Raw genomic sequence first — 55,375 nt, forward strand, 5'->3', positions numbered from 1 at the left:
TCACCGGCCAGCTTCATCATCGCTTCGCTGCTCTTGGCGGCTTCCTTGGTGAAATCATCAAAGCTGCTCGAAAACAGCTGGCTCTGCAGCTGGAAAAATTCGGTCGGCGTCTTGATGGTCGAGAAGGTCTTGAACGAGGCAGTCGCCTTCTCAAAACTCTTGCGGCTATAATCGACCGCTTCCTGGCCCAGCGTTTCCATGCCCTTGGCAGCGATCTTGCCGGATTCGACCAGCGCTTCGACATTGCCCTTGGCGATGTCGCTAAATTCTTCGATCGCCTTGGTCGACTTTTCGACGCTGACCTTGGCCTTTTCGTTCAGGTCGGCATAGACGGTTTCCAGCTTCGCCTTGGCGTCTTCAGCGAACTTCTTGCCGGTTTCGATTACGTCGTTCATCGTCTTGGTTCCTTCTATGGCGGACAGCGTCTTGATTGCGAACGGTTCGGCCTGCTTGGGCAGGCTCTTGATCATTTCGGGTTCGGCCGGGGCTTCCGGCGGCAAGGCGGCCACCGGCTCTTCGACAACGGGTTCGGGCGCTGCGACCGGTGCAGCTTCCGCGACCGGTTCGGACAGCAATTCAGGCTCTGGCGGCGCGTCGACGGCGGTGGTCGCTGCCACGATCGCGGACGGATTGGCATCGATCGCCTTGACGCTCGATGCCGTCGCCTTGCGCGCGGCTGGCTTCTTGGGAGCAGGCGCTATTGCCGCTTCAGCAGCCTTGAGCGCTTCGCTGGCCGACAAGGTCGTCGATGCGCTTTTGGCGCGCGGGGCGCTGCGTCCGGTCTTGGGTGTTACGGCCATGGACTTTTCTCCATTTGTTGCAGTGCACAATAATCATTTCGCAAGATGATTGCAAGACTTATTGTGCAGTGCAACAAAACCGTCATCCTGTCCGACGGCGGAGGGACGCAAGGGCTGGAAAAAGCGGGATTAACGCCCCTTTACGTAGCGCCCCGGCGCGTCCTCTATCGCTTTGAGCCGCCCTTTGCCAGGCTGGCGCGCGCCTTTGGCCGGGACAGTATGCGGGTCGAGTCGCTCGATCCAGGCGCGCCAGTCGGGCCACCAGCTGCCCTTGGTTTCCTGCGCTGCGGCAAGGAAGGCATCGAGCGTCGGCTGGCTGTCGTCGCAGGCCCAATACTGATATTTCTGCGCGACCGGGGGATTGATGACCCCGGCAATATGCCCGGACCCGGCGAGCAGGAAGCGGATCGGCCCGGACAGATTCTCGGTCAGTTTCCACACACTTTCCAGCGGCGCGATATGGTCCTCCTTGCCCGCCTGCACATAGGCAGGGGTCATGATTTTTTTGAGATCGATCGGCGTGCCGTCGATCGTGATGGCACCGGGGACAACCAGCAGATTGTCGCGATAGAGCTGGGTCAGATAATCTTTGTGCCAGCGCGCGGGCAGATTGGTGGTGTCGCCATTCCAGTAGAGCAGGTCGAACGGCGGGTAATCCTGCCCCAGCAGGTAATTATTGACGACATAGGACCAGATCAGGTCTCGCCCGCGCAACAGATTGAAGGTGAGCGCCATATAGCGCCCGTCCAGAAACCCTTGCGATGACAGCTGGTCGACCAGCTTCATCTGTTCATCGTCGATGAACAGGGTCAGGTCGCCCGCCTTGGTGAAATCGACCTGGGCGGTGAAGAAGGTCGCGCTTGCGACCTTGTCCCCCTCCCCCCGCGCGGCCAGCAGCGCCAGCGTCGCCGCCAGCGTGGTGCCCGCGACGCAATAGCCGATCGTGTGGACGCTGGGCACCTTGAGCAGATCGCGCACCGTGTCGATCGCGTCGATCTGGCCGCGCAGGATATAATCGTCCCAGATCAAATCCTTCATCGACGCATCGGCGGACTTCCACGACACCAGAAACACGCTGATCCCCTGATCCACCGCCCATTTGACGAAGCTTTTTTGTGGGGACAGGTCGAGAATATAGAAACGGTTGATCCACGGCGGGAAGATAATGAGCGGGGTGGCCAATACGTCCGGCGTGGATGGCGCATAATGGATGAGCTGGTAGAGCGGGGTTTCGTGGATCACCTTGCCCGGCGTCGCGGCGATATTGCGACCCAACTCGAACTGGGTGCCGTCGGTGTGGGTCAGCTGGCCCTTTTCCAGATCGGCCAACATATGCTGCAAACCCTTGACCAGATTTTCGCCGCCGCTCTGGATCGTCTTTTCCACCACGGTGGGGTTGGTCAGCGGGAAATTGGAGGGCGAGAACGCATCGAGCATCCCGCTGGTCGCAAAGCGCAGCTTGGCCTTCTGCTTGGGGTCCACGCCATCGACCGCATCGGCCAGCTGCAGCATATAGTCCGAAACGAGCAGATAGCTTTGCCGGATCAGGTCGTAAAAGGGGTGCTGGGTCCAGGCGGGATCGGCAAAGCGCCGGTCCTTGGCAGCCGCCGGGCTGTTTGCCGGGGCCGGTTCGGGATGGTCGCGGAACATGCCGCCCGAATCGAGGAAACGCTGCCACATCGCCAGCCCTTCGTCGGCAAAACTCGTCTGGATGCGCGCCACCGCTTCAGGCGAGAAAGGCAGGGTCTGGCCCGCTGCCCCCGCCGCCTGCTCCAGCATCAGTTGCTGGGCCTGGCCTATCGCATGGGTCCATTGCTGCATCTGTTCGAGCGTGGGCAGATGCGGCTCCATGATGTCGGCTTTATCCATGGCCACCCTGCTCCTCCTGGCATCGTTTCTGTGCGCCGCTTTCTCTGGCGCGTCGCCATCGGGCCGGTTATAGCCAGAGTGTGACGCGGCAACGGCGCGTCGCGCACTATTCCTTACCTAGAGCTTTCAGGAAAGCCTTATAATGTCCGAAGAATTCTATCGCATGAAGCGCCTGCCCCCCTATGTCATCGCGGAAGTCAACGCGATGCGGGCCGCCGCGCGTGCGGCGGGAGAGGATATTATCGATCTGGGCATGGGCAATCCCGACCTGCCGCCGCCGCCGCATGTCATCGACAAGCTGATCGAGGTGGCGCGCAAGCCCGACGCCCATGGCTATTCCCAATCGAAGGGGATTCCGGGGCTTCGCAAGGCGCAGGCCAATTATTATGGCCGCCGCTTCGGTGTCGATGTCGACCCGGAAACCGAAGTCGTCGTGACCATGGGGTCCAAGGAAGGCCTCGCGAGCCTGGCCACCGCGATCACCGCGCCGGGCGATGTCGTGCTGGCCCCCAACCCCAGCTACCCGATTCATATGTTCGGCTTCATATTGGCAGGCGCGACCATCCGGTCGGTGCCGACGACGCCGGACGACAATTATTTCCGTTCGCTCGACCGCGCCATGGCCTTCACCGTGCCGCGCCCGTCGATCCTGGTGGTCAATTATCCGTCCAACCCGACCGCCGAGACGGTCGATCTGGCCTTTTACGAGCGGCTGGTCGCCTGGGCGAAGGAGAATAAGGTCTGGGTCCTGAGCGACCTTGCCTATTCCGAGCTTTATTATGACGGCAACCCGACCCCCTCCATCTTGCAGGTGCCGGGCGCGAAGGATATTGCGATCGAGTTCACCTCGCTCAGCAAGACCTATTCGATGGCGGGCTGGCGGATCGGCTTTGCGGTCGGCAACAAGCAGCTGATCGCGGCGATGAGCCGGGTGAAATCCTATCTGGATTATGGCGCGTTCACGCCGATACAGGCTGCCGCCTGCGCAGCGCTCAACGGCCCGCAGGATATCGTGCAGAAGAACCGCGAACTCTATCACAAGCGCCGCGACGTACTGGTCGAAAGCTTCGGTCGCGCCGGATGGGACATTCCCGCCCCGCCCGCGTCCATGTTCGCCTGGGCACCGTTGCCGCCTGCGCTCAAGGAGATGGGCAGCCTGGAATTTTCCAAGCAATTGCTGACCCATGCCAAGGTCGCGGTCGCGCCGGGCGTGGGCTATGGCGAGGATGGCGAAGGCTATGTCCGCATCGCCATGGTGGAGAATGAACAGCGGCTGCGGCAGGCAGCGCGCAACATCAGATCCTATCTCAAGTCGATGGGCGTCAACACGCCGGCCAAGGGCGCGGCCTGAGCCAAAAGACTATCCTGCGTTAAAAGCGCTGCGTGTTCGTTGCGATGAGGCGCGTCCTTTGGGCCACCGCCGCTTGTGATCCCCTTGCCCCGCCAGCCACAATGAAGGATAGCTGCCTCGTAAGAGGTGCCGCGCGATGATCCCCCTGCCACAAGTCTCTCAGGTCGCGCAGACCATCCAGCTGGCGCTCGCGCCGGTGTTCCTGCTCGCGGGGATCGGTGCGTTCCTGAATGTCTGCGTCAGTCGGCTGGCGCGGATCATCGACCGGGCGCGGACGGTGGAGGCGGCAATCCTGACCACGCGGGGGCGCGAGCATGACCGGCTGGTCCATGAAATCCGCGTCCTCGACCAACGGATGAGCGTGGTCAATATCGCGATCTTCCTATCGGTCGCGTCGGCCTGCGCCGTCTGTCTGGTCGTCATCCTGCTGTTTGCGGGCAATTTGTTCGACGCGCATTTGGGGACGGCGATCGCGGTGCTGTTCAGTCTGGCGATGCTGTTGCAGGCGGGCGGCTTTGCGACCTTCATTCAGGAAATCCGGCTGGGGTCCAAGATCATCCACGTCCGCAACGAAGTCTTGTATCACAAGGTCGAGACGGAAGAGCCGGACGCCGAATGACCCGCTTCACCGTCAACGACCGGCCGGTGCAATATCGCATGGACCCGGACACGCCTTTGCTGTGGGCGCTGCGCGATGCGTCGAACCTGACCGGCACCAAATATGGCTGCGGCACGGGCGACTGCGGTGCCTGCACGGTGGACATAGACGGGGAAGCAGTGCGGTCCTGCCAGGTGACGATCGGCAAGACCGAGGGGCGTTTCGTCACCACGATCGAAGCGCTGTCGCCCGATCGCGGCCATCCGGTGCAACAGGCGTTCGCCGCCGACAATGTGTCGCAATGCGGCTATTGCATCCCCGGCATGATCATGGCCGCGTCGGTGCTGCTGCGCCGGACCAACGATCCAAGCGACGCAGAGATTGACGCGGCGATCACCAATATCTGCCGCTGCGGCATCTATCCCCGGCTGCGCGGCGCGATCCGCCGGGCGGGACGGATCATGCGGGGCGAGGATACGGGTGTTGGGGAACAGGGGGCCGCCGCCCCGCCGCCGGGCATTACGCCGGAGGATGCCGCCCGCACCGTCCCGGCGCTGGGCAGGCCTGCGCCTCAACCGAAGCGATAGCCCGACACGGCCCAGCCTATCACCATGCTGTGATGATCGCGCACCGCCGGATCATCGCCGCCCGCCCCTAGTGCCACCATCAGCGGCAAAAGATGCTCCTCACGCGGATGGGCGAAATGGGCGTTAGGCAGGCTGTCCCAGGCGATGACGCGCTCCGCGCGGCGGGCCGGATCAGGATCGGTCACCGCGGCCGTCAGCGCATCGTCCCACGCTTGCGACGGCGCGGTCGCCTGCGCCCCGCGCACGCGCAAGTTGTGAAAGCTCATGCCCGATCCGACGATCAGAACGCCTTCGTCGCGCAACACGGAGAGCGCGCGCCCGGCGGCGATATGGGCAGCGGGGTCGAGATCGTGGCGCAGCGACAGCTGGACCAGCGGGATGTCGGCATCCGGCAGCGCGACCTTCATCGGGATGAACACGCCATGGTCCCAGCCGCGCGCCACCTCCTGCGCGGTCGCAAAGCCTGCTCCGGCAAGCAGCGTCGCAACGCGCGCGGCCAGATTTGGCGCGCCCGGCGCGTCCCAGCGCAGCGTGTAGGTGTGCGGGGGGAAGCCATAATAGTCGAACAGAAGCGGGGGTTGCTCGCCGACATGGACGGTGAAAGCCGCCTCCTCCCAATGGCCCGACACCAGCAGGATGGCGCGGGGGCGTTCGGGCAGGCTGGCGATCAGCCCGGCCAGATAGTCCTGCATCGGCTGCCACATCGGATCGCTATGCGGATGGCCGGGATCGGCGGGGTCCATGAAGAAGCAGGGACCGCCGCCATGGGGGATGAAGAGGCTGGGCTGAGTCATGCCCAGCACATTGGCGCGCGGGATAGCAACCGCAACGGGCAAGCACGAAACATTCCGTTTCTAGCGGTTCCGATCGACCAGTGGCGTCATCGCCTGCGCCAGGGTCGCGCCCGAATAGGGCTTCTTGACCAAGGTGACCCCGGCAAAGCGATCCGGCAGTTCCAGCCCGTCGCCATAGCCGGTTGCAAACAGGAAGGGGATGCCGCGTTCGGCCAGCAGGTCCGCCACCGGCATACTGGTTTCAGCGCCCAGGTTGAAATCCAGGACCGCAAGATCAATGGGCTGCTGCTCGATCGCCTCACGCGCCCGCGCCACGCTGGCGGCGGTGGTCACGTCGGCGCCCAGATCGCGCAGCGCATCCTCGCCATCCATGGCGATGATCATATTATCCTCGACCAGCAGGACATGGCGCCCCTTGAGGAGTTCGGGCGTCGCGGCGATGACAGGCAGCGGACGTTCCGTGCCGACGACATCGGGCAGCACCGACACGACATGGACGGAGGGGATGCAGAAATGTGCCTCTATTCCGGCCAGTCTGTAATGAATTTCGGCATGGCCATCCAGATCATAGGGGATGGAGCGCTCTATCACGGTCGATCCAAAGCCGCGCCGCGTCGGGGCGACGACGGCCGGGCCGCCGCTTTCGGTCCAGTCGATCAGCAGGCTGCCATCCTGATCCACATGCCAATCGATCGCGACTGTGCCATTGTCCGACAGCGCGCCATATTTGGCGGCGTTGGTCAGCATTTCGTGGATCACCAGCGCCATGACGGTAAAGCAACCCGGCGTCAGCAGCACATTGGGACCGGACAGGCGCACCCGGTCGCGCCGCTCGCCCAGATAGGCGCCCGCCTCCACCTCGATCAGGTCATAGAGGCGCGCGGGACTCCAGCGGTCAGCGGTGATCTGGTCATGGGCGCGGGCCAGCGCATGGATGCGGCTTTCCAGCGTGCCGATGAAATCCTCCACCGACACGGCGCTGCTGCGCGTCTGGGACAGGAGGCCACGGATCAGCGCCAATATGTTGCGCACCCGGTGGTTGAGTTCGGCGATCAGCAATTCCTGCTTCTCATGCGCGCGTTGCCGTTCCGCGTCCGCCGAATCGGACAGGCGCAGCACCACTTCCAGCAAGGCGGTGCGCAGTGCTTCGGCGACACGCAACTGGGCGGGCGCGAACGGCAGTGCCGTCCCCTTCACCAGTTCCGACCATTCCTCGAAACTTTTGCGCGGGGTCAGGCGCGGGCCGTTGGGACCATATTCGATATGCTTGTCCTGATTGCCCGCCCAGCGCACCGCGCGCAGCTGTTCGGCGCGGAACAGCACGACATAATCGCGCGGGCGGCGCGACAGGGGAATGGCGAGCAGCCCGGCGGCGCGGTCGGCATAGGCAGCCGCTTCGGGCAGGACGCGGCTGAGCGTATCGGTGGTATAGACCTGGCTGGCGGCAACGCGGTTGAGCATCGAGACGATACTGGCAAAGGCCGCCTTGTCCGGGGTCAGCCCTGAAAAGCTGATCTGCCCGTCAATATAGACGCCCACGCCATCGGCGGGGATCGTGTCGAAGATGATGTCGCCCAGCCAGCGGGCATTGGACAGCAGGTCATGGTCCTGCGCCACTGCCGACATCAACCGGTCGGCCACCTGCCGCGCCTTGCCTTCATAGGCGGCGGTTTCGGCGCGCTCGCGGCTTTCCAGCATCATCGAGAAGATCTGGCCGAACAGTTCAGCGGCGCTGCGCTGGGCAAAGGTCGGCAGGCGCGGGGCATAATGGTGGCAGGCGAACAGCCCCCACAGCCGCCCTTCAACAATGATCGAGATGGAGAGCGACGCCCCCACCCCCATGTTGCGGAGATATTCGATATGGATCGGCGAGACGGCGCGGGTCAGGCACAGCGACATGTCCAGTGCCGCGCCGGTCGGGTCAAGCGTCGGGACCACAGGCACCGGCACCGCCTGCACATCGGCAATGACGCGAAAGATGTTGCGCAGATAGAGCGCGCGCGCCTGCACCGGAATGTCGGACGCGGGATAGTGGAGGCCAAAAAAGCTGTCGATGCCGGGCCGCAGCGCTTCGGCCACCACCTCGCCATCGCCGCCGTCGGCAAAGCGATAGACCATCACCCGATCAAAGCCGGTCAGCGCCCGCACCTGCCGCGCGCCATCGCGCAAGAAGGCGGTCATGCCATCGGCCTGCGCCAGCCGGGCGACCATCGCGCGGACGGTGCTGCTGGCCTCCATCTCGTCCGCGCTGGCGGGTTCAGCCTCTATCACCACCAGTTGGCCGGAAAAATGGACGGCAACGTCGAACGGCGCGCCGCCCGGCATCAGCGGCAGGGAGAAGATGCGCTCAACCGAATCGGGGCCACGCAGCAGGGTGATGCGGTTGCGCAGCGTATGGATGGCTTCGCCATCCAGCAGGGCGCTCACCGGCTTGCCCAGCATGTCGTCAGGCGACAGGCCGATGAACGCGGCGCTGTTGGCGGATACGCGCGACACCAGCCAGTCGGCGGTCAGCGCGATCAGGAAACCGAATGGCTGGACCGTACCCAGCACATGGATCGGCTCGCGATCGCAATTGGTTAGGTTGACGGCGAAATCCGCGCCAGTGCCGCCGTCAGCCATGAGCGACGACCGGTTCGGGCCGGGCGGCTGCGGCAAAAAGGGCGAAGGCGGCCTGCGCGCCCTGCACGGCGTCATCCAGCCAGCCTTCGCCCCCGTCAGCGGCAGCCTGATCAAGTGCCTGCTGAAAGGCGACCCAGCCGCCCTTGCCATGGACCGCCGACAGATAGGCGCGGGGCAGGCCCGGCGCGACCTGACGCGCCAGCATCGCGCCGCCCAGACGCGATCCTTCCAGCGCGTATAACAGCCCCCAGCGATAGCCATCCCGGTCGGGATCAGCGAGAAACAGAGGCGCAGGCATGGCCATATCCATCGCCGCCAGATCCGCCGCGATCAGCGACAGGCGTGGCGATGCGGGGCGCGCAACCGATTCGAGCGCGCCCAGCGCGCGGGCATGGGCGGTCAGGAAGGCAGCATAATGGCTTTGCGAATCAAGTTGATAGCCTGAAAACAGCGTGTCGACACGGTGATGGCTGTCGCTCGTCGCTTCGCGCAGAGCCTGGCGGACGCCGCTGACATTGGGAGATTTCTTCACTCGGCAGTCCTATAGAGGTGGCAGGCACCCTGCACTGATCTGGATCAGCTTTTGACCCGGTTCCGGCCATTTTTAACGGACGGAACGATACGAACACGGAACAACGCGCAAAGCCGAAATTGGGTTCATTACGCCCGGCGATTCTTTCGATAAGCTGACGGACAGGTTCAGAATTGCGACATGGCGCGCCATCTAGAAGGGCGGCATGAGGGGACAGAAGGTTCCCGCAAACAGAAAGTCACGATGATGTTCAGGAAGATGATGCTGACGGGACTGATGGCTGCAACGCTGTTGAGCGGTGTCGCGCCGGCCTATGCCCAGAGCAATGAGAATGGCCGTGGCAATCGCGGCGACCGTGCAGAACGCGGCGGGGCAGACCGTGGCGGAGCAGACCGCCAATCCTATCAGTGGCGCGGTAACGGACAGCGGCCGATGGGCGGTGACGGGCAGCAGGCGCAACGCTGGCAACAGCGGCAGGAGCGCCCAGTAGCGCAGGCTCCGGTGCAGCAAGCCCCCGTCCAGCAACCGCGTGCCAATCGTCCGTGGCGCAACCCCGGCAATCCTGCGGTCGTGCCAGCACCGGCGCGGCAGGATGCGCGGCAGGACAGGCGGGATGATCGCCGCAATGACCGGCAGGACTATCGCCAGGACCAGCGCGCCGATCGGCAGGACTGGCGCAATGATCGCCGCGACGGTCGGCAGGATTATCGTCAGGACAGACGTGACGACCGCCGCGATGATCGTCGTGACGACCGGCGCTGGAACGATAATCGCGGCTCGGCAGGCAACTGGAATAATGGCCGGCGCTATGACGACCGCACCCGCTGGAGCAACCAGCAGCGCTGGAATAATGGCTGGCGGCAGGACCGGCGCTATGACTGGAACAGCTATCGCAACCGCTATGGCAACCAGTATCGCATGGGGCGCTACAACGCGCCACGCGGCTGGGACTATGGCTATCGCCGTTTCTCCGTGGGCATCGTGCTGAGCAGCCTGCTCTATTCCAACAGCTATTGGCTGAACGACCCCTATTCCTATCGCCTGCCGCCCGCGTACGGCACGCTGCGCTGGGTGCGCTATTATGACGACGCCATGCTGGTGGACATTCGCGACGGCTATGTCGTCGATGTGATCCATGATTTTTTCTGGTAACACGCCTCCCTGAAGTGGCCTTCAGGAATACTGACCCCGGTGCGGCAACACACCGGGGTCTTTTCATGCGACCTGACGCTGTGGCAGGAGGGAGGCATGACAGAGTTAGACGATGATGGCGGCATCGCTTCGCCCACCCGCGCGGCGATCGGCGCGCAGGTGCAGGCGCGGCTGGAGCGCAACCCGATGGTCAGCCGGATCGACGCGCCTGACCTTGCCATATATGGGCGGCAGGACTTCCTCAGCCCCGAAGAATGCGCCGATCTGCGCGCGATCATCGACGCGGGCGCGCAGCCTTCGACCTTGTTTTCCGGCAGCGCCAATGCGGACTATCGCACCAGCCATAGCTGCAATCTCGATCCGTTCGATCCGCTGGTCAAGGCCGTGAGCGACCGCATCTGCGCGCTGACGGGCCTGCCCGCCGACCATGGCGAAACATTGCAGGGCCAGCGCTATACCAGCGGCCAGGAATATCGGCTGCATTGCGATTATTTCCCCGTCACCGCCGACTATTGGCCCGCCATGCGCGTCACTGGCGGGCAGCGCAGCTGGACGACGATGATCTATCTCTCCCCAGTCGAGGCCGGGGGCGAAACCCATTTCCCCCAGTGTCAATTCATGGTGCCGCCGGTCGAGGGAATGATTCTGATCTGGAACAATATGACCGAGGAAGGCGCGCCCAACCGGTTCAGCCTGCACGCCGCCCGGCCGGTCGAACAGGGCACCAAATATGTCGTCACAAAATGGTTTCGCGAACGGCCATGGACGCCCAGAACTTAGAACATCGATACACTTTGCGACATAAATGACTGAAAACTGACAGCTTCATTCGCCGACCGTTCAGGCGCGCTGCCCCATATCTCCTTGTGTTGGCGACAGGGAACCCGGTCCAGCCGGACAGGGTTCAGCCGCCAGAGGAAATGGAGATATGCTATGCGTAAACTGATCATCCTGGGCCTGCTGGCTGCAACGGTGGCGCCCAGTGTCGCGTCCGCCCAATCCTATGGCGAAGCGCGCCGCAGCGAACGCAACCTGCGGGAGGAGCAGCGCGATCTGCGTCAGGCACAGCGCTATGGCGATCGCCGGGATGTACGCGAGGAACGGCGCGATGTCCGCGATGCCCGTCAGGAGGCCCGCGAGGACTGGCGCGACTATCGCCGCAATCACCGCGACGTCTATCGCGGCGGCAACTGGCGCGCGCCGTTCCGCTACAATCAGTGGAATGTCGGGGTTCGACTGCGCCCGGCCTATTATAATTCGCGCTATTATATCGCCGATCCCTATCGCTATCGCCTGCCCCGTCCGGGCGTGAACCAGCGTTGGGTACGTCATTACAATGATGTGATGCTGGTGAATGTCCGCAACGGGCGCGTGGTCCAGGTGCATCGCGGTTTCTTCTGGTAAGCCGCCGGCCTCAATAGATAAACGGCCCCGGACAGCAATGTCCGGGGCCGTTTTTGTGGACGTTCCCCCCAACTTGGCCGCGCCGCCCGTTGCCGGGCAAGCGCGGCCGATGGCACGCAGGACGCACCATCAGTCCGAAAGGGGGGTGGACCGTTGCGCATAACGCGCGTCCGCCTGAAAAGTTCCCGTTTCCCGCTAAAATCCGTCGATTCAGGCGGCCAATGCCCGCGCAATGAGCTTGCGGCTATTATCAATGCCATAGAGGGCGATGAAGCTGCCCATGCGCGGTCCCTGGTCCGCCCCCAGCAGCGTCTGGTAGAGCGCCTTGAACCAGTCCCGCAGCTCGGCAAAGCCGAACGCCTCATCCTTGCCGATGGCATAGACGATATTCTGGATATCTTCCGCCGTGGCGTCCGCCGGTAGCGCAGCCAGCTCCGCGTCGAGCCTACGCAAGGCTGTGGCCTCATTGGCGTCGGGCGCTCGGCGCTGGAGGGTGGGGGCCACGAAATCGCGGTGATAGGCCAAGGCATGGCCGATCAGCGCGTCCAGTTCGGGATAGGTGTCCGGCGACGCATCAGCGACATAGTTGGTGAGATAGCCCCACACCTGATCCCGGCTGGCGTCGCCCATCACGCCGACCAGATTGAGCAGCAGCCCGAAGGTTACCGGCAACCGGCCTTCGGGCAGCTTGCCGTCATGGACGTGATGGACCGGATTGCCGAGCTGCTGTTCGATCGGCTGGTTGGGATAGTTACCGCGGAACTGCCAATATTCGTCCACCGCGCGCGGGATGACGCCCATATGCAGTTGCTTGGCCTTTTTGGGTTCGCGATAGGCGTAGAAGGACAGGCTTTCCTGCGGACCATAGGTCAGCCATTGTTCAAGGCTGAGGCCATTGCCCTTGGACTTGGAGATTTTCTCGCCCTTTTCATCGAGGAACATCTCGTAATTAAAGCCTTCGGGTGGGCGGGCGCCCAGCGCGCGGCAGATTTTCGACGACTGGGTCACAGAATCGATCAGATCCTTGCCCGCCATCTCATAATCGACGCCCAGCGCGACCCAGCGCATCGCCCAGTCGACCTTCCATTGCAGCTTGGCCCCGCCGGACAGGATCGATTGCTCGATCATCTCGCCCTCATCCTCGAAGCGGATCAGGCCCGCCTCGGCATCGATCACCTCGACCGGCACCTGCAGCACGATGCCGCTCTTGGGGCTGATCGGCAGGACGGGCGAATAGGTCGCCTGCCGTTCCTTGCGCAGGGTCGGCAGCATGATGTCGAGGATCGCCTGATTGCACCGCAGCACCTGTCGCAGCGCATCGTCGAATGCGCCCGCCTGATAGCGTTCGGTCGCCGACACGAACTCGTAGTCGAAACCGAAACGGTCGAGAAATTCGCGCAGCATCGCATTATTATGGTGCGCGAAACTTTCAAACTTGCCGAACGGGTCGGGCACCTGGGTCAGCGGCTTGCCCAGATGCTCCGTCAGCATCGCCTGATTGGGGACATTGTCGGGCACCTTGCGCAGCCCGTCCATATCGTCGCTGAACGCCACCAGCCGCGTGGGAATATCCGACAGCGCATGATAGGCGTTGCGCACCATCGTCGTGCGCAACACTTCGTTGAATGTGCCGATATGCGGCAGGCCTGAGGGACCATAGCCAGTCTCGAACAGGATATGGCCCTTGTCCGGCGCGCCATTGGGATAGCGCTTGAGCAGCTTGCGCGCTTCTTCATAGGGCCAGGCCTTGGCCGCCAGTGCGGCGGTACGGATCATGTCGGTCGCGGTCATGGCTACGCCCCCTAGCCCCGGACAGGCCGAAAAGAAACGTCCTTTGGTGGCAAAACTGCGTTAAGAATCGTTCGCACGTTAGGGTTTCATTAACCCTGGCCGTCGATAATCAGGTTTCTGGAGGCATCATGCAAAGCTTGCGCACCCGCGAACGCATCGTGGTCGAGATCGCTATTGTCGTCACGACCGTACTCGACAGCCTGGAAGGCACGATCGTCGACCTGAGCGAGGGTGGCGCGCAGGTGGTCGGCTGCACCCTGCCGGCCGGATCGTCGTGCCAGATCGACATGGACGGCCATATCACCTTTGGCACGGTCCGCTGGTCCGAAGAGGATCGCATGGGCATCCGTTTCCCCTATGAGCTGAACGAAGGCCCGCTTTACGAGCAGCTGGAGCTGGCTCGTGCAGCGCATTATACACCTGTCGCCTTCCAGCCACGCGCCCGCGCAATGGCCGCGGGCGGTGGTGGTTTTGGCCGCAGGACAAGCTGAAACAGGTTTTCCTTTTGTTCCCGCTCGCTTAAACGGGGCGGGTGATTGATCCTGCATCCCTGCCCGCCCTCCACGCCAGCCATGGCGGCATCTGGTTGCGCGAGGGTGGCCGGACGCAAGGATTAGCCAAGGGGCAGGCGATCGGCCGGGCGGCGGAAACGCCGGTGTTGCTGCTCAACGCGCCGTTGACTGGCCAGCGCCTTGGTTATCCCGATCTCAATGGCCTGGACCTGCTTGAACTGTGGGCCTTCCTCCACCCCGCCCGCTTCCTCGTCCCCACGCCCAAGGGACTGGCGCAGGCGCTTGGCCTGCCGGTGCCGAGCGCGGAAGCGGATATTCCCGCTTTGCTTCAGAGCGCGGCGCAGGCCTTGCTCGACCGGATCGAATCGCCCGACTGGCGCGAACGGGAAGGCGGCTGGACATCGGTACAGACGCTGCACCGGCTGCGCTGGCCCTGGTCGCCTTTGGTCGCGCCGCGCATCGCCAAGCCCAAGGAAGCCGAGCGCTGGCTCTTTTCCAAGCTTCCCGAATGGGAGGAGGCGCAACCCCGCCCCGCCCCGCGCACCGTGGTGCTGGATGAAGCGCAGGTGCTGGCGCAGCTCGATACGCTGACCGGTGCCGGGGCAGAGGCGCGCCCCGGCCAGCGCGCCTATGCCACCGCCGCGATCAGCGCATTCCGCCCGCGCGCGCACCGTGACCAGCCCAATATGCTGCTGGCGGAAGCGGGCACCGGCATTGGCAAGACATTGGGCTATCTCGCCCCCGCCTCGCTCTGGGCGCGCCAAGCGCAGGGGACCGTGTGGGTATCGACCTATACCAAGGCGCTGCAACGCCAGCTCGACCGCGAATCGCTGCGCCTGTTTCCCGATGCGGCGGTGGCGGCCAAGCGGGTGGTGGTGCGCAAGGGGCGGGAAAATTATCTCTGCCTGCTCAATCTGGAAGATGCGTTGCAGGGCGGCTTTACCGGCCGCGCCGCGATATTGGCGCAGCTGGTCGCGCGCTGGGCGGCGTTCAGCAAGGATGGCGATATGGTCGGCGGCGACCTGCCCGGATGGTTGCCGACATTGTTTCGCCGCAACGGCTCCACCGCGCTGACCGACCGGCGCGGCGAGTGCATCTATGCCGGCTGCCCGCATTATCGCAAATGCTTCATCGAGCGATCAGCGCGTGCGTCCGCCGACGCGGACATCGTCATCGCCAATCATGCGCTGGTGATGATCAACGCCGCGCGCGGGCGCGAAACCGGGCAGCGGCCGCAGCGCATCGTCTTTGACGAAGGCCATCATCTGTTCGACGCGGCGGATTCGACTTTCTCCGTTGCCCTGTCCGGGCAGGAGGCGATCGAGCTGCGCCGCTGGATCATGGGACCGGAGGGTGGATCGCGCGGGCGGCGGCGCGGCCTGTCGGCGCGCCTGTCGGACTTGGCCAGCTATGACGTCGAAGGGGGCGAGGCGATCCGCGCCGCCGCCGACGCGGCGCTCGCCTTGCCCGCCGATGAGTGGCTCAAGCGCGTCGTGGCGGGCGAGCCGTTCGGGCCGCTCGAAGCGCTGTTCGCCGCCGTGCGCGGCACTGTCTTTGCCCGCGCGGCGGACACGGGCGAGGCAGATGCTGGTTATGGCCTGGAGACCGAACTGGCTGCGCCGGACGGGCCGCTGGTCGAGGCGGCGCAGGAGGCCGCGCTGGCGCTCGACGCGCTGTTGCGTCCGCTGACGCATTTGTCGCGTCGGCTGGAAGCGGTGATCGAGGATGCACCCGATTGGCTGGATGGCGCGGCGCGGGCGCGGATCGAGGGGGCGGTGGCGTCGCTCGGCTGGCGGCGCGACCTGATCAGCGCCTGGCTGGCACTGCTGGCGCGGATCGGCGGTCCTGCCGACGCCGACTATGTCGACTGGATGACCGTCGACCGGGTCGAGGGGCGCGAATATGATATCGGCATCCATCGCCACTGGCTCGACCCCAGCCGCCCGCTGGCCGAAACCGTATTGAAACCCGCGCAAGGGGTGATCGTCACCTCCGCGACGCTCAAAGGCGGCGGCGACTGGGGCAATGCGGAAAGCCGCAGCGGGGCGACCCATCTGCCCCATGGTGCCGGGCGGTTCGAGGCAAGCAGCCCGTTCGACTATGCCGCGCGCGCCGAGGTGCTGATCGTCACCGACATCAAGCGCGGTGATCTCGCCGCGCTGTCGGGGGCCTATGGACGATTGATCGAGGCGGCGGGCGGCGGCACGCTGGGGCTGTTCACCGCGATCCGGCGGCTGCGCGCGGTCCATGCCCGCATCGCCGACCGGCTGGCACGCGCCGGGCTGCCGCTCTACGCGCAGCATGTCGACCCGATCGATACCGGCACGTTGGTCGATATTTTCCGTGATGATCCGCGTGCATCGCTGCTGGGGACGGACGCGCTGCGCGACGGGGTGGACGTGCCGGGCCATTCGCTGCGGCTGGTGGTGATGGAGGGGGTGCCATGGTCCAAGCCGACCGTGCTGCACGCCGCGCGGCGGCTGGCGAATGGCGGCAACGCCTATGACGACCGGCTGATCCGCGCGCGGCTGGCGCAGGCCTTTGGTCGCCTCATTCGCCGGGCGGAGGACAAGGGCAGTTTCGTCATCCTGTCCGCCGCGATGCCGAGCCGCTTGCTGAGCGCCTTTCCGCCAGGCACGCCGATCCGCCGGGTGACACTGGACGAGGCAATCATTGCCGTCAGTGTCGCTTCGCGGCGCGAATCCCTTGGCGAAACGACGCCCTTAGGGCATCAGGGACACGAATCCGGCCACAGCCATCTGGAGAGAGAATGAAGCGGCTGACCCTGTTGCGCCACGCCAAGTCCGACTGGGACGATCCGGTGGCCCGCGACTTCGACCGGCCCCTGAACCACCGGGGCGAGAAGGCGGCGCTGTTGATGGGGCAGTTTGCCGCCCGGCGGCAGATGCAGTTCGACGCGCTGGTCGCCTCGCCCGCCGTGCGGGTGGTGCAGACGCTGGAGACGTTTTTTGCCGGCTTTGGCGAGACGCTCGACGCGCGCTGGGACCGGCGCATCTATCTCGCCTCCTCCCCCACCTTGTTCGATGTCATCCGCGACCTGCCCGACAGCGCGGACAGTGCGCTGCTGACCGGGCATAATCCGGGGCTTGAGGAATTGATCCTCGACCTGGTGCCCGACGACGGCAACAACCCAATGCGAGAGGATGTGGAGGTGAAGTTCCCGACCGCCAGCATCGCCGTACTCGACCTTCCCATCGACCGGTGGGATGAGGCGCAGGAAAATATCGCCACGCTGGTCAGCTTCACGCGCCCGCGTGATCTGGACCCGGCGCTGGGTCCAGGGACGCGCTGACCCGACTTATTCGCCGAGCGCGCGGGCCAGCGTCGAACGGATCGCCTGCAACTGGCTCAACACATCGTCAGCCGGATGGACAGGCGCATCAGGCATGGTCGTGGCATTGCCATCGACCAGCGCCTTTTGCGCGCCCTTGACGGTGAAGCCTTCGACATTGAGCAGGTCGTGGATACGGCGGGCCAGCGCCACGTCGGCGGGGCGATAATAGCGGCGATTGCCGGAGCGCTGGAGCGGGCGCAACTGCGGGAAACGGGTTTCCCAATAGCGCAATATATGTTGGGGCAGACCCAGTTCACCCGCCAATTCGCTGATGGTCAGCAATGCACCCTCTGCCTTTTTCATGACACCAATGTTGCACCCTAAGACCCGCCAAGGTCAACCATGGTAAAACAGGGATTAACGTGGAAAACAGCTATCTTCGCACCATCGGAGTCCGGCGACCGCGCGCCTGCCTGCATGATGGTGACCCCTACGGGCACCCGGCAGTCATGACAAGGTATTGATTTAACCTCGGTTTTTGCTTCCGACACTTAACTGATACCATCACAAGTGCCAACTGTCCATTGGGATTGCGTGGGATTGAATGGCATGGTTGTATATAGTGCTTCATTCGGGGGGGGCCAAAAACACTTGCTTGCCATTCAAACTTGGCCGATTTCCGACAGTCTGGGATGGACTTGTGGAGTGCTGCGATTGAGCAGTCGTTTTTTTATGGATCAGGGTGATAGGCGTACAAAATGACCGACGCAGGCTGATCAATTAGCCTTTCGCAGCCCTTGCGGGGTCTGGGACTCGGAGCATCTCAGCCATCGTACTAGAGGAGCAAGCAGGTAAATTTCTGAAGTTGCCCATGATAGCGTAGCAAGCGTTTGCGCCGCGACCCGTTGCACTATGGTTTCAGCGCCGCCTCAACCGCCTCGGAAGCGCTCCCTACGCAACGGGGTTTTAGCTTGCCGCCGCGTGATAAGGCCCAAACAGTGAAGCCTTTTGTGCTTGTTCTTTGGACTTGATCGTTCCATTTTCCCGTCGAAATGAGCCGGACGAGAAGCTTCCTCTTTCCGTTCCCATCATGAACGTCGAGAAGCTTCCTTCCCGCATCGGTTCGGACGAGCATTGCTGCTTTGGGATCAATCGCGAAGACCAAGCCTTCTTTCCAGACTAGAAAATCAGGGAAAAACCGGCGGGTGTCACCTTTGTCGAGCAACGGGAGCGAATACCCGCCGTTCACGGGGTTTCGGCACCAATCGTATCCTGTCGCATCGATTTCCTCTGCGATCTCATGCTCTAGGTCATTGAGATCATAGCTCGGATGGAGAGCGTTCGTGTAAGGCTTTGCCTTAGCCGGGTTCACGCTGATTGGCCCTACCGTGAACGGATTACCATCTTCCGTAGAGAGATCGCTGTTTGTTAGATAAGCGTCAACGATCGCGTCCGCCTCAGACCTCAAATGTGAAGCAGCGTTGCTGGTGATCTCTACCGCTGCGTTGAATTTGCCCTCGGACCAATCGATCGCGGCAGCAACCTCCGGGTAAAGCGTCATAATCTCCCGGCGCAAAATCCAGCGCGCCATCACACGATTGGAGTGTGGCGTGTCTCCTTTAGAAATTTTCGCTTTGTCGCCGAAGCCAATGGTTTGAACCGCTTTTACGACTTGGCCCTTTCCGGCCGTATCAGCAGACTTTTGGCGAAAGTCGAGCACTACGCCAACCGCGTTGGCAACTGGCTGTTCTGCATCCTCGGCATCGATATGAACGCTGGGGATTTGCATGAGTTTTTTGGGTTCAAGGCGGGACCGTTCACGATCGCGCCGATCGGTAAAGCCTTCCACTTTTACGTCGGGCAAATCCGCAGCGAGTTTTGCCTCGACGGACTTCAAAATCTTCGGAAACGCCTGCTTCTCATCGACGCGGATGAAGAAGGATGCGGTATTCAGAATCGGGTCGGCATAGTGCATCGCCCCAGGTTGCCGCAGTGCACGACCGATAACCTGCTCTACCTGCACCGATGAGCCCATCGATTTATCGATGTAGGCAAAACAGCAAGCAGGATCGTCCCAACCCTCTTGCAGGCTTTGGTTGAAAATAATGTGCCGATAATTGCCTGACTGAAAAACGGCGAAGTCTTGCTCTCCGCCGCTAAACAGCTTGAAATCGAGAGGTGGAGGATTAGTCGTACGCTCAAATTTCAGATCGCAGTAGACTGCGATTGTCGATGGATCTATATTTTTTTCTTCTACGAGATAGCGCCAAATGAGGATAGGAGGTGCCCGCCGTTCTGTGAACGGCTTGGACGGTTGATCCATGCTACCATCGTCGGCGTTTATATTTGTTTTGGATACGTAAATTGCTTTCGGCAAAAAACCGGCATTTTGCACTTTCGATGCTTTCTCAGCGACCTCGATCGCTTCAAGCATATCATCTATCATCGTCTCCATGATCGAAGTATAGCCCGCTAACTCGACTGCGCGCTTTACGAGACCTGCCCTTACAACATCGCCATTATTCACGGCCGTCACAAGGGATGACTTGATGTCGTCCTTTGCGTCGATCTGTGGAGTGTCGGACCATCCATGATCGGTCAATCTGTTAATCAGTTTGCCGAGTTGGCCGGGTGTTCGCATTGTTGCGCTTGCAACAATGATGGCATCTGGTTCAAGCTCTAGTAGCAAGTCGGTTTGCTGGTCTGAAAGGTTATGACCCTCGTCGTAGATGATGACCAGCGGCCGCCGAACACCCGTAGTTTTCGCCACACGATCGGTTAGCAGCGTCCACAAAGCTTTCGAGCCGTCGTCATCTCGCTGCTGGTGGACGATAAGCGTCCCATCGCTGCGGCTCTTTTGATTGAAAGTGCCAACCGTCGCGAGTGCGATCAGCGGTGTGGTATCGTCGCTGACCACGTCATCGTTCAATTCAAGAAGATAGCGAACGTCGAACCCTTCGATCAGATGACCATACTTCCCGCCACCCTCGAAGTTTCCAAACGTCTGCTCAACAACAGCGCGGGCCTTGGAAATCCAAAGCACAATTGGCTCACCCACAACTAAGTGGCGCATTTGTGCCACGGCGTCCGCGAGAATTGGCGTCTTGCCAGCACCAGTCAGTGCCGAAAGCGCCTGATAATAAGGTACCTTCCACTCACCATGCACCCAAGGGCGCTTTGCGTCGCTTGCCAACTTCGCGAAACGGTTCACTATCTGCTGAGAGGCGCGGGTTTGAAACGGTAGTAATTGAATGTCCGTCATACAACGGCATCCTCTTTCTGAGAATAAGACTGAGTGGCTTCATTGAAGCCCAGTTTTTCAAGAATCCTATCCGGGATTTGGTAAAACTGAATGTTGGGTCCTGGGTAAACAGATGTGCGCGCATAAACGTGAAACGGCGCGGTTAAACCCTCGGTCTTGGCCTCTTCTACGATCGCCCGAAAAACGTTTCTGTTCAGAACGGACGGCTGGTCGGGTCCGCTCCAAACGAGAAAGTAACCTTCCCCCCGAGAGTTTCTGGCGAAAAGATGCCCTGTTGAGGTTGCAGGTAAACGGCGCAAATGAGAACCAGCCCGCTCGGCCTGATCCCAGTGGCTCGTTATCAACAGATCGAGCATTTCTTCGCGCTGAAGTGATAGCACAGCCAGCGCATCTACCTTGGAGGTCAGCTTTGAGAATCGGAAACCGCCAGGCAGCGGGTCCGCTGTTACCGCAGTTTCGCCCTTCTTATTGACCCGCTCGCCGGTCAATGCACGCCTCAATCTTTCGTGCGTTAGGGTTCGAGCGTAGCTATCGCCACGCTCGGGTCTACCCTGCTCGATCAGAACAAAACGTCTGGCGGTACCCGCTTCCTTATTAATCTCGAGAACCGCATGGCCTGTGGTTCCCGAACCCGCGAATGGATCGAGAACGATCCCTCGCGGTGGACACCAAATTTGCATTATCTTTTTGAACAACTTAAGCGGTTTTACGGTCTCAAACCCGTGCCCACGTCCAACAATGGCGCTCAACTCATTGATGCCGCTTTGACTATGGCCGGACTGTTCGTGCTCCCATGACGTAGTACCAATAACCTCCGGTTCGTCATATTCGTCGTCGGCCCAATACGTCATAGGGGTTATTCCCTTCTTGACGTCTTCGAGATATTTTTTGACTCCAAACGTCCCTTGCCCTTCATCGCGCCAATGCCCGACGGGCCAAACCTCGGTGTCGCGAATTTTCTCCGCAGTCGCTTTGGCTTTTGTGAGGTCGCCATCAATTACTAAGGCATCAACGCATCCATCGTTGAGGGATGCGTTTTTGTATTTGATTCTGTAGGCCTCGAGCATCTTTTTTACTCGCCGGCGCTCGGCAGCCCAGCACCGCCCGGCTGTCGGATAAATTATCTCTCCGGTAAACGGGTTCTGAATTCCGTACACCTGCGAGCGGTGTGTGTCGGCACCTGGGCCCGTTAGATCGCCAGGTTTCCATAATTTTGGATCACCATCACGATCACCATAGCGGGCATTCATCGCCTCACTTCGCGGCAACAGATTGGTCTTCGCACGATCTACCGATTTGGCATAGACAAGTACATACTCAGTTGAAGTCGAAACATGCGAACGCTTCCCCACATTATTCTTGGGGGCATAGCTTTTTTGCCAGTTTATAATGGCTATCCGATTTTCTTCTCCGAAAATGTCGTCAAGAACCATTCCCAGTCTGAATAATTCGCGATGATCAATACAAATCGCTAATACGCCGTCTGGTCGCAGCATTTCACGCATCATCCAGAGACGGGGCACCATGAATCTGAGCCACTTACTGTGGCGCGAACCATCGTCACCCGGAACGAATTTGCCCATATCGGTGTCGTTCGGATCAACGTCCCATTTGTCGTTATATCTAAAATCGTTGCCGGTATTGTATGGCGGATCGGTCAGTACGAGATCTACTTGACCCCGATATTTGTACAGCGATACCATAGATTGCAGATTATCGCCTTCTATCAGCAAATTAGCTGCTTGATCAGTTTCAGTCCCGCACGATAGTTTCGGTTCGATCTTCTGACACCGAGGCCGCACTTTCCGCACTATCTGCCACGGTGGCGTTTCACCTCGATAATGCAAGCGCAGTGCGCCCTGTTCTTCAAGGTCACGTTCCCGCAAAACCCGGAGCAGGTCCTCGCGCGAAAAGTCTTCATAATTGGCTTCGTTCGTCATCTTACATACCTAAACTGGTCAGCCCCCTCATGCAAGAACAAACAGGGAACATGCAATTCGTTCGCTTGTTGAGCGAGCGAATCACCACGTGGTTTCACCTCACCAGAGCCAGGGTGTAATTGTTTATGCAAGGCGACCGCAATCTCTCGTCTATATGGCGCACGGAGGTGCCTTGTATCTCGCTGCGGATGCTCGTGAAAGCTGAAACGTCGCGTTCAATCTCAGTATGATAGCTTGGGTAAAATAGCTCAGGACGTGCAGTTGTCGAACCGCTCGGTAGACTCATTTGGTCACGAAGGGAAGTTGCCTATACGCAAAGTGCATCGGACCGGCTGATTGGCCTTTGTGGCCTCTTTTTGGCAATTGGCGATGGCGTCTTCATTCTCCCGCCACACTTCAGCGGCCGCAACGATCGCGTTCCAACCGCTCGGGTTCCCGGTACGCATCAGGCGAATGCCAGCATCCCATGGTGACGGCTCCCCCATCGTGCGGGTCGCGACCCGTTCGGGCCAGCGCCAGCCATCGGGAGCAAGGCTTGCTGTCCATCCCGGATAGAACAGCCATAGGAGCGAGACCCCGAGCGCCGTCCCTATTCCGGCATAGAGTGTGTGCCAGCGCTGCTCCTGCTTGGTCCGAATCGTACCGATCGCGCGCATCTGATCCGCATGGGCTTGATGATGCAATTCCAGCGATTTCTTGATGGTAGCCCGGTCGGTCTCGCGCGCGGCCTGCGCCGCCAAGCCGATCCGCTCCGCCATGCTCTCCGGCGTCAACTGCATGGCGGGCGCATCCATGATTTTCTTCGTCTGCCCCGCCAACGTCGCCAGATAGCCGTTCATCTTGGCAAGCGTTGGGCCATAGTCAGGAAATTCGAGGCTCTGCTTCTCGATGGCGATATGCTCAAGCGCGCGGGCCATCACTGCCATGCGCCCGTCCAACCGTTCCTCCATAGTCGCGACACGCTCCGAGAGGCGCGCGAACGCCTCGGCGGCGGCATTGGGCCGGGGTTGCGACTCCAGTTCGTTCAAAAGGCTCTGCTCGTCGTCCATATCGTGTTCTCCTTGGTGTTAGCGGCTCATGCCGCGAGCGATGTCGCGTCCGTGATCGCAGGGAATGGAGGATGCGAGGTCGTGGGAGAGGCTGCGGCCCGCCTGCTGGCCAATCTCAAGCCCAAGTTCGCGGCTGCGCAGGCCCAGCACCGATTCAAGCTGGGCGTCGCGTTCGAGGCTTTTCGCCATGCCCGCCATCTGCTGCGCGGCACTTTTCGCGCCCCGAAAATTGCCGTCGCGAACAAGCTCGGCATGATGGCGCTGCAATTGCTGCCACCCTTCCACGAACCGGTCGGCGCGCTGGAATGGGTCCATGCGGATTTCGGTCTCCAACTGCATCGCCCGCACGGCGGCCTGGCCGCGCCCCTCGGCAGCCTGGCGGACAAGCTCCGGGCTGCTGCGGAACGCGCTGTTTAGGTCGGAGGAGCCTTCGGGGCGGATCGCGTCCAATGCATCGCGCGCCCTGTCGAACGCCTCACGCTGGTGCGGCATGGCGTCCAGACCCTGCGCGCGCGTCTGCTGGATCGCTTGCCATGCCTTGGCATATCGCTCAACCGCGCCGCGCACGCCGCCTGCGCGCATCGGCTGCGTATCATGTTCGGGCTGGTGCTGAACGGCCCGCACCTGTGCGGACGGCTCGGCCTTGGGCTGGAAGCCCGCAAATATGTCGCGTTCCTGCTGCGGCTGCATGTTCGGCCGGAAATTGTCGAAGATCCCCCGCGCTTTCTCGACGATGGGCCTGGCGATTTCTGCGACGCGCTCGCCAAACGTGATGCCACGCCGCTCGGCATATTCCCTCGCGAGGTCGGCTTGTCTGTAATCGGTGGCCATATCTTTGCCACGCTCCCGCGAGAGCGTGCGGACAAGCCGGGACTGATCGCGAAAATCGTCGCGGCCATAATGGAGCGCCATGCCATCGCGATGGCGGGACATGGCGACATAAGCCCCATGCCGATCCATCCCCGGCGTCGCCAACACATGCGCCCTGTCCACGGTCATGCCCTGCGCCTTGTGGATGGTGGCGGCATAGCCATGGTCGAGGTCACGATAATCTTTGGTGTCGAACGATATGGAACGCCCGTCATCGGTGCGGACGGACATATGGCCCTCGCTCACATGTTCGATCGTGCCCAGCGTGCCGTTCTTCACCTCCAGGCTGCGCTCGTTGCGCAGGAACATGATGCGGTCGCCAGACGCGAATAGCCGGTCGCCGCGCTCGGTCTTCACCTGGCGCTCGTCGCCTAATTCGCCCGCATTACGTATCGCCGCGCGCGCGGCCTCGTTGAGGTCGCGCACCTCGGCATTGGTGTGGGTCAGGATGATGCGGCTGGCGTCGGGCTTTGCCTGCCGTTCGCGATCCCAGCGCTCGACAAGATCGCGCCGCGCATCTTCGCGTGTTTCCGCCTGATGCACCATGCCTTTGTTGGCAAAAGCCGCAATCGCCTCGCCAGTCCTGCCAGTGGCCAAATGCCGGGTGGCATCCTGCTGCCATCCTTCATGCTGGCGGCGAACCTGCGTGATCTCGACGCCGCCATGGCGCTCATGGATCGCGCGGAACGCCGCACCCGCCTCGATCGACTGCAACTGCTGCGGATCGCCGACAAGCACGACCTTCGCGCCCACGTCGGCGGCATGGGACAGCACGCGCTCCATCTGGCGTGTGCCGACCATGCCCGCCTCGTCGATCACAAGCACATCGCGGGCGGTCAGAAGGTCGCGGCCCTGCGCCCAGCCATGTTCGATGCTGGCAATGGTGCGAGACGCGATGCCTGAACCATTCTCCAACCCCTCGGCAGCGATGCCCGCGAGCGCCGCGCCGCGCACGTTGAGGCCCGCGCTCTCCCATACGTCGCGCGCTACGCCCAGCATGGCGCTTTTGCCGGTCCCGGCATAACCCAGCACCAGTGACAATCCGCGCTCGCCCGTTATATGGCGCAGCGCGGCTTCCTGCTCTGCTCCCAGGGCAAGGCCACCACTCTCGGCGGTTCGCATGGCGTAGGTCGTCGCCGCCGAGAGACCATCGTTCCGGTCCATCGCAAGCCGGTCAGCGGCGCGGCTCATCCGCTGCTCGGTGTCGATCATATCGCGCGAGGTAAACCGATCGTCGCCGCGCCCGTCCTTGCCCAGCGCGATCAGGTCCGGCGAATTACGCACCGCGCGCATGGCGGCGTTGAACTGCTCCTGCCCGTCGCTATGCCGGTGAATGAACATCGCCATATCGCGGTTGGTGAATGTCGCCTGTTGGTGGGTGATGGCATTAAGGGCAATGCCGGGATCGGCGATGATGCGTTCGCCATTCTCCCGTGCGATCTCGCGGTGCATCTCGGCGCGGTCGGCTTCCAGCCCCTGGGCGTCCATCCGGTGCGCGGGGCCGCCGATCTTGCTTTGCGGCTCAAGGTCTATGCCCTGATTGGCAAGGCTGCGGCGATCGATGCGCGCGTCGATGTCGAGTTCGGCAAGGCGGACGTTGACGTGGGTCTCCCAGCGTTCGCGCCACCGCTCGACATTTTCATGATCGTTCCATTCGCGCACCTTCGCCCCGAAGCCAGCCGTGCTGTCTTCGCGCTGCACAACCTCCCGCATGGTGAGCATGACATGAGCGTGCGGCTTGGGTTGGCCGTCCGCGCCTATGTCCCAATGCACGTTGAGGTCGGCGATCATGCCGCGATCCACGAACTCGGCAGACACGAAATCGCGGGCCAGTTCGACGCCCTGCGCCTTGGTCATTTCGCGCGGAATGGCGAACTCGACCTCGCGGGAAAGCTGGGCGTCCTTGCGCTTCTCGAATGCTTCGACATCGTTCCAGAGGCGCTCGCGGTCGCGCCATTGTTCGGGCGCGCCTTCGGGCAACATGATTTCGCTATGCTCGACGCCGGAGCGGGCGCGGAAATCTTGGGGCCGGTCAAAGCGCTCGTCGTGCAGCCGCTCGCCCGCGCGATAGGCGGCAGCGGAGACGGCGGAGCGGCCCGCAGCGCGACTGATGACCTGAACGGAGAAATGGAAGATCGCCATGACGATCGTCCATCTACTACGCTCAAGCGCACGTCGGAACGACGTATAAGCGCGCCCTTCTCGAAAATTTCTCGGACGGGACTAGGCGGTGTCAGGCTGTCCCGGCGACTCTACTGCGCGGCGATCATAATGCCATCGACACTCAATGGAGACTTTACGATGCGCAAGCCGCGTGATTTTGATTCGGAACTTAAAGCCCTGGCTGACAAAGCCAAAGCGCTCAGGGAACGGCGCGTGCGCCAGCTTGGCGAACTGGTGACGGCGACCGGGGCCGATGCGCTCGACGTCGATGTACTGGCTGGGGCGCTGCTCCATGCCGCTACGGTGAAAGACACCGCGACAAAGGAGGGATGGCGCAAGGCGGGCGCGGCTTTCTTTCTTGGCAAAGGCGGCAAGCCTGCGGGCGGACCTTCTGGCCACCAAAGCGGCACTCTCCCGCTCGACGGCAGCGCGGCATCGGCTTGAGGCACAAAAGGCGCGAACCGACATGCGGGACTGGGCCGTCGCACGCCGTGAACGCACGCGGCATCTGATCGAACTGGGCGGCCTCATCGTCAAGGCGGGGCTGGTCGATCTGACCGACGATGATCGCGCGACACTCTACGGCGCGTTCCTCACGGTTGCCGACCGGCTGCGCGGCGAGGAACGGGCCAACGCACTCGCCCTCTGGAAGCGCAAGGGTAAGCGGGCCTTCGAGGCGGAACGGGACGGCGGTTAGTGCGAAACCGATAAGCGCACATTGCCGCCCGGTTCCGCCTGATACTCGACCATCGCCGCCATTGGCGGGCGGCTCTTGTCGCAATAGCGCACGGTGATGAAGTCTTCTCGGATCGCAGGGCACAGGCCGGAGCCATAGAGAATGTCCGCGAGCGCGTCGAAGGTCGTCGCCTTGGCGCGATAGGCCCCGGTCCACCGCACAGTCCAAATGTCGTCGTTGGCCTTGACCCGGTAGCCCGCCCTTTGAGCAACCTCCATGACCGCGCCAAGCACCGTGTCCGCGCGCACGTCGAAGTCCAGCACGGCGGACAAGTCGGCGGGTTTGGAACGGGCGACTTGCGCGGACTTTACCCGCCATAGCGTTGCCTCGGCACCCGCCATGAAGAAGCACAGGCAGACAATCGCCAAGGGCAGATGGTCAACCCAGTCCCTGCACCTGTCGGAGCGCCAGAATCGGCGAACGGGAACGAGCGGATTCCATCGGCCCTTTGGCGGGGCGGCACGTCGCACGATTCGCCATGTCCGTTGCAGCATATTGGCGCGGCGCACAGGCTGGGAAAGCGCCACGCCCGTTGTCGGTCCTGCGGGCGGCGGAAGCATCGGCGCAGGCTGGCTTTCGGCAAGCGAAGTCTGATGATCCACGAAGGCGCACGCTGCCCGTTGCTGCAATATCTCCACCCGCGCGAACGCCCATGACAGTTCCTCGCCCGAAATGCGGTATGATCGACCATAGCGCGCTTCAACATAGGCACGGCGTATGCAGCCGAACGCGCGGCGCTCTAACCGCCTGTCGCGCGGCCATGCCGAACACAGGCGCGGGTCCAGCGCCTCCGCCGCCTCGCGTAGTTCATCTAGCGCATGGGTGCGCGGCGCGTGCAGGCTGATCGACCACAAGACGGACAGATAGAAATGCTCGCACGCCTGATGCAACATCAGCGCAGCCATCGGCATGTCGCCCCGGTCCCGATAGAAAGCCGCGCCAGCGAGAAAGCCGGTGCCGCGCTCATGCCACCGGATGAACTCCGCCACACCCCGGATAGCCCGTTCTCGCGCTGGCAGGTGGCGCGGCTTTTTCAACCGCAAGCCTTCCATCTGGTAGAGTGCGATGCCCTGTTCGGCGATTGTAACGAAATGCGGGACGCCTTCGACAAGAGCGCTGTTGACCCGCTCAAGGCTTTCGACCGCAAGCCGCACCGGCCGGGTAATTTCGCCATGCTCCCATGCGCGGCGCAGTCGGTCGCGCACCAGCCTCCAGTCGCGTTCGCTGCGGGCAAGGCGGGGATAGTTGACGATGGCCAGCAAGCGGAATGCTTCCCCCGGCGCGATCTCTTCCCAATTTTTCTCGGCATGGGGACCGTGCAGGATCAGGGTGAGGATGCGGCCCGCTCGGAAATGTTCGGAACATCGGCCTTTGGTTGTTTCCTCGAACGCCTCGAACAGGATCACGGTGACGTGGAGAAGTTCCTCCCGGATCGGCGCGGGCAGATGATCGGCGTCGGTGCGCAGCATCATGACCGCGCCTCCTTTGGGCGACGCTGGCAACCCTTCGGGCGTGGGTGGCCGGTCACGTCATGCACGCGGTCCACCAAGGCACGCACAAGGGGCGTAATCGTGGTGGGAATGAAGCCGCCCGTGCGGGGGCGGTCTTCCTCCCAATCATGATAATAATAGCCCCATTTCCAGTAGGGCGAGAGAACCCCAGCCAGCCGCGCCGTGTCTGGGCAATCATGACCAAAGCCGCACGCATTGGCGTAGGCAAGTGCCTTGGCGATGTCCTGCTTGATGTAGCTGGCGTTCCACCCATCGGCAAAGCCCATGTCCAGCAGATAGGCGCACAACGCCTGCTGACATACGAAACCGGCCTGATGAAGCGCTTCTCGTGCAAATCGAGGCTCGGCGAGGAAATCCGCTTCCAGCGTGGTCATCCAGCGTTCCGCGTTGTGATAGCGGAAGCGGCTTATGCTTCGCCCCTCTTTCGTCCGCGCAAGTGTCGCGGGTTCATCATCGTAGCGCCGGTGCAGCGCCGCCAATGTGCCACCCCAGGGGGAGGCAACGACCGATGCCGCCACCGGAGCGACAGCCAATCCGCGGAGTAGCTCGCGTCGCGATGTGCTGATCTGCGAATCACTCAAGCGAGAATCGGATGAAATCATGGACCTGCCTTCCTCAGTTCGCCGTCCCGGTCGCATCAAGGATGCGTTCGGAGCATTAAGCGGCACCGCTTATAACATAAATGGAAGGCAATGTTCAATAACCGGCACCGGTTATTCTGGTTCTGATTGAACGGGTGAAACGCGCGGTTACGACACAATTATGGGAAGGCCACCGCTCAACGTGAAATCGACGAACATCCGATTGCCCGAGGGGCTCGGTGATCGGATTGACAAGCTGGTGGGGCGGCAGCGCCGTGCAGCCTTCATACGGGAGGTGCTGGAGCGCGAGGTTGAGCGGCGCGAAAACGAGCAGGGTAAGGCTGGGTAACAGAGGCCATTCTTCCTGACCAAATCCAGAACTGTTATTGCCGGACAGCCGGTGATGGTCAGGTTTCGTCACAGAGATTTATGGGCCACCGCGAACGTGTGAGGTTTATCGCCAAAATCTATGCCTGGCGGCAATGCGCCAGTTTTTGCCTTTCAAATAATATTTTCTCGTACTTGGAAGCGGAGATTCTGCAATTGGGGCATGCGGCAATCCTGAGTAATTGGAGCCGTTCTGGAACATAGGTCGTCCGGCACGTAATTCCTCCAAACTAGACAGCGAATAGGAAAATCGTAGCCATTAGCCGCTGATAGGGCGCTTGGAATTGAATGAGAGCATGGAAGGCTTTCGCTTCCAGATCATCTGTCCTATCATGTACACAATCAAAATGCTTGCGTCAGGGGGAATACCTTGGACAACCTATCGTCCCTATTAAAACCGCTTACAATCGAACTCGAAGATCTACTGCTTGATCCCAACAACCCACGGTTCTCTGAACTAGGCGAGGAGTTAAACTCTGTCCCCGAAAGTCGGTTCGCTGACCTTAAGGTGCAGTCGCATACCTTCGATAAGATGCGTGATCAGCGCTTTGATGTTAATGAGCTTCGTGACACCATTAAAACCTTGGGCTTCCTCCCAATGGATCGCATCGTTGTGCGGCCTTGGGGCGTTAGTTCCGATCCAGCCAAATACGTAGTGATTGAAGGCAACCGACGGGTCACGGCGCTACGGTGGCTTGTTCAGCTACACGAGAATGGCAAAGAGACGTTCAGCGAGGAGCGGCTCACGAACCTCAAGCGGCTCGAATGTTTAGTACTAGACGACAAACTGGCGCCAGCCTCCGCTTTGTTGGTACTGCCGGGCCTGCGCCATGTATCGGGTATCAAAGAATGGGGGCCATACCAGAAAGCGAAAACTGTCCATGCCCTTCGAAAGGGCGGGATGTCACCGCAGGAAGCCGCGCAAAGTCTGGGGCTCTCTACGCGTGCCGCAAACAATGCCTACCGCTGCTTCATCGCGCTCGAAAATATGAAAGCGAGCGATGAGTTTGGCGAGGCAACCGAGCCAAGAATGTATTCGTATTTCGAGGAAATATTCAAACGTCCTGACGTGAAGACCTGGCTAGCGTGGAGTGACGAGGCCGAGGCTTTCACAAAGACGGAGAATATAGAAGAGTTTTACAGCTGGATCGTCCCATCGGGCGAGGACGGTGGTGGTGCTCCAAAGCTTCCCGAGGCAAAAGATGTTCGTGACCTTGCCAGTATCGTGCAGGACGAAAACGCGCTCTCCGTTTTGCGTGGCCCTGACGGCACAATGAGCCGTGCTCTCGCCCGGTATCAGATCGATCACCCAGAAGACTGGTATCCTAAGGTGATGGCCGCCACAGCGGCGTTAAAGACGCTTACCCCAGACATGCTCCGCAAGATGGACGCGCCAACCCTTTCCTCGTTGAACGACTTGCAGGCTCGAATTGAGCAGGCACTCAAGGATCGGATGCAACTTATGGGGGCCGGGTAGCTCGCCAATGAGCGTCCCCTCGACACAAATCATGGCCGTTTGGATTAAAGACGGCATAACTGACGTCGATTTTCGCCCTCTAGAGGAAGTGGCATTTGCGGTTTTGTCTGCGAAGCTCTCCAGCTATGGCGAAGACAACATATGGGAACTGATTGAAGACAAGCTGCCGCATATCGCTGATGCGTTGCGCACGGATGCAGCCGAGTGTCGGGCGGACGGTATGCCGCCACGATTTGAGATCGATGATGAGCAATCACCATACATCAAGGCGTTTCCCGCTGAGAATGTGCTCCTCGCCAAATTGCGTCGGATCGACCCGCTCGTGGTCGAAGATTTGTGTGTTAACATTCTAGAGAAACTGGGTGCGACCGCGAACGTCACAGGGCAGAGCGGTGACGGCGGCGTCGATTTTATTGGCACCAACCTCGACATCATGCCTTCTGGCTACGGCATCCCCGCCGTCTGCCGCGCAACGGTTATTGGCCAAACAAAGCGGTATAAAGAAACTAATGTCATTAAGGAGACTGCGTTAAGAGAGTTCGTTGGTAGCGGTGTCTGGAAGCGGCATAAGCTAAGGCTCGATAGTGGTATCAGCCCACTCGCCCCGGTGATCCTGGCATTCTGGACAACTTCGAATTTCGAGCCAAACGCTAAGCGCTACGCCCGGGAGATGGGCATATGGTATATGGACGGTCATACACTGGCTTCGTACATTGCTAAGCTGGGTCTCAGTGATTTTGTTCACGCATTGCCCGACGAGAACTCTCGACTCGTAACTGCCATATTATGATCCCGATTTCGGTAGGCTGCATTATGCGGAACGTTGACAATTAGCCGGAAGGCCGCGCGGTGCGAATGACCGCTATTCCGGTATCGCCAAGCATGACCGGACATTCCACAATCGACCCAATGTGCGACTAACAGGTGTTTCCGACAGAGACAGCTACGCGACTGCCTGCAATCCCTTGCGTTGGATGATCGACAGAAGGCGCAGGGCAGGGCCGCCGGGGCGCTTAACGCCTCGCTCCCAATCCGACACGAGATTGCGCGAGACGTTGAGATAGGCGGCAAACACCGGCTGTGAGACATGTTCGCGCTCGCGGATCGCACGGATTTCGTCACCAGCCAGCGCGGGGGCGGGGGAAAGGCACGTTTCATCGAATGTACGCAGCGTCGCGCGCGACACCACGCCCGCGTCGTGGGCGTCGCTCATCATTTCATGAATCGCGCCTGCAATCTCACTGCGATAGCCTTTATTCTTCATCACCGTTCCCATCGTCTATCTCCACCAGCGTTCCCAACGCTACCAATCGGTCCAGTTCCCCGGCGCTCCATTCCAGCACCTCGCTCGCCGCGTTGCGGAGCAAGGCCAGGTCTGCCTTTGATATGTTCGCCTGCGCACTCTTGGCGAACCCAAAAGCAAATATCGCCTTGTCCCCCTGCCGGAACAGGATCAGCGTCCGGTAGCCGCCCGACTTGCCTTGCCCGGTGCGCGCGACCCGTTGCTTGATGACACCGCCGCCAAGATCTGCATCCACCAGACCGCTTTCTGCGCGCTCCACGGCTTCACGAAGCGAGGCATCGGTAATCCGCTCCTTTCGCGCGAAGCGCTCGAACCAACCATTTTTGAAGATGCGCGCGATGGCGGTTCTCCTGCTCTCTGTGGCTTCATATAACACTTAGCGTTATATTTCAACTTTGATGGGAAGGAACGACACGGTATCGGCCTTCTTGACAGCGCATAGACTGCGGGTGAGCATGAGTTCCTGCTTCACGACGCTTCCGACGGTGGTCCTTTCAAAGGAGCCTCCCATGAACGACTCGACCTAACGCCTGCTGGCTGTCCCCTGAAACGGGGCGGATGCGAAGGCTTGGCATTAAACTTTGGTACAGGCTGGGAAAAAATCTTCGCTGATTGCTATCAGTGAGGAGCCTACGCCAAATTCCGCCGTCTTCCGCCGCAGACCGCCAATTGCCACCAGCGTTCACCGACCCATGAAAGCGTAGCTGCCAGCACGCCCGGAACACTCTTGTCCGGGACGGCAAGGCATCCAATGCTCGTGGCCGGGGGCGCGTGCAACATCCTGATTTGAAGAGACTGCCCCATGACCAACAGTGATCGTATCATTCGCCTGAAAACCGTCCTCGCCCGCACAGGGCTTTCCCGCACGACGCTTTATCGCAAGATGGGCGAAGGCACTTTCCCACGCCAGGTGAAGATCAGCGTCCACGGCGCTGGCTGGCGCGAGTCCGCCATCAATCGCTGGATTGCCGATCCGGTAAGCTACCGGGAGGAGTTGGGCGTTTGATCATGTTGCCGTGCCCCACCAGTTGCAGGCATGGGCACGGCAACATCAACGGCTTGCGATCAGGCGGCTTGGCTCTTCGCCATACCGAACTTGCCGGTTACGACCTTCTGCCCGTCGCGCAGGAAGTCTAGATGGTCGGACCAGTGCTGCATCATGCGGACCCGTTCGTCCCAATATTCGCCTCGCGTGTATGCGCGACGCACGGCGTTGTTGTCGCAATGGGCAAGCTGCCGCTCGATCGCGTCGGGATGCCATAGTCCCATTTCGTTGAGCAGGGTCGCCGCCATCGCCCGGAAGCCGTGGCCGGTCATTTCATCCTGTGCGAAGCCCATGCGCCGCAAGGCGGCGTTGATCGTGTTCTCCGACATGGGCCGGTCCACCGAGCGGAGCGACGGGAACAGGTAGCGGCTATAGTCGGCATCATGTTCGATGGTGCCAAGGATCGCCAATGCTTGGCGGGAGAGGGGGATGGTATGGGCGCGGCGCATCTTCGTCTTGTGCGCCGGGATGGTCCACAGCGCCTTGTCGAAATCGAAGTCGGCCCATTCGGCATAGCGTAGCTCGCCTGGGCGCACGAACACATGGGGGAGCAGTTGCAGCGCGGCCTTGGTGTTTGCAAAGCCCTCGAACGCCTCAATGGCGCGCAACAGTCCGCCCGCATCATCCGCGTTGGTGATCGCGGCGCGGTGGACGGGCTTGGGCGCGATCAGCGCCCCGCGCAGGTCCGCTGCCACGTCACGCTCCGCGCGCGCCGTGGCGATGGCGTAGCGGAATATCTGGCTGCATGTGCTGCGCAAGCGCTTGGCCGTTTCGTAGCGGCCTTTGGCTTCCATCTTGCGCAGCATGGTCAACAACTCCTGCGCGGTGATGGCCGTCACAGGGCGCTTGCCAAGCGACGCATTGATGAAGGCCAGCAGCCAGCGCAGCTTCTTCATCGTGACGGCGGAGCGGCCTTCACGTTCGACTTTCACCAGCCATTCGTCCGCAACCGCCTTGAAGCTGTTGGACGCGGCCACGGTCGCGGCAATCCGATCCAGTCTGATCTTCTCGGCGGGATCATTCCCCTTTGCCAGCACTTTGCGGGCGGCGTCACGCTGCTCGCGGGCGTCGGCAAGGCCGATGTCGGGATAAATCCCGAAGGCTAACGTCTTTTGTTTGCCAAGGTGGCGATAGTTCATCCGCCAGTAGCGCCCACCATTGGGCGTCACATAGAGGAACAGGCCATCGCTATCGGTGAGTTTATAGGGCTTGGCTTTGCCCTTGGCGTTTTTGATCGCAGCGGCGGTGAGCGCCATGATGGTATCTCCTTTTCGAGGAGGGCCGCGCTACCATCAGACATACCATCAAGTTGCTGGTATCCGGTGGTCCGAGACCGCTCCGTATGGGATACCTATACCATGAAAAACCGCAGAAATTAGCCGTTCCCGGCACGTTCTGATACTCTTTGGGAGAGTATTTTGGTGACCCCTACGAGTGTAGAACTTTTATCTCAGGCAATGCCGGGGCGTCCCTAACTACACTGTAAAATCAATCATTTGTCTTGTAAGGTGTTCGCAGTCGGTCGCCCTGATTTGCCTGAATTTGGCTCAAAATGTGGGAACGATTGTGGGACCAGTTTCGCGCGATAAGTGTAGGAACGCCGCAATGCCCCAAACGGGAACCGAACCGATGGCACTGACAGCATTGAAAGTGAAGAACGCGAAGCCCGGTCGCCATGTCGATGGCCGGGGGCTTTGCCTGTTGGTCAAGGACAGCGGCGCGCGGACATGGGTTCTGCGGATGCAGAAGGATGGCAGGCGGCGCGACTATGGCTTGGGATCGGCGCTGGACGTTTCGCTTGCCGAAGCGCGGGACGCCGCATCCGCGCTGCGCCGTCAGGTCCGCGAGGGAGCCGATCCGGTCGCGGAGCGACGCAAGGCGCGCAAGGTGGTGCCGAGCTTCGAGACGGCGGCGCGCGACTGCTACGAGGCATTGAAAGAGGGCTGGAAGAACAAGCGCCACGCCAACTGGATTTCCAGCTTCGAGAACCATGTCTTTCCGATGATCGGCACCAAGCCGGTGGATCAGGTAGACAGCGCGTGTGTGGTCGAGGTGTTGTCGCCTATCTGGCTCACCATCCCAGACAGTGCGCGGCGCATCATGCAGCGCATCGGCGCTGTGCTGGACTTCGCCCATATCAAGGGATGGCTTCCGGGCGAGGTATCGTTGCGCTCCGTCCGCAAGGGGCTTCCCCGTCAGGTGGACAAGGGCGGGCACCTGGAAGCCATGCCCTATGTGGACGTGCCCGCCCTCATGCAGAAGCTGGCGGCGGCATCGCCCACGACCGGGCGTGACGCTCTGCGCTTCACGATCTACAACGCCGTGCGATCGAACGAGACGCGCTTTGCCATCTGGACGGAGTTCGACTTAGACAAGGCCATCTGGACCATTCCGGGCGAGCGCATGAAGGCAGGCGAAACCCATGTCGTGCCGCTGTCCGCCCCCGCCGTGGCGCTGTTGTGCAAGCGGTGGAACGAGCGTAGCAGCGACACCGGCCTTGTATTCTCAAATGACGGCGAAAAGGCTATCAGCGACATGACCATGACCAAGCTGCTGCGCGATGACGGTATCAAGGGCGTGACCGTTCACGGTTTCCGCTCCGCCTTCACCGACTGGTCATCGGAGCGGACCCGTTTCCCCAAGGAGGTTGCCGACAAGGCGCTGGCGCACAAGCTGCCCAATAAGGTGGAAGCCGCCTATCGCCGCACCGACTTCTTCGAAAAGCGGCGCAGCCTCATGGCGCGATGGGCCGAGTTTCTGGACAGGGTGCCTGCAAAGGGCAGTTCGGACGCCAGCCCCATGGCGTCCGAACCCGTCAGCCTTCGCGTTGCCGCCTGATGAGATCGTGCAGGCTGGCGGTGGTGATGCGGGTGGCTTTGCCGAGCTTTACCGTCTCGACCTCGCCAGCCGCGATCAGCGCGTAGAGCTTGGTACGGCCGACGCCGATCATGCGCGCCGCGTCGTTGACGCGCACGCAGATCGGATCGGGCGGTGGAGGCGCTCTCATTGCATCTGGCTCCCGGCCTGATCGTCGCGATAGCCGACCGGATCGGCCACCCAGCGATTGACAGCGGATTCGTGCCAGCCAGCGCCGTGGATACTGATCTTCACTTGGCGCGGAAAGGTGCCTTCGCCCATCTTGCGATAGAGCGTCGTGCGGGAAAGCCCTGTGCGGGCGAGAACGGTTTTCAGGCGAATGATACGATCGGGGTTGTTCATGCGGCAATCTCATCAAATCAAAGTGTTGCATGCGCCCCTGTGGACCAGCATCGGGCAGCATGGCGCACCGGGCAAGAGCCGTTACGGGGCCATAGGAGGCCGCTTGAGTTTGGGCGGGCGGGCGCTGGCGGTGAATGGCGTTCAGGGGCGTCCAAGGGCGATCCACGGCGTAGCTCTGCCACGAGGCGCGGCTATCGCAGAATTTTTCCCACTGTGTCCTGAATGGCACGCCGGTCAGTGCCTTATGCCGCTTTACGCGGCATGGCGCGTCGGTCAGGTCGAATCGTTCACGGCAATTCTCCAAAGATTCGGAGGTCTGCCCGCCAGCGATCAGGCTGCGCCGGATCACCCCGCGCTGCAAGGGGTGAGGCACTGTAGTGCCGATTAGGGCGTTTCAGTGCCAATTGCGCCAGTATCGGTTTAGCAGGCGCGTTGAAAACTAACGCTATGTGTTATATATGACACCGGAAGTAGGAGAACCGCCATCGTTCGTATTTTCAAGAATGGCTGGTTCGAGCGCTTCGCACGCAAGGAGCGCATATTTGATTCGGCGCTTTGGGACGCGGTGCAGCGCGCCGAAAGCGGATTGCTGGATGCCGACCTTGGTGGCGGCGTCATCAAGCAGCGCGTGGCGCGTTCGGGTCAGGGCAAATCGGGCGGCTATCGCACGCTGATCCTGTTCCGGCAGGGCGACCGGGCGATATTCGCCTTTGGTTTCGCCAAAGCCAAGCAGGCGAACATATCGAAGGCTGACCTCGCCTTGTTGCGCGATGCGGCGACCGAGGCGCTGGAATGGAGTGACGAGGAACTGGACCGGCTGGTGGCGTCGGGAACGCTGGTGGAGATCGAAGATGGGAACGACGGTGAAGGATAAGGGCTATCGCAGCGAAATCGCGAGCGCGGTCCATGAGATGATGAGCGACGCGCACGACGCGGGCGTCGTTTCGCGTGCGACACTTCGCACCTTTGACGAGGCGTGCCTTGCCCCGGCCCCATCGCTGGCGGGCGATGAAATCCGCGCGATCCGCGAGCGTGAGCATGTCTCGCAGCCGGTGTTTGCCGCCTATCTCAATGTTTCGCGCAATCTCGTGTCCGATTGGGAACGCGGCGTGAAGCGCCCCGGTGGGCCTGCCTTGCGCCTATTGTCGATCATCCAACGCAAGGGCTTGCAGGCCGTCGCGTAGCCGTCCCTATCGTGTTTCACCTGATTGTCGTCACCCGCTCCCCGTTTTCCCGAAAAGGATCAACTTTTGGGAATGGCCAAGGTTGGAGTTTGCGGACCGGCAGGTTCTGTGAGACGAGACCTGCCTATTCTGTCAACTGGAGCCTGTTGTCGCGGAAGTCGATCGTGACTCGCCCTGCTTGCCGCAGCAGATCGAGACCCATACGGCCAGCCAGCCAGTCGCTGTTGGCCGTTGTCCGGGCAGTCAGGACATGCGCCGGTGCTGCCCGGACGGTCACGCCGCCGTAGTTCAGGGCGATCTCCGGCACCAGCACCTCAGAGACCTGCCCATTGCCGCCAAAACCGCGCACCTGTTTCATCCCCGCTGTCCCCTTTTCCTTTAACAAGGCGGCGAAGGCCGTGGCGAAAGGCTGCCAAAGATCAGTCGTTTCAGCACCCGTGTCGAACACGCCGGTAAGCACCGTTCCCTGGTGGGAGAAACGGACGATCGGATCGGCCCCGTCGAAGCCGATCGGGGACGAGGGGCGGGTGGAATCGTGCCCCGCGCCGATGCGGAAATTGCCGTCGCGATCCCAACTCACCTGTTCCAAGGCCAAGAAGACCGGCAGGCCAAGCGCCCCCTGCTGATTGGGTGCCAGCGTATCAAACAGGCTGGCATCGTCGGGTAACACCATGAAGGCTACGTTGCGCAGGTGCGCCTTCCCAATCCGCACATCCGCAATTGTAATCCTAAGGCGAGACGCAGATCCCAGCGCTCCCACGGTTGTCGCCGCGCTGTCGCGAATGGTGAGGCCCATGCTCTTCGCCGCGGTTTCGCTGAGGAAGGACAGGTTGGCGTCGGTATCAACGATAAGCTCTGCTGGCATGCCGTTCACCGCTATGGGGACGAACAGCTTGTTCTGGAAGATGCGGTAGCGGATCGTCGCCGGCACCATTTCCGCGGTAACCTGATCGGACAGCGTGCGGAATGTCTCGGCGAGCGGATTGGGATTGCCTGGATCGGTCGCAGCGATGTGCGCCGCTGCGGCCCGGTAATGCCCTTTGCGCAAGTCCATATAGCTCAGCCAACCATGCGCCTCCGCTGCCTGCTTCCCTTTCAGCAGCGGTTCCAGATGCAATCGCGCCTGTGCCTCATCGTCGAACGCTACAGCGGTAGCACCAATAGCCAGTGAGTCCCGTGCGATACCTGCGGCGATGCGATCTCGCAGGGTGAACCAGTCATGCCTTTCGTAAAGCGCGGCATCTTCCTGCTGAATCGACGTCTGAGCGATCGCTTGGGTCGCAACGACAGCCATGAGAAGCAAGGCAAATTTCATATCGTGAGTTCACAGCAAATGACGAGATGCGCAACGGATTAATTGCTTTCCTCTTATCGACGGCAAGCGACACCAACTCAATTGCTGACATCGGGACGTCCGCCGACGTTCCTGGTTCGGAGCGAGCAGCGAGAATGCGCGCCGGTTGATCGAGCTAACGGTCGCGGGCTGGTTTCACTTTCCCAAAATTCTCCATCGGACATGGAGAAACGAGAAAATCCGAGGCGACGGGAAACATATCAATTTCACACATTGCCAGCGGCTTGCGGGAAAATCCCATCCGGCACGGTGCCGCCTGGCGCTCGGTCCCATTTAACTGCGCGATAATCCCGTCGGATTGATAGGCAGCACGGGAACCACGGTTGGAGGGTTTTCCGTCAGGCCGTAAATTATCCGCCATTCTTCCCGGCTTGACCCTGCTCACCTTCCAGCCTCTCGACCTCACGTTCCAGCACGTCACGGATGAAGGCGGCGCGGCGCTGCCGTCCCACAAGCTTATCGATCCGGTCGCCAAGACCTTCGGGCAATCGGACATTGGTCGATTTCACATTGAGCGGCGGTCTTCCCATCCTTTCGTCGTAACCGTGCATCGCGCCCTTTCAATCGCCAGTCGACTAAGCGGTGCCGGTTATTGAGCATTTCTCTCCATTCATGCTATAAGCGGTGCCGCTTAGTCCTTCCGTTGCACAAGAATGCTTCGGAATGGCCGGATGAAGGCAGGCCAATGACCTCACGGAAAAGTCCTCTGAGTGATTCGACGGGCGGCAGCTCGCGCCGCGCGATGCTGCGCACATTGGTCGCGGCTCCGATCGCAATGCCGGTAGTGGCCGCGCCCTGGGCGAAGGCGCTGGCAGCGTTGCACGACCGCCATGAGGATGCTCCGGCCTTGCTGTGTCGCAGCCGGAAGGGGCGCAGCTTGAGCCGCGATCGTTATCACAGCGCAGAAATCGCCTTTGCGGGGCTCGAGGCGGGGGTCTTATCCGATCCCCGATATATCCGCACAACGCTGCATCAGGCGGGAGCGGTCGCCAAGCTGGCGCTGTGCGCGCATTTGCTGGACGTGGGCTTTGCCGACGACTGGAACGCCGAGCATATCCGGCAGGACATCGCCAAGGCGCTGGCCTATGCCAATGCGACCGGGTTCGGCCATGACGGCCCGGAGATGGCGCGGCTCGCGGTGATCCTCTCGCCTTTCTGGAAATGGGGCTATCCGCACTTGATCGGCGACCCGCCGATGGACGATGGCGGGTTCACGCATGAGCGGGTCCGCGCGCTCATTCGTGCGCTACTGGACCGGGTGCGCGATGGGACCGGGCATCCCCGACCACGTGGTCTGGACCGCGAGCGGACGGACGGCGGGACATGATCCCCGACACCGACGCACGAATGCTCGCTCTTTACGAAGACGCGATAGACCGGCTTCCGCCGCTGTCGCGCATTGTATTCCTGCTACACCGCGTGGATGATCTTGCCTATACCGAGATTGCCGGGCGGCTGTCGATCACAGTCGCGGTCGTGGAAGCCTGCATGATCGAAGCGCTGTCGGTCATCTGCGCAACAGTCGATCGCAGGCCCTATCGGCCCCGGCCGCGTGCATTGATTGCCGAGGCGGAAGCCGTGCTGCGCGAGCGCCATCGCCACTCTCGTGCACAACGGTCGCGCACAAACGGCGTCGCCTCGTGGCGCACGCTGCGTATCTTCCGGCCCGCCGCCCACGCACCGCCGACGTTCGAGCAATGGCTACGCGCGCTATCGGGCGCGGGGGGGCATCCGGAATGATCGCAACTTTTCGGACAGATGAAAGCCAGGGCCAATGCAGCGGAACCTTTTTCTCGCCATACGCCGCATCGAGGAAGGGCTGGCGTTGCTCGATGGGATCGGCATGGGCGCTTCGATGAGCGCCATCCATGCGCAATGGGCGCTGGACCATGCCAAGCGGCACGCGCGCGGTCGCCCGGACGAGGGCGATGTGCGAGAGCCGATACAACCCTTCGCCGTCCATTCCGGGCAATCCATGGCAGATTGCAGATAAAGACCCCGTATAAAGCGCCTTTTGAACGATGCTATCGTTCCGGGACGCGGCAGGGGGCGGCGACCATGAGGTAAGCGCGCGTGAAAACCGATATAGATCATCTCCGGTCAGACCAACAACGCGACCTGCACCGGGTCGTGCGGCTGCTCTTCGAGGAGTTTGCCGACGCCCATGGCGAGCCGGTCGCCAATCGCAAGCTAGGCCGCATTCTCAAGATCATCCTCCATGGGCGCTATGCGCGCGACGAAGGACATGACGCTCACCGGCCCGATGATGGCGAACCGCCCGCGTTCGATCTGCTCATCATCGTCAACCAGATCGAGTTGACCAGCCGTCTCGATTATTGGGCCGATGCGGAGGAACGGTTGCGGGTGGAAGCCTCGATGCGGGGGACGCTGCGCTGCTCGGTCCACTTCATCGTCCACACGCTACAACAGGTGAATGACGCCCTCGCCCATGGCCGGGATTTCTTCGTCGACATCGCCCGCGAGGGCATCGCGCTCTACCAGAGTGACGACACACCGCTCCTTTCTCCCAAACCCAAGACCCCAGCCGATGCTTTACGGATGGTGCGGGACTATTATCACCATTGGTTCCCCCTCGCGTCCGACTTCTACGAAAGCGCAAAACTTGCGCAGGGCCGGGGCAAGGATCAGATCGCGGTCCATTTGTATCATGAGGCGGCCGAGCGCCTCTATTATTGCGTCTTGCTGGTGGGCAAGCTGTACACCCCTCATGTCCGTAACCTTAACATCCTACGCCATCAGGCAGATGCCCTCGACCGGCGGCTGTATGGCATCTGGGGAAGCGGGCGCGCCGACAAGCGCCTATTCGCCATGCTGAACGACATTACGTTGCTTGACCGCATGAAGCGCGATTTCCGCATCGAGACCAACCAGCTTGCAGCGCTCGCCGAGCGGATCGAGGCGCTGGGCCAAGCGGTTCAGGCGGTTTGTATCGATCGCATCGCAGCGCTGGAGGCGGAGGTGAAAGAGACCGACGCCTCATCGCACACTGGACTTGCCATCGCGCGATAGGGAACAGATAAAAAGTGGGCAGCCAACTGCCCGAACGGCTGCGCGCGCAAACCAATCTTAACGCGCCCCCGCTATCATCCGGACATGACCGAACCCATGGAATCCGAAGAGCGGGCACGCGGCACGCTCGACAGGCGTATCGCCTTGCTGATCGACGCCGACAATGTATCGCACAGCAAAATCGCGGCGATGCTGGCCGAACTTTCCAAATATGGCACCGCCAACATTCGCCGCGCCTATGGCGATTGGGCAAGCGCAACCCTCAAGAACTGGAAGGACAAGCTGCACGATTTTGCGATCCGGCCCATTCAGCAGTTCAGCTATTCGAGCGGCAAGAACGCAACCGACATTGCGCTGGTGATCGACGCCATGGAGTTGCTCTATACCCAGAAGCCCGACGCCTTCTGCCTCGCATCAAGCGATGCGGACTTCACACCGCTCGTGATGCAACTCAAGGGCAATGGGCATGAGGTCTATGGGTTTGGCGAGCGCAAGACGCCCGCACCATTCGTCAACGCCTGCACGGCCTTCCTCTATCTCGACACACTGGACGAACCGCTAGTAGCCACCGCGCCCATGGAACCGGCTGCAAAGCCCAAAGCCAAGGCGAAAGCGGAAGACAAGGCAAAGCCAGCGCCCGCCGCGAAACCAGTGGGCAAACCGCTGTCACAAGACACTAAGCTTGTCACCATATTGCGCGGCGCGGTCGAGGCCACAGCCCGAGAAGATGGCTGGGCGGCTATGTCGGCGGCGGGACTCGCCGCGCGAAGGCAGGCCCCGATCGATCCGCGTAACTACGCCGTAAGGAATTTCACGGCGCTGTTCGAAGCAACGGGGCTGTTCGACATAGCGCGCGTTGAGAACGGGCAGAGCTATGTTGCGGACAAACGCAACAAGGAACATTCCCCGCAGCCGAGCCGGTAGCATTAGCCATCCATGGCATCCTGCTCCGGTTCGAACGCGCGTTTGCCCTTACGCTTCCAGAGGGCAAGCGCGCTGGCGCGTTCATCGCCGCGCAACCTCTCCGCCATGGTGAGGAACGCACCGTAGAGCGTGGCGCGATCATCGTCGGTCAGATCGACCAGCCCCGCCTTCACGACCAGCCCGCCCAACTCGATCAGGTGACGTGTTCTTTCCCGCCGCTTCATGATCCATCCCCTTGTGTCGGTTCGCGCCTGTGCCGCCTCAATGCGGTGCCGCGCCGCCTTGGAGCGGGAGAGCGCCTTCCGGCTGTTGGTCAGGTCGCGGCGCAGGCTGGCGTACTTTGCCCTGAAAGAAGGCCGCGCCCGCCTTGCGCCAACCCTCCTTTGTGGCAGCATCCTTCATGGCGGCGGCGTGCAGCAGCGCCCCGGCCAGCAAGTCAGCGTCGAGAGCGTCAGCACCAGTTGCGGCGACCAGTTCGCCAAGCTGGCGCACGCGGCGCTCCTTGATGGCCTTCGCCTTGTCGGCGAGCGCCTTGAGTTCCGAATCAAAGTCCTTTGGCTTGCGCATCGTAAAGTCTCCATTGAGTGACAATGCGGCTATGATAGAAGAAGGCAGACGGTGACGCAGTAGAGTCGCTGGGACGGGATGACACCGCCTAGTCCCTGCTCGGAATTTATTCGAGGAGGGCGCGCTTATACGTCGTGCCGACGTGTGCTTAGTGGCGTAGATGGATTGCCATCATGGCAATCTATCATTTCTCGGTTCAGGTCATCGGTCGCGCTAGCGGGCGCAGTGCCGTTGCAGCCGCCGCCTATCGAGCGGCCGAGCGGCTGCACGACGAGCGACTGGACCGGGACCACGACTTCACCAACAAGTCAGGCGTCGTCCATTCGGAAATCCTCCTGCCCGAAGGTGCGCCCGAACGCTTCGCGGATCGGGAGAAGCTTTGGAACGAGGTCGAGGCGACCGAGAAGCGCAAGGACGCGCAGCTCGCCCGCGAAGTCGAGTTCGCCATTCCGCGCGAGATGAACCAGGCTCAGGGCATCGAGCTTGCACAGGATTTCGTGCGCGCGGAGTTTGTCGCGTCCGGCATGATCGCGGACCTCAATGTCCATTGGGATGTCGGCGCGGACGGGCAGGCAAAGCCCCATGCCCATGTCATGCTCACCATGCGCGAGGTGGACGAGGATGGTTTCGGCGCGAAGGAGCGCGACTGGAACAGAACCGAGCTTGTCGAGCAATGGCGTGAGCGCTGGGCGGATCATGTCAACGAACGCCTCGCTGCGCTCGACATAGATGCCCGTATCGACCACCGATCGCTGGAAGCGCAGGGGATCGAGCTTGAGCCGCAGGACAAGATCGGTTCCGCCGCGCAGCGCATGGGCGAGCGCGGGCTTGAGTCGGAGCGCATTGAGGATCACCGCGCAATCGCCCAGCGCAACGGCGAACGTATCATCGCGGAGCCGCGCGTCGCGCTCGACGCGATCACGCACCAGCAGGCCACGTTCACGCGCCGCGACATGGCGATGTTCGTGCATCGTCATACGGACGGAAAGGACCAATTCGACCGCGCAATGAGCGCGGTGCGCGCCTCGCCCGATCTCGTCGAGCTTGGCAAGGACGGACGCGGCGACGATCGGTTCACCAGCCGCGAGATGATCGAGACCGAGCAGCGGTTGCAACGGGCGACCGAGTTGATGGCCGAGCGCGAGTGGCATCGCGTTAACGAGAAGGACCGCGCCGCCGCGCTGGCGCGCGCAGAGGGGCGCGGGTTGCTGCTGACCGGCGAGCAGCGTGCGGCGTTTGAGCATGTGACGGACGGGCGCGGATTGAGCGTCGTGGTCGGCTATGCCGGGACCGGCAAGAGCGCGATGCTCGGCGTGGCGCGCGAGGCGTGCGAGCGCGCGGGATATGAGGTGCGCGGCGCGGCGCTGTCGGGCATCGCGGCGGAGGGGTTGGAGAACAGCTCCGGCATCGCCTCGCGGACCATTGCCGGCCTTGAACATCAATGGGGACAGGGCCGCGAGCTTCTGACCGCGCGCGATGTGCTGGTCATAGACGAAGCCGGCATGGTCGGCACGCGCCAGATGGAGCGCGTCCTGTCCCATGCCGCCGACGCGGGCGCAAAGGTCGTATTGATCGGCGACCCGCAACAGTTGCAGGCGATCGAGGCGGGCGCGGCGTTCCGGGCGATCAACGAACGGCACGGCGGCGTCGAGATCACCGAGATTCGCCGGCAGCGCGAGGGCTGGCAACAGGATGCGACCCGCCATCTTGCGACCGGCCGAACCGGCGAGGCCATCCGGGCCTATGCGGATCACGGCATGGTGTATCAGGCCGAGACGCGCGAGGCTGCACGGAGCGAGCTTGTCGAGCGCTGGGATCGCGAGCGCATCGCCGCGCCGCAGCAGACCCGCATCATCCTCACGCACACCAATGACGAGGTGCGCGAGTTGAACGAAGCGGCGCGCGAGCGGATGCGCGCGAGCCATGCGCTTGGTGATGACGTGCTGGTGAAGGCTGAGCGGGGCGCGCGGGTCTTCGCCAGTGGCGACCGCATCATGTTCCTGAAGAACGAGCGCGACTTGCAAGTGAAGAACGGCACGCTCGGCACGATCGAGAAGGTCAGCCCGGAGCATATCGCCGTCCGCACCGATGACGGGCGTTCCGTGGCGTTCGACACCAAGCACTATGCCCATGTCGATCATGGCTATGCCGCCACGGTCCACAAGGCCCAGGGCATGAGCGTGGACCGCTCCCATATGCTCGCGACGCCGGGCATGGATCGGCACGGGGCCTATGTCGGCATGTCCCGCCACCGCGACGGCATGGGGCTCCACTATGGCCGCGACGACTTCAAGGACGAAGCCCGGCTTTTCCGCACCCTGTCGCGCGAGCGCGCCAAGGACATGGCGAGCGACTATGAGCGCCGCGAGCCTGTGCAGGCATTCGCGGAGCGGCGGGGGATCAGCTTCGGCGAGCGTATCGCGGAAATCGCCCGCGCAGGCGCAGAGAAGGCGCGCGGGATCTTCGACGGGCTGCGCCTGTCGCTGCCGGGGCAGGATCGCGCGCCATCGGCCATGCCGGAGCGGCAGCGCGGCATGTTCGACGGCATCGACCTTGGCCGCTTCGTATCCCAGTCCGATCCTGCCCGCGAGCGGCAGCGCGAGCATGACCCGCAGCCGCTACGCGCGGGCGGCTTGCGCGGCGCGGTCGAGCGCTATGCGAGGGCGTGGCAAGCGATCGAGCAGACCCGCGCGCAGGGCATCGACGCCATGCCGCACCAGCGCGAGGCGCTGGATCGGGCGAGAGAGGCGCTGGACGCGATCCGGACCGAAGGCTCCACGGATTTGAACAGCGCGTTCCGGGGCGGCCCCGAACTGATCCGCGAGGCGGCGGAAGGGCGTGGCCAGGACGCCATGCGCGCGATGCAGTCCGAAGCGGAAATCCGCATCGACCCGTTCCAGCGGGCCGACAGGTTCGTGGAAGGCTGGCAGCAACTGCGTCAGCAGCATGAGGAGTTGGTGCGTGACGGCGATTTCCGGGGCGCGAAGACCACCGCGCAGCACATGGCCGACATGGCCAAGAGCCTTGAGCGCGACGCCCAGCTTGAATCGGTGCTGGGCCTGCGCAGCCGCGAGCTTGGCCTTGAGATCGGCGCGGATATGGGACGCGGCCTGTCGCGCGACCTCGCCGATTCCATCCCCTTCGATCATGGCCGCGACATCAGCCGCGGCATGGAACGCTAGACAAGGAGAATGGCAGATGGACGAGCATAGCCTGTTAAGGGAGCCGGACCCCGAACCGCAGGCCGGAACGGCGGCGGAGGCGTTTGCGCGCCTGGCGGCGCGTGTGGAGGCGATGGAGGGCCGGCTTGAAGGACGCATGGCGGTGATCGCCCGCGCTCTTGAACATATCGCCGTCGAGAAACAGAGCATCGAGGTTCCCGACTACAATCCGACGCTCGGCAAGATCAACGCCAGCATCGCCGACCTCGCCAAGCGCATGAAGGCGGTCGAGCAGTCGGAGGCGCTACGGATCACGCCGGAGAGCATGGCCGAGCGGATCGCGGCGGCGGCGGAAGCGGCGCGCGAGACTGACAAGGCAAGCATCAAGGACGCCCGCGAGCTTCAACGCCAAGCCGTCGCCGCCATGACCCGGACGACCGGCACGCTGCGCGCGAAGGAGGAACAACGGCGGCATTTGCTCTGTGCCATTGGTAGCGCGATGCTCGCCACATCCCTCCTATGGCTGGTCTATCCGGGTTGGGCAGCAAGCATGGCCCCGCAAAGCTGGCACTGGCCCGAACGGGTCGCGCGCCGCGCGATAGGCGAGCCGACTTTATGGGACGCGGGCATCCGACTGATGCAGGCCGGAAACCAGGAAGGCTGGCAGGCCATCGTTGCTGCCGCCGATATGCGGCAGGCGAACCGTGACACCATCGCCACGTGCGAGCGGGCGGCGGCCAAAGCCAGAAAGCCGGTGCGATGCACCATCGAAGTAGAAAGGCGGGAATCTTAGCAAGTTGGGGGCAGACGTCACGAAGCGGACGGGCCTGCCGATTTCGACGCGATCGAGGCGACGATCTCGGCATAGTGCACTTGCGCCACCGAGGACACCGCCGCGATGACCGGGATTGTCGCCTGACCGCCACACGTCACCATGTTGACGTTGGGCGCATCGAGATGTGCGTCGCCATTGACCACCGGGATCACATAAGGGCCGACGACTGCCCGGGGTCTGATCGATCATCACTTTGCCCGCACCGGTCACCACTGCGCTGTGGCGCGCATGTGTTGCGGCGGAGGTTGCATCGAACAAGATGCCGATCTCGTTCCATATCGGCAGTGCCTGCAGGCCCTCGATCCGTGAGTGCGTGGTGGCGACACCCAGTCGTCCGGCGCGTTTCAGGCCGTCCGAGTCCGAATCGATCCCGACCGGCGCGCCCATTTCGAGCAAGCTTGGAATAGTGCATGATCTTGATCATCAGATCGGTGCCGATGTTGCCCGATCCGATGATCGCGGCCTTGACCTTGCTGCTCATGCGGGCCCTCCTTCGTAGCTGAAGCTTGCTCTGCCTAGGCCGCCGATGTGGGCTTCCACCCGATCGCCCGGCATCAGCGCGACCATCGGACCGAGCGCGCCGGTCAACACGATATCGCCCGCCTTCAGTGGCTGCCCGGCAGCGGACAGTGTGCGTGCGAGCCACGCAGCGGCGTTGAGCGGATGGCCAAGGCAGGCAGCCCCAGCGCCGAGCGAGGCGATCGCGCCGTTTACCTCAAGCACCATGCCGCAGGTGTAAAGGTCGAGGCCCACCAGCTTGTGCGCCTCTCGGCCCAGCACGAAGAACCCGGAGGATCCGTTGTCGGCCACGGTATCGGCGAATGAGATTTTCCAGTCGGCGATGCGGCTATCGACGATCTCGATAGCGGCGACCGCGTGATCGGTTGCGGCAACGACAGCCTCTCGCGTCGCCTTGGGATTGTCGAGACCTCGGCCGAGCACGATCGCGACCTCGGCCTCGACCTTCGGCTGCAGCAGTCTGGATGCGGCCAGGACGCCGCCATCGGCGATGCGCATATCGTCGAAAAGCACGCCGAAGTCCGGTTGGTCGACGCCAAGCTGGGCCTGCACCGCCTTCGCCGTCAGCCCCACCTTGCGCCCGATGATGCGCCGGCCGGCGTTCTGCCAAAATCGCGTGTTGATCGCCTGTACGGCGTAGGCACCGTCCGCGTCGGTCGGTTCCAGGATGTGCCGGAGCGACGGAATCGTGCCGTCACTATAGGCACGGCGCAAATCGGCTGCAGCCACCTCATACAGTACGGTCATTTCTTCTCCTTCAAACGCTCGCCAAGCTATTTCGATATGAAATGACCATGATTTGAAAGGTGGCCCTTTCAGTCACGGGAAGGGGATGGATCGAGCTATCCAGCCAACGAGACGATCACCTGATAGTGAGACCATTGCGCAGCAACGCGCGATGCCGAGACACCCACGAATGGAAGTTTTCCATCGAGCCCAACAGAGCGCGTCCGGACTCCATCGACGCCAGCGCCCTCGAACTCCCGATCAGGCGGAACAATCCCGCGCCTTGTGGCCATCGAGCGGCGAATTGATCGAGCGGAATGGTCGCTGCCGCCACCGGGATGCCAAGCTCCTCCGAGAAGGTTTTCGCAATAGAAGCAAAACTGATATGCTCTCCGGCGAGCTCATATACCTCCCCTGCATGGCGCGCGGGATCGGAGGCGATGGCTACGGCCGATCGCCCGATATCGTCGATCGTGACAACGTCCAGCATTGCCTCCAACGGAAGCGGCAGGGCAACTTCTTGGCCATTTGTGCCGGGACGGATGCCAAACCGCTCTATAAAAATTTCCATGAACAATCCGGGGCGGGTGATCGTCGCGGGTACCTCCAGTTCCGCGATCCGTTCCTCGATCGCTCGCTTCGACCCCATCGCCAGAACGCCCCTGGCGTCCGCGATCACTGCCGACTGATATATAAGGTGAGGCGTTCCAACTTCGGCTGCCGCGTCGCAGACATTGATACCCTGTACCGCCTGGCCAATATCCCATCGGTTGCCGAGCGAAGGCCCGGACAAATAGACTGCGGCGGTGTCGGCGATCGCTTCTCTGATCGAGGCCCTGTTATCGAGATCGGCTGTGATCGTTTGTGCACCGAGTGCCGCGAGCGCGCGCGCCGCTTCGCCCTCCGTGTTGCGGGTAGCCGCACGCACGATCCAACCTGCGTTGAGAAGATGACGGGCGACCGCACCGCCTGCGAGGCCGGTCGCACCAAAAACGGTGATGGTGGTCGAGTTCATCTGTCCATCTCACTCCCATTAAGTATTCGGTATACTGATATTACGCGTCGCGCGGCCAGTGTAAAGCGCGGCTGCCGCAGAAGGAATGCAGGAGATTGGTGGGAGCGCCAAGGTCGTGATGCAGTTAGAATCGGAATGCGGTATACATTGATCCTTTACTCGGTGATCGAAGATTGCCATGCTCGGCTGCGACAATCCTTCCCTGACTCGATGCCGTGATGTGCGGCGAAAGGAGTTTCGATGACTGATCCCGTCAAAAGCATCCGCGTCGCAGCCGCTCAGATTTCTCCTGTTTTCCTCGATCGGGAGGCGACCGTCGACAAGGCCATCGAGCATATCGCGGTTGCCGCGAAGCAGGGCGTCAATCTCATAGCATTCGGTGAGGCATGGTTGCCCGGCTATCCTTGGTGGATCTATCTGGTCTCGCCGATCAAGGGCTTTCCGTTCGCGCAGCGCCTCTATAAAAACGCGGTCGAAGTTCCGAGTCATACCACGGATCGCCTTTGCAAGGCCGCGCGCGACAATGGCATTTATGTGGTGATCGGCCTCACCGAAAAGGACCGCGGCAGTCTCTATCTCGCCCAGCTTTTTATCAGTCCGGAAGGGCGTATTATCGGGCATCGCCGCAAGCTCAAGCCGACGCACAATGAGCGCGCCGTCTGGGGCGAAGGCGACGGTAGCGACATCATCGTCATCAAGACCGATTTTGGCAATGTCGGCGCGCTCAATTGCTGGGAGCATCTCCAGCCGCTCACCCGGTTCGCGATGAACCATCTGAACGAACAGATTCACGTCTCGGCCTGGCCGGGCTTCTCGCTCTATACCGGGATCATACATTCGTTCAGCGCCGAGGCCAATCTGGCGGCGTCGCGATCCTATGCGCTGGAAACCCAGAGCTTCGTGATCCATGTGGGTCCACATACCGACGAGGCAACCGTGGCGATGCTGTGCGACGATGAGCATAGCGCGAGCTTGCTACGTGTGGGTGGTGGCTATTCCGAGATTATCGACCCTAACGGCAGGACGATCGGCGGGCCGCTCGAACCCGACACCGAAGGGCTTGTTATCGCGGACTGCGATCTTTCGCTGATCGGCGCCGCACGTATGGCGAACGATCCGGCCGGACACTATGCGAGGGCCGATGTCCTGCAGCTCGTGTTCAATCGCAGCCCTCGCCGCGCGGTTATTTTCCGGGACGTCGATCCGCAGGATGGACCGAAGGAAGCCGCCGAACCGCCGACGCTCCTATCGGTCGCACCACCAGAAGCGCACGTGGCCGAACTCTAGGATTTTGGGACATGCCCGAAAAACGGTTGCCGGAGAACTGGACCCCGCCCTATCCAGTGTGGATACCCGATTTCGGCGGGACGATCGAGAATATCGTGGTCGCTTATTTCGCCGAACAGCTTCCTTCCGGCGCCGACATCGGAGAGCTTCCCGGTGCGATGGATGCCGCGCTCGCGCATGAGGCGGCGCCTGCCACCGTGGAGCGCGCAGCCTTCGTCGACCATGACGGACGGCGCAACGATGTCTATCTTGCCTACTGGCTTTCTGTGAGCAGCTATCGAAGCTGGTGGGATACGAGCGACTTCGGCGCATGGTGGGACCATGCCGACCGCGAGACAGGCAGCTCTGGCTTCTGGCGCGAAGTGCATGTGCAGCCCGTCCGGCGCCTCGAATCCAACACGTCCACCATCCATCCTGCTGCAACTCAAAAGGGGGTGACGCGGGCCGCGCCGGGGCTGCGAGGTCCGATCCCCGAGATCGGTTACTGGGGTGCTGCGCGGGACCGGATTCCTGACTCTGCAAGCGACGACTTCGCGCCGACCCGATCCTGGGAAGAGCCGATGACGGCTGAAAGTAATAGCCTGGGCCGGCGGGTCAGCCGGTCCTTCGCGAGCAATATGGTCATGATCCGATCGGGACAGGACTGGACCCGATCGGGTGCCGATGAACTGCTGACCTATCGGACACTGGTTGAGCCGGTACTGGACGAAGGCATGGCGTTCCTGATCGGCCATCCTGCCGAAACCGGCTGTGTGTCATGCCGTCCGATGCGTCAACTGGACGTCGCGACCGGCGCGCAGCTCGAGCAGACGTTCACCACGGCCTATTTCCTCTCGCTCCATCATCTCGAGCAATGGGCATGGCACCATCCCACCCACGAGGCGATCTATCACAAGGCGCAGGAGATGATCCGCGCATGTGCCTATCAGCTGGACCTGCAGCTTTGGCATGAAGTGCTGATCCTCGATCAGGGCAGCGAGGCGGAATATGTCAACTGCTCCGGCGCAGTGGGCCTTCTGCGCCTCGGCCCGATGGGCGTGCCGGCCGCTTGACGGGACTACCGCGCGGATTGCCATCTGCTTGCACCGGGGATGAAGGTCGTTCGATACGAGCCGCCGCTTGTAAACAGTGCCGGGGAAAACCGGCTGCGCCTTTCAGTTTGGGAAAACCGGTGGGATCGGCTGGAAAGGGTTGCTCGCCAGCGTTCCCGGTGCGGGATAGGCGATCTTGCTCTGGGCAAGTCCAAGGTCGATCAGCGTTTCGCAGGCCTTGTACGCCGCAAGTCCCGGATTGATCACGGGGCAGGGAAGCACCGAGGCAAGATAGGCGTGGGACTGGTACATGGTCGTCGAGCCAAGCATGATGACCTCCGCGCCATCCTGCTCGATCGCGGCACGTGCCTCGGCTTCCAACCTGGCAAAGACGATATCCTCCTTGCCGTTCAGCAGTTCGCGCGTGTCAGGGCGAACACCGATCTGTCGGACGGATGCGACCCTGCCGGCAAGACCATATTTCGAGATCGTTTCGGTGATCGCCCGGCGCCAGGGTTCCCACATCGTCACCACGGAGAAGCGGCCGCCCAGCTGGATCGCGAGCGAAAAAGCCGCTTGCGCCGCGCCGACCACGGGAATGGAAAGGCAGGAACGCAGGGCAGCGATCCCGGAATCGCTGGTCGAGAAGCTGCAGACGGCCGCGCAGCCCTGCTTTTGGGCATCAAGGCCAGCATCGAGCACGAAGGCATCGGCCAGCGTCGACTCATAGGCGCTATCGACAAGAGACGCACCAGTCCGGCAGCCGACAAATTCCAGGTCAATGTCCGGTCGCCGCAATGCTTGGGGAATTTGCGCGGCGAAATTGGCAAGTGCCTCGGATGGCAGCGGAACAGGAAGGATCATCCGGATTCGTTTCACGTCTTTCTTCCTTCCTGCGTCGCCGCAATCTGGGCTGTTCACTACTTAGAAACTCACCCGCATCGAAACATTCCACCAACGAGGCGCACCGTAGCTTTCCTCATTGCAGCCGCAGAGCGTCGCGAGGTTGAACGTGACGCCACGGTAACGCTTGTCGAAGATATTCTCGACACCAAAGCCGATCTTGTAGCGCTCGTCCCCGGTGGTGAAAAAGATGTGGGCGTTGGCGAGGAAATATGCGTCGATCACGTCCGCATCGAAATTGCGGATATTGCCGTAGACCTTGCTGCGCCAGCTTCCGTCCAGATTGAAGGAGAGGTTGCCGCCCAGCACCGTCTGCGGGACAGTATAGGCGATCTGGCCGGAGAAGGTCTTTTCCGGCGTGAAGCTCGGCTTGACATCCGTGATGAGGCCGGGCGCCAGCACGAGATCATAGACCTTGGCGTCGAGCAGTGAAACGCCGAGTCCGATGTGGAGTCCCCTGACAGGCCGCAGGTTGAGCGATGCCTCGAAACCGTAGATGCGCGCATCGTTGTTGGAGACGATGCCGGACACATTGGCGAAGGTGAAGGCCTGATAGTCTTTATAGTCATAATAATAGGTCGCCGCGTCGAATGTCGCCTTGCCGTCCAGGAAAGTCGCCTTGAGGCCCAACTCATAGGCAGTAAGCGTTTCCGGCTTGTAAGGGATACGGTCGGGCGACAGCGAGGGCGATCCGTCGGGCAAGGCCGCGTTGTAGGCGCCCCCTTTCACGCCGCGACTGACACCCAAATACAGCAGCGTGTTGCTGTCGGGCCGATATTCGACCTGCGCCTTGCCGGCCCAGAGCGTCTTGGAACGCTTGTTTGCGAAAGAATCCCGCAACGGGAACAGGGCCGGGCCGAGGTCGAAATCATAATCATTGACATTGGCGTGAGCGAAGGAATCGAAGCTGTATTCCTGATGCTCCCGAATGAGGCGGCCGCCCAGAATGAAGCTCAGCTTGGGCGCGAAATCATATTCGATCTGCCCGAAGCCGGAGACAGATCGCGTTTCAAGGTGGATTTCATTGATGAGGTCGATGCCATCGGTCGCGAACGGTAGGCCGAAGCTCGCCGCGAAGATCGAGTTGCTCGGGGCCAGGAAGCCGGAATAGGCGTTCGTCTTCACATAGAGATAGTAGAAGCCCGTCACCCAGCGGAAAGGTCCCTTGCCGGTGCCGGCGAGCCGGACCTCCTGCGAGAAACTGCGCTGCCTGCTGTCGCCCAGGAAGTTGATCAGATTCTCGGGGCCTGCGTCGACGTCCGTGCCGTGCACGCTGAAGAAGCGACGATAGTTGCTGATCGAGACCAGTTCTGCCCCATCGAACTCATAGTTCAAATGAAGTGCGCCGTCATAGCTTTTGAGGTGGTTGAGATTGTCGAGCGCCCAGTCCTTCGAGACTGTCAGGCTCCTGGCGCTGGGCGCGCGAAAGCCGAAGAAATCGCCCCCCGGTGTCGGCCGAGTCTGTGTGGTGGGCAATCCGTTCGTTCCGACATTCTCGCCATTGGGTCCGATGTTCATCCGCGTCTCGTCGGGACCGGCAAACTGGACATTGATCAGCCGGCCTTCGGCATCGAACACCCCGATCGTGGCCGTCGCATTGTAAGGGTTTTCGCCGAACCTTGTGCGCGCGAAAGAACCGGTGGCGCGGATGGTGAGACGCTCGGTCGGCTCGAACTGGATCTGCCCGCGCAGCCCGATCGTATTGTCGTTCCAGAGATCCTCGCAGCAATTCGGTCCGGGCGGCGTGGTGCCGGCCGCCAACGAGCTGACACCATAAGGGTAAATGTTCTTGAGGATCGGGTCGAAACGGTTGAACAGACCGGACAGGCGGATTTGGACCTTCTCGCCAAGCGGAAAACCGATCGCGCCTTCGGCCCGGACGTGGTTGAAGCGCCCATAGCTCAGGTCGAGAAATCCGTTGGCCGTGTCGGATGGCCGGTTCGGAATGAAATGCACCAGGCCGCCCGTTGCATTGCGACCGAACAGCGT

53 protein-coding genes and 1 pseudogene (2 of these 54 cut by a window edge) are annotated in these 55,375 nt (G+C 61.7%); 27 read left to right on the forward strand and 27 right to left on the reverse strand.

Going from position 1 to position 55,375, the window contains the following annotated elements; genetic code table 11:
• Window positions 1–800, reverse strand: partial view of a phasin family protein gene (locus tag D0Z70_RS07255; protein ID WP_119744873.1) — the 5' portion only. It extends 67 nt beyond the left edge of the window; only the first 800 of its 867 coding nucleotides appear in the window; the start codon lies at window positions 798–800; the stop codon falls past the left edge of the window.
• Window positions 801–929: 129 nt separating this feature from the next.
• Window positions 930–2,669, reverse strand: coding sequence for a PHA/PHB synthase family protein (locus D0Z70_RS07260; protein WP_119744875.1), 1,740 nt, complete (start codon window positions 2,667–2,669; stop codon window positions 930–932).
• A gap of 142 nt (window positions 2,670–2,811) precedes the next feature.
• Here D0Z70_RS07260 and D0Z70_RS07265 point away from each other — a divergent pair, with 142 nt between their 5' ends.
• The 3 genes from D0Z70_RS07265 (at window position 2,812) to D0Z70_RS07275 (ending at window position 5,205) form a co-directional block, all read left to right on the forward strand.
• Window positions 2,812–4,020 (forward strand): LL-diaminopimelate aminotransferase, encoded by a 1,209-nt coding sequence (locus D0Z70_RS07265; protein WP_119744877.1) that lies wholly within the window; start codon window positions 2,812–2,814, stop codon window positions 4,018–4,020.
• Between the two features lie 136 nt (window positions 4,021–4,156).
• Window positions 4,157–4,639: a DUF2721 domain-containing protein gene (locus D0Z70_RS07270; RefSeq protein WP_119744879.1), complete on the forward strand. Its 483-nt coding sequence runs from the start codon at window positions 4,157–4,159 to the stop codon at window positions 4,637–4,639.
• Window positions 4,636–5,205 carry a (2Fe-2S)-binding protein gene (locus D0Z70_RS07275; protein ID WP_119744881.1) on the forward strand — a complete coding sequence of 190 codons (570 nt, stop codon included), beginning with the start codon at window positions 4,636–4,638 and terminating at the stop codon, window positions 5,203–5,205. Before D0Z70_RS07270 ends, D0Z70_RS07275 begins: the two co-directional genes overlap by 4 nt.
• Here D0Z70_RS07275 and D0Z70_RS07280 read toward each other — a convergent pair.
• From D0Z70_RS07280 to D0Z70_RS07290, 3 genes are read right to left on the reverse strand one after another with little or no spacing between them, the layout of a single operon-like run.
• Window positions 5,190–5,999, reverse strand: a complete 810-nt coding sequence (locus D0Z70_RS07280; RefSeq protein WP_119745189.1) for a DODA-type extradiol aromatic ring-opening family dioxygenase — start codon at window positions 5,997–5,999, stop codon at window positions 5,190–5,192. The two genes, D0Z70_RS07275 and D0Z70_RS07280, sit on opposite strands and share 16 nt — an antisense overlap.
• A 60-nt stretch (window positions 6,000–6,059) precedes the next feature.
• The gene (locus tag D0Z70_RS07285) at window positions 6,060–8,621 is read right to left on the reverse strand and encodes an HWE histidine kinase domain-containing protein (protein ID WP_119744883.1); all 2,562 of its coding nucleotides are present in this window, start codon (window positions 8,619–8,621) and stop codon (window positions 6,060–6,062) included.
• Window positions 8,614–9,153, reverse strand: coding sequence for a biliverdin-producing heme oxygenase (locus D0Z70_RS07290; RefSeq protein ID WP_119744885.1), 540 nt, complete (start codon window positions 9,151–9,153; stop codon window positions 8,614–8,616). The genes D0Z70_RS07285 and D0Z70_RS07290 overlap by 8 nt, the downstream gene beginning before the upstream one ends.
• 243 nt (window positions 9,154–9,396) lie before the next feature.
• Here D0Z70_RS07290 and D0Z70_RS07295 point away from each other — a divergent pair, with 243 nt between their 5' ends.
• The 3 genes from D0Z70_RS07295 (at window position 9,397) to D0Z70_RS07305 (ending at window position 11,709) form a co-directional block, all read left to right on the forward strand.
• Window positions 9,397–10,305, forward strand: a complete 909-nt coding sequence (locus D0Z70_RS07295; RefSeq protein ID WP_119745191.1) for an RcnB family protein — start codon at window positions 9,397–9,399, stop codon at window positions 10,303–10,305.
• Window positions 10,306–10,401: 96 nt separating this feature from the next.
• Window positions 10,402–11,085 (forward strand): prolyl hydroxylase family protein, encoded by a 684-nt coding sequence (locus D0Z70_RS07300; RefSeq protein WP_119744887.1) that lies wholly within the window; start codon window positions 10,402–10,404, stop codon window positions 11,083–11,085.
• A gap of 153 nt (window positions 11,086–11,238) precedes the next feature.
• Window positions 11,239–11,709, forward strand: coding sequence for an RcnB family protein (locus tag D0Z70_RS07305; RefSeq protein WP_119744889.1), 471 nt, complete (start codon window positions 11,239–11,241; stop codon window positions 11,707–11,709).
• Window positions 11,710–11,919: 210 nt separating this feature from the next.
• Here D0Z70_RS07305 and D0Z70_RS07310 read toward each other — a convergent pair whose 3' ends face one another.
• Window positions 11,920–13,500 carry a lysine--tRNA ligase gene (locus D0Z70_RS07310; RefSeq protein WP_119744891.1) on the reverse strand — a complete coding sequence of 527 codons (1,581 nt, stop codon included), beginning with the start codon at window positions 13,498–13,500 and terminating at the stop codon, window positions 11,920–11,922.
• Between the two features lie 128 nt (window positions 13,501–13,628).
• Between D0Z70_RS07310 and D0Z70_RS07315 the strand changes: the two genes are divergently transcribed.
• The 3 genes from D0Z70_RS07315 to D0Z70_RS07325 are packed head-to-tail and all read left to right on the forward strand — an operon-like array spanning window position 13,629 to window position 17,325.
• The gene (locus D0Z70_RS07315; RefSeq protein WP_119744893.1) at window positions 13,629–13,991 is read left to right on the forward strand and encodes a PilZ domain-containing protein; all 363 of its coding nucleotides are present in this window, start codon (window positions 13,629–13,631) and stop codon (window positions 13,989–13,991) included.
• 41 nt (window positions 13,992–14,032) lie between these two features.
• Complete coding sequence (locus tag D0Z70_RS07320) at window positions 14,033–16,786, forward strand: ATP-dependent DNA helicase (RefSeq protein ID WP_119744895.1); 2,754 nt, start codon at window positions 14,033–14,035, stop codon at window positions 16,784–16,786.
• Entirely contained in the window at window positions 16,783–17,325 is a 543-nt protein-coding gene (locus D0Z70_RS07325; RefSeq protein ID WP_119744897.1) for a SixA phosphatase family protein, read from the forward strand. The genes D0Z70_RS07320 and D0Z70_RS07325 overlap by 4 nt, the downstream gene beginning before the upstream one ends.
• Before the next feature lie 6 nt (window positions 17,326–17,331).
• Here D0Z70_RS07325 and D0Z70_RS07330 read toward each other — a convergent pair whose 3' ends face one another.
• From D0Z70_RS07330 to traA (D0Z70_RS07350), 5 genes are all read right to left on the reverse strand, one after another.
• Complete coding sequence (locus tag D0Z70_RS07330; protein ID WP_119744899.1) at window positions 17,332–17,670, reverse strand: MerR family transcriptional regulator; 339 nt, start codon at window positions 17,668–17,670, stop codon at window positions 17,332–17,334.
• Window positions 17,671–18,217: 547 nt separating this feature from the next.
• A complete protein-coding gene (locus D0Z70_RS07335) occupies window positions 18,218–20,569 on the reverse strand; it encodes a DEAD/DEAH box helicase family protein (protein WP_119744901.1) in 2,352 nt (783 codons plus the stop codon).
• Window positions 20,566–22,509: a site-specific DNA-methyltransferase gene (locus D0Z70_RS07340; RefSeq protein ID WP_119744903.1), complete on the reverse strand. Its 1,944-nt coding sequence runs from the start codon at window positions 22,507–22,509 to the stop codon at window positions 20,566–20,568. Before D0Z70_RS07340 ends, D0Z70_RS07335 begins: the two co-directional genes overlap by 4 nt.
• A 290-nt stretch (window positions 22,510–22,799) precedes the next feature.
• Window positions 22,800–23,558, reverse strand: a complete 759-nt coding sequence (locus D0Z70_RS07345) for a DUF6118 family protein (RefSeq protein WP_119744905.1) — start codon at window positions 23,556–23,558, stop codon at window positions 22,800–22,802.
• An 18-nt stretch (window positions 23,559–23,576) separates the two neighbouring features.
• Complete coding sequence (gene traA, locus D0Z70_RS07350; protein WP_119744907.1) at window positions 23,577–26,570, reverse strand: Ti-type conjugative transfer relaxase TraA; 2,994 nt, start codon at window positions 26,568–26,570, stop codon at window positions 23,577–23,579.
• Between the two features lie 159 nt (window positions 26,571–26,729).
• Between traA (D0Z70_RS07350) and D0Z70_RS07355 the strand changes: the two genes are divergently transcribed.
• Together D0Z70_RS07355 and D0Z70_RS07360 are read left to right on the forward strand one after the other, a co-directional pair.
• Complete coding sequence (locus D0Z70_RS07355; protein ID WP_119744909.1) at window positions 26,730–27,035, forward strand: conjugal transfer protein TraD; 306 nt, start codon at window positions 26,730–26,732, stop codon at window positions 27,033–27,035.
• Between the two features lie 22 nt (window positions 27,036–27,057).
• Window positions 27,058–27,288 carry a conjugal transfer protein TraD gene (locus tag D0Z70_RS07360; RefSeq protein WP_119744911.1) on the forward strand — a complete coding sequence of 77 codons (231 nt, stop codon included), beginning with the start codon at window positions 27,058–27,060 and terminating at the stop codon, window positions 27,286–27,288.
• Here D0Z70_RS07360 and D0Z70_RS07365 read toward each other — a convergent pair.
• A complete protein-coding gene (locus D0Z70_RS07365; protein WP_119744913.1) occupies window positions 27,285–28,799 on the reverse strand; it encodes a HEPN domain-containing protein in 1,515 nt (504 codons plus the stop codon). The two genes, D0Z70_RS07360 and D0Z70_RS07365, sit on opposite strands and share 4 nt — an antisense overlap.
• A complete protein-coding gene (locus D0Z70_RS07370; RefSeq protein ID WP_338054901.1) occupies window positions 28,796–29,371 on the reverse strand; it encodes a hypothetical protein in 576 nt (191 codons plus the stop codon). Before D0Z70_RS07370 ends, D0Z70_RS07365 begins: the two co-directional genes overlap by 4 nt.
• 805 nt (window positions 29,372–30,176) lie before the next feature.
• On the opposite strand from D0Z70_RS07370, the gene D0Z70_RS07375 reads away from it, so the two are divergent.
• Together D0Z70_RS07375 and D0Z70_RS07380 are read left to right on the forward strand one after the other, a co-directional pair.
• Window positions 30,177–31,283 (forward strand): ParB/Srx family N-terminal domain-containing protein, encoded by a 1,107-nt coding sequence (locus tag D0Z70_RS07375; protein WP_119744917.1) that lies wholly within the window; start codon window positions 30,177–30,179, stop codon window positions 31,281–31,283.
• Between the two features lie 31 nt (window positions 31,284–31,314).
• Window positions 31,315–32,073, forward strand: coding sequence for a restriction endonuclease (locus D0Z70_RS07380; protein ID WP_182913877.1), 759 nt, complete (start codon window positions 31,315–31,317; stop codon window positions 32,071–32,073).
• Window positions 32,074–32,226: 153 nt separating this feature from the next.
• Here the strand turns inward: D0Z70_RS07380 and D0Z70_RS07385 are convergent, their stop codons facing one another.
• Entirely contained in the window at window positions 32,227–32,547 is a 321-nt protein-coding gene (locus tag D0Z70_RS07385; RefSeq protein ID WP_119744922.1) for a helix-turn-helix domain-containing protein, read from the reverse strand.
• Window positions 32,537–32,962, reverse strand: a complete 426-nt coding sequence (locus D0Z70_RS07390; protein WP_239018843.1) for a type II toxin-antitoxin system RelE/ParE family toxin — start codon at window positions 32,960–32,962, stop codon at window positions 32,537–32,539. Before D0Z70_RS07390 ends, D0Z70_RS07385 begins: the two co-directional genes overlap by 11 nt.
• Before the next feature lie 426 nt (window positions 32,963–33,388).
• On the opposite strand from D0Z70_RS07390, the gene D0Z70_RS07395 reads away from it, so the two are divergent.
• Complete coding sequence (locus tag D0Z70_RS07395) at window positions 33,389–33,592, forward strand: helix-turn-helix transcriptional regulator (protein ID WP_093082076.1); 204 nt, start codon at window positions 33,389–33,391, stop codon at window positions 33,590–33,592.
• Window positions 33,593–33,651: 59 nt separating this feature from the next.
• On the opposite strand, the gene D0Z70_RS07400 is transcribed toward D0Z70_RS07395, so the two are convergent.
• Entirely contained in the window at window positions 33,652–34,887 is a 1,236-nt protein-coding gene (locus D0Z70_RS07400) for a tyrosine-type recombinase/integrase (RefSeq protein ID WP_119744924.1), read from the reverse strand.
• A gap of 349 nt (window positions 34,888–35,236) precedes the next feature.
• Here D0Z70_RS07400 and D0Z70_RS07405 point away from each other — a divergent pair, with 349 nt between their 5' ends.
• Complete coding sequence (locus D0Z70_RS07405; protein ID WP_182913878.1) at window positions 35,237–36,469, forward strand: tyrosine-type recombinase/integrase; 1,233 nt, start codon at window positions 35,237–35,239, stop codon at window positions 36,467–36,469.
• On the opposite strand, the gene D0Z70_RS07410 is transcribed toward D0Z70_RS07405, so the two are convergent.
• The gene (locus tag D0Z70_RS07410) at window positions 36,447–36,638 is read right to left on the reverse strand and encodes a helix-turn-helix domain-containing protein (protein ID WP_119744928.1); all 192 of its coding nucleotides are present in this window, start codon (window positions 36,636–36,638) and stop codon (window positions 36,447–36,449) included. The two genes, D0Z70_RS07405 and D0Z70_RS07410, sit on opposite strands and share 23 nt — an antisense overlap.
• Window positions 36,635–36,850 carry a helix-turn-helix transcriptional regulator gene (locus tag D0Z70_RS07415; protein WP_119744930.1) on the reverse strand — a complete coding sequence of 72 codons (216 nt, stop codon included), beginning with the start codon at window positions 36,848–36,850 and terminating at the stop codon, window positions 36,635–36,637. Before D0Z70_RS07415 ends, D0Z70_RS07410 begins: the two co-directional genes overlap by 4 nt.
• Window positions 36,851–37,343: 493 nt before the next feature.
• On the opposite strand from D0Z70_RS07415, the gene D0Z70_RS07420 reads away from it, so the two are divergent.
• Window positions 37,344–37,724 (forward strand): type II toxin-antitoxin system RelE/ParE family toxin, encoded by a 381-nt coding sequence (locus D0Z70_RS07420; RefSeq protein WP_275402209.1) that lies wholly within the window; start codon window positions 37,344–37,346, stop codon window positions 37,722–37,724.
• Window positions 37,702–38,034, forward strand: coding sequence for a helix-turn-helix domain-containing protein (locus tag D0Z70_RS07425; RefSeq protein WP_182913879.1), 333 nt, complete (start codon window positions 37,702–37,704; stop codon window positions 38,032–38,034). The genes D0Z70_RS07420 and D0Z70_RS07425 overlap by 23 nt, the downstream gene beginning before the upstream one ends.
• A gap of 124 nt (window positions 38,035–38,158) precedes the next feature.
• Here the strand turns inward: D0Z70_RS07425 and D0Z70_RS07430 are convergent, their stop codons facing one another.
• Window positions 38,159–39,328 (reverse strand): retropepsin-like aspartic protease, encoded by a 1,170-nt coding sequence (locus D0Z70_RS07430; protein WP_182913880.1) that lies wholly within the window; start codon window positions 39,326–39,328, stop codon window positions 38,159–38,161.
• 175 nt (window positions 39,329–39,503) lie between these two features.
• The gene (locus D0Z70_RS24585) at window positions 39,504–39,749 is read right to left on the reverse strand and encodes a hypothetical protein (protein WP_147418750.1); all 246 of its coding nucleotides are present in this window, start codon (window positions 39,747–39,749) and stop codon (window positions 39,504–39,506) included.
• A gap of 10 nt (window positions 39,750–39,759) precedes the next feature.
• Between D0Z70_RS24585 and D0Z70_RS24880 the strand changes: the two genes are divergently transcribed.
• The 6 genes from D0Z70_RS24880 to D0Z70_RS07460 all read left to right on the forward strand — a co-directional run bounded on the left by D0Z70_RS24880 (window position 39,760) and on the right by D0Z70_RS07460 (window position 43,342).
• Complete coding sequence (locus tag D0Z70_RS24880; RefSeq protein ID WP_182913881.1) at window positions 39,760–39,984, forward strand: hypothetical protein; 225 nt, start codon at window positions 39,760–39,762, stop codon at window positions 39,982–39,984.
• A 146-nt stretch (window positions 39,985–40,130) separates the two neighbouring features.
• Window positions 40,131–40,715, forward strand: coding sequence for a hypothetical protein (locus D0Z70_RS07440; RefSeq protein WP_239018844.1), 585 nt, complete (start codon window positions 40,131–40,133; stop codon window positions 40,713–40,715).
• Entirely contained in the window at window positions 40,712–41,128 is a 417-nt protein-coding gene (locus D0Z70_RS07445) for a sigma factor-like helix-turn-helix DNA-binding protein (RefSeq protein ID WP_119744940.1), read from the forward strand. Before D0Z70_RS07440 ends, D0Z70_RS07445 begins: the two co-directional genes overlap by 4 nt.
• A 34-nt stretch (window positions 41,129–41,162) precedes the next feature.
• A complete protein-coding gene (locus D0Z70_RS07450) occupies window positions 41,163–41,381 on the forward strand; it encodes a hypothetical protein (protein ID WP_119744942.1) in 219 nt (72 codons plus the stop codon).
• Window positions 41,382–41,461: 80 nt separating this feature from the next.
• A complete protein-coding gene (locus tag D0Z70_RS07455; protein WP_119744944.1) occupies window positions 41,462–42,418 on the forward strand; it encodes a nucleotidyltransferase in 957 nt (318 codons plus the stop codon).
• An 84-nt stretch (window positions 42,419–42,502) separates the two neighbouring features.
• The gene (locus D0Z70_RS07460; RefSeq protein WP_239018845.1) at window positions 42,503–43,342 is read left to right on the forward strand and encodes an NYN domain-containing protein; all 840 of its coding nucleotides are present in this window, start codon (window positions 42,503–42,505) and stop codon (window positions 43,340–43,342) included.
• Between the two features lie 2 nt (window positions 43,343–43,344).
• Here D0Z70_RS07460 and D0Z70_RS07465 read toward each other — a convergent pair whose 3' ends face one another.
• Both D0Z70_RS07465 and traD read right to left on the reverse strand, forming a co-directional pair.
• On the reverse strand, window positions 43,345–43,566 hold the full coding sequence (locus D0Z70_RS07465; protein WP_119744946.1) for a conjugal transfer protein TraD: 222 nt from the start codon (window positions 43,564–43,566) through the stop codon (window positions 43,345–43,347).
• Between the two features lie 37 nt (window positions 43,567–43,603).
• Window positions 43,604–43,909, reverse strand: a complete 306-nt coding sequence (gene traD / locus D0Z70_RS07470; RefSeq protein ID WP_119744948.1) for a conjugal transfer protein TraD — start codon at window positions 43,907–43,909, stop codon at window positions 43,604–43,606.
• Window positions 43,910–44,082: 173 nt separating this feature from the next.
• Between traD and traA (D0Z70_RS07475) the strand changes: the two genes are divergently transcribed.
• Entirely contained in the window at window positions 44,083–47,091 is a 3,009-nt protein-coding gene (gene traA / locus D0Z70_RS07475; RefSeq protein ID WP_119744950.1) for a Ti-type conjugative transfer relaxase TraA, read from the forward strand.
• Window positions 47,092–47,107: 16 nt separating this feature from the next.
• Window positions 47,108–47,863 (forward strand): DUF6118 family protein, encoded by a 756-nt coding sequence (locus D0Z70_RS07480; RefSeq protein WP_119744952.1) that lies wholly within the window; start codon window positions 47,108–47,110, stop codon window positions 47,861–47,863.
• Window positions 47,864–47,892: 29 nt separating this feature from the next.
• On the opposite strand, the pseudogene D0Z70_RS07485 reads toward D0Z70_RS07480, so the two are convergent.
• The 3 genes and pseudogenes from D0Z70_RS07485 to D0Z70_RS07495 form a co-directional block, all read right to left on the reverse strand.
• Window positions 47,893–48,386: pseudogene (locus D0Z70_RS07485) on the reverse strand (acetaldehyde dehydrogenase (acetylating)); the annotation flags it as partial.
• Window positions 48,383–49,171, reverse strand: a complete 789-nt coding sequence (locus tag D0Z70_RS07490) for a 2-keto-4-pentenoate hydratase (protein ID WP_119744954.1) — start codon at window positions 49,169–49,171, stop codon at window positions 48,383–48,385. The pseudogene D0Z70_RS07485 and the gene D0Z70_RS07490, both read right to left, overlap by 4 nt.
• A gap of 115 nt (window positions 49,172–49,286) precedes the next feature.
• On the reverse strand, window positions 49,287–50,165 hold the full coding sequence (locus tag D0Z70_RS07495) for an NmrA family NAD(P)-binding protein (RefSeq protein WP_119744956.1): 879 nt from the start codon (window positions 50,163–50,165) through the stop codon (window positions 49,287–49,289).
• Window positions 50,166–50,405: 240 nt separating this feature from the next.
• Between D0Z70_RS07495 and D0Z70_RS07500 the strand changes: the two genes are divergently transcribed.
• Window positions 50,406–51,452 (forward strand): carbon-nitrogen hydrolase family protein, encoded by a 1,047-nt coding sequence (locus tag D0Z70_RS07500; RefSeq protein ID WP_119744958.1) that lies wholly within the window; start codon window positions 50,406–50,408, stop codon window positions 51,450–51,452.
• An 11-nt stretch (window positions 51,453–51,463) separates the two neighbouring features.
• Window positions 51,464–52,504: a phenylacetaldoxime dehydratase family protein gene (locus tag D0Z70_RS07505; RefSeq protein WP_119744960.1), complete on the forward strand. Its 1,041-nt coding sequence runs from the start codon at window positions 51,464–51,466 to the stop codon at window positions 52,502–52,504.
• Window positions 52,505–52,606: 102 nt separating this feature from the next.
• Here D0Z70_RS07505 and D0Z70_RS07510 read toward each other — a convergent pair whose 3' ends face one another.
• Together D0Z70_RS07510 and D0Z70_RS07515 are read right to left on the reverse strand one after the other, a co-directional pair.
• Window positions 52,607–53,362: an aspartate/glutamate racemase family protein gene (locus D0Z70_RS07510; protein WP_239018846.1), complete on the reverse strand. Its 756-nt coding sequence runs from the start codon at window positions 53,360–53,362 to the stop codon at window positions 52,607–52,609.
• Window positions 53,363–53,407: 45 nt separating this feature from the next.
• On the reverse strand, window positions 53,408–55,375 hold the 3' portion of the coding sequence (locus D0Z70_RS07515; RefSeq protein ID WP_119744964.1) for a TonB-dependent receptor. It continues 552 nt past the right edge of the window; 1,968 of the gene's 2,520 nt are visible here — the last part of the coding sequence; its start codon lies off the right edge, out of view; its stop codon occupies window positions 53,408–53,410.

Origin of the sequence: Sphingobium terrigena (genome assembly GCF_003591655.1) — a bacterium.
GTDB lineage: Bacteria > Pseudomonadota > Alphaproteobacteria > Sphingomonadales > Sphingomonadaceae > Sphingobium > Sphingobium terrigena.

What these genes read in the sequence shown, in the direction of transcription:
- D0Z70_RS07260 (WP_119744875.1), bottom strand. Translation starts at nt 2,669, where the DNA reads ATGGATAAAGCCGACATCATGGAGCCGCATCTGCCCACGCTCGAACAG.
- D0Z70_RS07265 (WP_119744877.1), top strand. Translation starts at nt 2,812, where the DNA reads ATGTCCGAAGAATTCTATCGCATGAAGCGCCTGCCCCCCTATGTCATC.
- D0Z70_RS07270 (WP_119744879.1), top strand. Translation starts at nt 4,157, where the DNA reads ATGATCCCCCTGCCACAAGTCTCTCAGGTCGCGCAGACCATCCAGCTG.
- D0Z70_RS07275 (WP_119744881.1), top strand. Translation starts at nt 4,636, where the DNA reads ATGACCCGCTTCACCGTCAACGACCGGCCGGTGCAATATCGCATGGAC.
- D0Z70_RS07280 (WP_119745189.1), bottom strand. Translation starts at nt 5,999, where the DNA reads ATGACTCAGCCCAGCCTCTTCATCCCCCATGGCGGCGGTCCCTGCTTC.
- D0Z70_RS07285 (WP_119744883.1), bottom strand. Translation starts at nt 8,621, where the DNA reads ATGGCTGACGGCGGCACTGGCGCGGATTTCGCCGTCAACCTAACCAAT.
- D0Z70_RS07295 (WP_119745191.1), top strand. Translation starts at nt 9,397, where the DNA reads ATGATGTTCAGGAAGATGATGCTGACGGGACTGATGGCTGCAACGCTG.
- D0Z70_RS07300 (WP_119744887.1), top strand. Translation starts at nt 10,402, where the DNA reads ATGACAGAGTTAGACGATGATGGCGGCATCGCTTCGCCCACCCGCGCG.
- D0Z70_RS07305 (WP_119744889.1), top strand. Translation starts at nt 11,239, where the DNA reads ATGCGTAAACTGATCATCCTGGGCCTGCTGGCTGCAACGGTGGCGCCC.
- D0Z70_RS07310 (WP_119744891.1), bottom strand. Translation starts at nt 13,500, where the DNA reads ATGACCGCGACCGACATGATCCGTACCGCCGCACTGGCGGCCAAGGCC.
- D0Z70_RS07315 (WP_119744893.1), top strand. Translation starts at nt 13,629, where the DNA reads ATGCAAAGCTTGCGCACCCGCGAACGCATCGTGGTCGAGATCGCTATT.
- D0Z70_RS07325 (WP_119744897.1), top strand. Translation starts at nt 16,783, where the DNA reads ATGAAGCGGCTGACCCTGTTGCGCCACGCCAAGTCCGACTGGGACGAT.
- D0Z70_RS07330 (WP_119744899.1), bottom strand. Translation starts at nt 17,670, where the DNA reads ATGAAAAAGGCAGAGGGTGCATTGCTGACCATCAGCGAATTGGCGGGT.
- D0Z70_RS07335 (WP_119744901.1), bottom strand. Translation starts at nt 20,569, where the DNA reads ATGACGGACATTCAATTACTACCGTTTCAAACCCGCGCCTCTCAGCAG.
- D0Z70_RS07340 (WP_119744903.1), bottom strand. Translation starts at nt 22,509, where the DNA reads ATGACGAACGAAGCCAATTATGAAGACTTTTCGCGCGAGGACCTGCTC.
- D0Z70_RS07345 (WP_119744905.1), bottom strand. Translation starts at nt 23,558, where the DNA reads ATGGACGACGAGCAGAGCCTTTTGAACGAACTGGAGTCGCAACCCCGG.
- traA (WP_119744907.1), bottom strand. Translation starts at nt 26,570, where the DNA reads ATGGCGATCTTCCATTTCTCCGTTCAGGTCATCAGTCGCGCTGCGGGC.
- D0Z70_RS07355 (WP_119744909.1), top strand. Translation starts at nt 26,730, where the DNA reads ATGCGCAAGCCGCGTGATTTTGATTCGGAACTTAAAGCCCTGGCTGAC.
- D0Z70_RS07360 (WP_119744911.1), top strand. Translation starts at nt 27,058, where the DNA reads ATGCGGGACTGGGCCGTCGCACGCCGTGAACGCACGCGGCATCTGATC.
- D0Z70_RS07365 (WP_119744913.1), bottom strand. Translation starts at nt 28,799, where the DNA reads ATGATGCTGCGCACCGACGCCGATCATCTGCCCGCGCCGATCCGGGAG.
- D0Z70_RS07380 (WP_182913877.1), top strand. Translation starts at nt 31,315, where the DNA reads ATGGCCGTTTGGATTAAAGACGGCATAACTGACGTCGATTTTCGCCCT.
- D0Z70_RS07385 (WP_119744922.1), bottom strand. Translation starts at nt 32,547, where the DNA reads ATGAAGAATAAAGGCTATCGCAGTGAGATTGCAGGCGCGATTCATGAA.
- D0Z70_RS07395 (WP_093082076.1), top strand. Translation starts at nt 33,389, where the DNA reads ATGACCAACAGTGATCGTATCATTCGCCTGAAAACCGTCCTCGCCCGC.
- D0Z70_RS07400 (WP_119744924.1), bottom strand. Translation starts at nt 34,887, where the DNA reads ATGGCGCTCACCGCCGCTGCGATCAAAAACGCCAAGGGCAAAGCCAAG.
- D0Z70_RS07405 (WP_182913878.1), top strand. Translation starts at nt 35,237, where the DNA reads ATGCCCCAAACGGGAACCGAACCGATGGCACTGACAGCATTGAAAGTG.
- D0Z70_RS07410 (WP_119744928.1), bottom strand. Translation starts at nt 36,638, where the DNA reads ATGAGAGCGCCTCCACCGCCCGATCCGATCTGCGTGCGCGTCAACGAC.
- D0Z70_RS07415 (WP_119744930.1), bottom strand. Translation starts at nt 36,850, where the DNA reads ATGAACAACCCCGATCGTATCATTCGCCTGAAAACCGTTCTCGCCCGC.
- D0Z70_RS07425 (WP_182913879.1), top strand. Translation starts at nt 37,702, where the DNA reads ATGGGAACGACGGTGAAGGATAAGGGCTATCGCAGCGAAATCGCGAGC.
- D0Z70_RS07430 (WP_182913880.1), bottom strand. Translation starts at nt 39,328, where the DNA reads ATGGCTGTCGTTGCGACCCAAGCGATCGCTCAGACGTCGATTCAGCAG.
- D0Z70_RS24585 (WP_147418750.1), bottom strand. Translation starts at nt 39,749, where the DNA reads ATGGCGGATAATTTACGGCCTGACGGAAAACCCTCCAACCGTGGTTCC.
- D0Z70_RS07440 (WP_239018844.1), top strand. Translation starts at nt 40,131, where the DNA reads ATGCTGCGCACATTGGTCGCGGCTCCGATCGCAATGCCGGTAGTGGCC.
- D0Z70_RS07445 (WP_119744940.1), top strand. Translation starts at nt 40,712, where the DNA reads ATGATCCCCGACACCGACGCACGAATGCTCGCTCTTTACGAAGACGCG.
- D0Z70_RS07450 (WP_119744942.1), top strand. Translation starts at nt 41,163, where the DNA reads ATGCAGCGGAACCTTTTTCTCGCCATACGCCGCATCGAGGAAGGGCTG.
- D0Z70_RS07460 (WP_239018845.1), top strand. Translation starts at nt 42,503, where the DNA reads ATGACCGAACCCATGGAATCCGAAGAGCGGGCACGCGGCACGCTCGAC.
- D0Z70_RS07465 (WP_119744946.1), bottom strand. Translation starts at nt 43,566, where the DNA reads ATGAAGCGGCGGGAAAGAACACGTCACCTGATCGAGTTGGGCGGGCTG.
- traD (WP_119744948.1), bottom strand. Translation starts at nt 43,909, where the DNA reads ATGCGCAAGCCAAAGGACTTTGATTCGGAACTCAAGGCGCTCGCCGAC.
- traA (WP_119744950.1), top strand. Translation starts at nt 44,083, where the DNA reads ATGGCAATCTATCATTTCTCGGTTCAGGTCATCGGTCGCGCTAGCGGG.
- D0Z70_RS07480 (WP_119744952.1), top strand. Translation starts at nt 47,108, where the DNA reads ATGGACGAGCATAGCCTGTTAAGGGAGCCGGACCCCGAACCGCAGGCC.
- D0Z70_RS07490 (WP_119744954.1), bottom strand. Translation starts at nt 49,171, where the DNA reads ATGACCGTACTGTATGAGGTGGCTGCAGCCGATTTGCGCCGTGCCTAT.
- D0Z70_RS07495 (WP_119744956.1), bottom strand. Translation starts at nt 50,165, where the DNA reads ATGAACTCGACCACCATCACCGTTTTTGGTGCGACCGGCCTCGCAGGC.
- D0Z70_RS07500 (WP_119744958.1), top strand. Translation starts at nt 50,406, where the DNA reads ATGACTGATCCCGTCAAAAGCATCCGCGTCGCAGCCGCTCAGATTTCT.
- D0Z70_RS07505 (WP_119744960.1), top strand. Translation starts at nt 51,464, where the DNA reads ATGCCCGAAAAACGGTTGCCGGAGAACTGGACCCCGCCCTATCCAGTG.